The 57,159-nt window shown below is 66.5% G+C and carries 51 protein-coding genes and 1 riboswitch (2 of these 52 cut by a window edge); of the genes, 30 read left to right on the plus strand and 21 right to left on the minus strand.

The window, feature by feature from the left end; translation table 11 throughout:
- On the minus strand, positions 1–856 hold the 5' portion of the coding sequence (locus A7V84_RS05685; RefSeq protein WP_063491678.1) for a Bug family tripartite tricarboxylate transporter substrate binding protein. It extends 116 nt beyond the left edge of the window; only the first 856 of its 972 coding nucleotides appear in the window; the start codon lies at positions 854–856; its stop codon lies beyond the left edge, outside the window.
- A gap of 59 nt (positions 857–915) precedes the next feature.
- Positions 916–2,091, minus strand: coding sequence for a M20 aminoacylase family protein (locus A7V84_RS05690; protein ID WP_025514944.1), 1,176 nt, complete (start codon positions 2,089–2,091; stop codon positions 916–918).
- A gap of 214 nt (positions 2,092–2,305) precedes the next feature.
- Here A7V84_RS05690 and A7V84_RS05695 point away from each other — a divergent pair, with 214 nt between their 5' ends.
- The 4 genes from A7V84_RS05695 to A7V84_RS05710 all read left to right on the plus strand — a co-directional run bounded on the left by A7V84_RS05695 (position 2,306) and on the right by A7V84_RS05710 (position 8,551).
- Positions 2,306–3,484 (plus strand): isovaleryl-CoA dehydrogenase, encoded by a 1,179-nt coding sequence (locus A7V84_RS05695; RefSeq protein WP_025514943.1) that lies wholly within the window; start codon positions 2,306–2,308, stop codon positions 3,482–3,484.
- Positions 3,485–3,589: 105 nt separating this feature from the next.
- Complete coding sequence (locus A7V84_RS05700) at positions 3,590–4,771, plus strand: acetyl-CoA C-acetyltransferase (RefSeq protein WP_025514942.1); 1,182 nt, start codon at positions 3,590–3,592, stop codon at positions 4,769–4,771.
- Between the two features lie 115 nt (positions 4,772–4,886).
- A complete protein-coding gene (locus A7V84_RS05705; RefSeq protein WP_025514941.1) occupies positions 4,887–6,494 on the plus strand; it encodes a carboxyl transferase domain-containing protein in 1,608 nt (535 codons plus the stop codon).
- A gap of 26 nt (positions 6,495–6,520) precedes the next feature.
- The gene (locus A7V84_RS05710) at positions 6,521–8,551 is read left to right on the plus strand and encodes an acetyl/propionyl/methylcrotonyl-CoA carboxylase subunit alpha (protein ID WP_033534312.1); all 2,031 of its coding nucleotides are present in this window, start codon (positions 6,521–6,523) and stop codon (positions 8,549–8,551) included.
- 36 nt (positions 8,552–8,587) lie between these two features.
- On the opposite strand, the gene A7V84_RS05715 is transcribed toward A7V84_RS05710, so the two are convergent.
- The 3 genes from A7V84_RS05715 to A7V84_RS05725 form a co-directional block, all read right to left on the minus strand.
- Positions 8,588–8,833: a DUF1653 domain-containing protein gene (locus A7V84_RS05715; protein WP_025514939.1), complete on the minus strand. Its 246-nt coding sequence runs from the start codon at positions 8,831–8,833 to the stop codon at positions 8,588–8,590.
- 81 nt (positions 8,834–8,914) lie between these two features.
- Positions 8,915–10,105, minus strand: coding sequence for an acetylornithine transaminase (locus A7V84_RS05720; protein WP_025514938.1), 1,191 nt, complete (start codon positions 10,103–10,105; stop codon positions 8,915–8,917).
- Between the two features lie 153 nt (positions 10,106–10,258).
- The gene (locus A7V84_RS05725; protein ID WP_081976928.1) at positions 10,259–11,476 is read right to left on the minus strand and encodes a DSD1 family PLP-dependent enzyme; all 1,218 of its coding nucleotides are present in this window, start codon (positions 11,474–11,476) and stop codon (positions 10,259–10,261) included.
- Between the two features lie 115 nt (positions 11,477–11,591).
- On the opposite strand from A7V84_RS05725, the gene A7V84_RS05730 reads away from it, so the two are divergent.
- The 4 genes from A7V84_RS05730 (at position 11,592) to gluQRS (ending at position 16,237) form a co-directional block, all read left to right on the plus strand.
- Positions 11,592–12,554: a TAXI family TRAP transporter solute-binding subunit gene (locus A7V84_RS05730; RefSeq protein WP_025514936.1), complete on the plus strand. Its 963-nt coding sequence runs from the start codon at positions 11,592–11,594 to the stop codon at positions 12,552–12,554.
- A 102-nt stretch (positions 12,555–12,656) separates the two neighbouring features.
- Positions 12,657–14,681 (plus strand): TRAP transporter permease, encoded by a 2,025-nt coding sequence (locus A7V84_RS05735; RefSeq protein ID WP_025514935.1) that lies wholly within the window; start codon positions 12,657–12,659, stop codon positions 14,679–14,681.
- Positions 14,682–14,851: 170 nt separating this feature from the next.
- A complete protein-coding gene (locus A7V84_RS05740; protein ID WP_025514934.1) occupies positions 14,852–15,310 on the plus strand; it encodes a Smg family protein in 459 nt (152 codons plus the stop codon).
- A gap of 54 nt (positions 15,311–15,364) precedes the next feature.
- Positions 15,365–16,237, plus strand: coding sequence for a tRNA glutamyl-Q(34) synthetase GluQRS (gluQRS, locus tag A7V84_RS05745; protein WP_063491679.1), 873 nt, complete (start codon positions 15,365–15,367; stop codon positions 16,235–16,237).
- Here the strand turns inward: gluQRS and A7V84_RS05750 are convergent.
- Positions 16,232–18,811 carry a GDYXXLXY domain-containing protein gene (locus A7V84_RS05750; RefSeq protein WP_025514932.1) on the minus strand — a complete coding sequence of 860 codons (2,580 nt, stop codon included), beginning with the start codon at positions 18,809–18,811 and terminating at the stop codon, positions 16,232–16,234. The two genes, gluQRS and A7V84_RS05750, sit on opposite strands and share 6 nt — an antisense overlap.
- A gap of 64 nt (positions 18,812–18,875) precedes the next feature.
- On the opposite strand from A7V84_RS05750, the gene A7V84_RS05755 reads away from it, so the two are divergent.
- The gene (locus A7V84_RS05755; protein WP_025514931.1) at positions 18,876–21,524 is read left to right on the plus strand and encodes a DNA topoisomerase III; all 2,649 of its coding nucleotides are present in this window, start codon (positions 18,876–18,878) and stop codon (positions 21,522–21,524) included.
- 13 nt (positions 21,525–21,537) lie between these two features.
- Here the strand turns inward: A7V84_RS05755 and A7V84_RS05760 are convergent, their stop codons facing one another.
- Entirely contained in the window at positions 21,538–22,383 is an 846-nt protein-coding gene (locus tag A7V84_RS05760) for an IclR family transcriptional regulator (protein WP_025514930.1), read from the minus strand.
- 317 nt (positions 22,384–22,700) lie between these two features.
- Here A7V84_RS05760 and A7V84_RS05765 point away from each other — a divergent pair, with 317 nt between their 5' ends.
- The 11 genes from A7V84_RS05765 to A7V84_RS05815 all read left to right on the plus strand — a co-directional run bounded on the left by A7V84_RS05765 (position 22,701) and on the right by A7V84_RS05815 (position 33,432).
- Positions 22,701–23,459 carry a substrate-binding periplasmic protein gene (locus A7V84_RS05765; RefSeq protein ID WP_025514929.1) on the plus strand — a complete coding sequence of 253 codons (759 nt, stop codon included), beginning with the start codon at positions 22,701–22,703 and terminating at the stop codon, positions 23,457–23,459.
- Between the two features lie 48 nt (positions 23,460–23,507).
- Entirely contained in the window at positions 23,508–24,164 is a 657-nt protein-coding gene (locus tag A7V84_RS05770) for an amino acid ABC transporter permease (protein WP_025514928.1), read from the plus strand.
- The gene (locus A7V84_RS05775) at positions 24,164–24,895 is read left to right on the plus strand and encodes an amino acid ABC transporter ATP-binding protein (protein WP_025514927.1); all 732 of its coding nucleotides are present in this window, start codon (positions 24,164–24,166) and stop codon (positions 24,893–24,895) included. The genes A7V84_RS05770 and A7V84_RS05775 overlap by 1 nt, the downstream gene beginning before the upstream one ends.
- Positions 24,896–24,903: 8 nt before the next feature.
- Positions 24,904–26,202 (plus strand): NAD(P)/FAD-dependent oxidoreductase, encoded by a 1,299-nt coding sequence (locus A7V84_RS05780; protein ID WP_063491680.1) that lies wholly within the window; start codon positions 24,904–24,906, stop codon positions 26,200–26,202.
- Between the two features lie 35 nt (positions 26,203–26,237).
- Positions 26,238–27,506: an NAD(P)/FAD-dependent oxidoreductase gene (locus A7V84_RS05785; RefSeq protein WP_025514925.1), complete on the plus strand. Its 1,269-nt coding sequence runs from the start codon at positions 26,238–26,240 to the stop codon at positions 27,504–27,506.
- A gap of 128 nt (positions 27,507–27,634) precedes the next feature.
- On the plus strand, positions 27,635–28,687 hold the full coding sequence (locus A7V84_RS05790) for an ABC transporter substrate-binding protein (protein WP_063492556.1): 1,053 nt from the start codon (positions 27,635–27,637) through the stop codon (positions 28,685–28,687).
- Positions 28,687–29,457: an ABC transporter ATP-binding protein gene (locus A7V84_RS05795; protein ID WP_025514923.1), complete on the plus strand. Its 771-nt coding sequence runs from the start codon at positions 28,687–28,689 to the stop codon at positions 29,455–29,457. The genes A7V84_RS05790 and A7V84_RS05795 overlap by 1 nt, the downstream gene beginning before the upstream one ends.
- Positions 29,458–29,468: 11 nt before the next feature.
- Positions 29,469–30,326 carry an ABC transporter permease gene (locus A7V84_RS05800; RefSeq protein WP_033534307.1) on the plus strand — a complete coding sequence of 286 codons (858 nt, stop codon included), beginning with the start codon at positions 29,469–29,471 and terminating at the stop codon, positions 30,324–30,326.
- Between the two features lie 9 nt (positions 30,327–30,335).
- Complete coding sequence (locus A7V84_RS05805) at positions 30,336–31,136, plus strand: SDR family oxidoreductase (protein WP_033534306.1); 801 nt, start codon at positions 30,336–30,338, stop codon at positions 31,134–31,136.
- An 82-nt stretch (positions 31,137–31,218) separates the two neighbouring features.
- Entirely contained in the window at positions 31,219–32,652 is a 1,434-nt protein-coding gene (locus A7V84_RS05810; protein ID WP_025514920.1) for an aldehyde dehydrogenase family protein, read from the plus strand.
- A gap of 21 nt (positions 32,653–32,673) precedes the next feature.
- Positions 32,674–33,432 carry an SDR family oxidoreductase gene (locus tag A7V84_RS05815; RefSeq protein WP_025514919.1) on the plus strand — a complete coding sequence of 253 codons (759 nt, stop codon included), beginning with the start codon at positions 32,674–32,676 and terminating at the stop codon, positions 33,430–33,432.
- Between the two features lie 10 nt (positions 33,433–33,442).
- Here A7V84_RS05815 and ilvB read toward each other — a convergent pair whose 3' ends face one another.
- Entirely contained in the window at positions 33,443–35,281 is a 1,839-nt protein-coding gene (ilvB, locus tag A7V84_RS05820; protein ID WP_101605200.1) for a biosynthetic-type acetolactate synthase large subunit, read from the minus strand.
- 93 nt (positions 35,282–35,374) lie between these two features.
- Here ilvB and A7V84_RS05825 point away from each other — a divergent pair, with 93 nt between their 5' ends.
- Positions 35,375–35,851 (plus strand): Lrp/AsnC family transcriptional regulator, encoded by a 477-nt coding sequence (locus tag A7V84_RS05825; protein WP_025514917.1) that lies wholly within the window; start codon positions 35,375–35,377, stop codon positions 35,849–35,851.
- Between the two features lie 18 nt (positions 35,852–35,869).
- Here the strand turns inward: A7V84_RS05825 and A7V84_RS05830 are convergent, their stop codons facing one another.
- Entirely contained in the window at positions 35,870–36,796 is a 927-nt protein-coding gene (locus tag A7V84_RS05830) for a bestrophin family protein (RefSeq protein WP_025514916.1), read from the minus strand.
- 151 nt (positions 36,797–36,947) lie between these two features.
- On the opposite strand from A7V84_RS05830, the gene A7V84_RS05835 reads away from it, so the two are divergent.
- A complete protein-coding gene (locus A7V84_RS05835; RefSeq protein ID WP_025514915.1) occupies positions 36,948–37,475 on the plus strand; it encodes an SET domain-containing protein in 528 nt (175 codons plus the stop codon).
- A gap of 4 nt (positions 37,476–37,479) precedes the next feature.
- On the opposite strand, the gene A7V84_RS05840 is transcribed toward A7V84_RS05835, so the two are convergent.
- Positions 37,480–38,421: an SDR family oxidoreductase gene (locus tag A7V84_RS05840; RefSeq protein WP_063491682.1), complete on the minus strand. Its 942-nt coding sequence runs from the start codon at positions 38,419–38,421 to the stop codon at positions 37,480–37,482.
- A gap of 190 nt (positions 38,422–38,611) precedes the next feature.
- Positions 38,612–38,757: riboswitch (FMN riboswitch) on the plus strand.
- Between the two features lie 103 nt (positions 38,758–38,860).
- On the opposite strand from A7V84_RS05840, the gene ribB reads away from it, so the two are divergent.
- A complete protein-coding gene (ribB, locus tag A7V84_RS05845) occupies positions 38,861–39,538 on the plus strand; it encodes a 3,4-dihydroxy-2-butanone-4-phosphate synthase (RefSeq protein WP_025514913.1) in 678 nt (225 codons plus the stop codon).
- 15 nt (positions 39,539–39,553) lie between these two features.
- On the opposite strand, the gene A7V84_RS05850 is transcribed toward ribB, so the two are convergent.
- The 5 genes from A7V84_RS05850 to A7V84_RS05870 form a co-directional block, all read right to left on the minus strand.
- Positions 39,554–40,048, minus strand: coding sequence for a nucleoside 2-deoxyribosyltransferase (locus A7V84_RS05850; protein WP_025514912.1), 495 nt, complete (start codon positions 40,046–40,048; stop codon positions 39,554–39,556).
- Positions 40,049–40,062: 14 nt separating this feature from the next.
- Positions 40,063–40,512, minus strand: coding sequence for a nuclear transport factor 2 family protein (locus A7V84_RS05855; RefSeq protein WP_025514911.1), 450 nt, complete (start codon positions 40,510–40,512; stop codon positions 40,063–40,065).
- 140 nt (positions 40,513–40,652) lie between these two features.
- On the minus strand, positions 40,653–41,579 hold the full coding sequence (gene panE, locus A7V84_RS05860; RefSeq protein ID WP_025514910.1) for a 2-dehydropantoate 2-reductase: 927 nt from the start codon (positions 41,577–41,579) through the stop codon (positions 40,653–40,655).
- Between the two features lie 146 nt (positions 41,580–41,725).
- Positions 41,726–42,571, minus strand: a complete 846-nt coding sequence (locus tag A7V84_RS05865; RefSeq protein WP_063491683.1) for an AraC family transcriptional regulator — start codon at positions 42,569–42,571, stop codon at positions 41,726–41,728.
- A gap of 61 nt (positions 42,572–42,632) precedes the next feature.
- Positions 42,633–43,796 (minus strand): alpha-hydroxy acid oxidase, encoded by a 1,164-nt coding sequence (locus tag A7V84_RS05870; RefSeq protein WP_025514908.1) that lies wholly within the window; start codon positions 43,794–43,796, stop codon positions 42,633–42,635.
- A gap of 164 nt (positions 43,797–43,960) precedes the next feature.
- On the opposite strand from A7V84_RS05870, the gene A7V84_RS05875 reads away from it, so the two are divergent.
- Positions 43,961–44,245 carry an acylphosphatase gene (locus A7V84_RS05875; protein ID WP_025514907.1) on the plus strand — a complete coding sequence of 95 codons (285 nt, stop codon included), beginning with the start codon at positions 43,961–43,963 and terminating at the stop codon, positions 44,243–44,245.
- Positions 44,246–44,259: 14 nt separating this feature from the next.
- On the opposite strand, the gene A7V84_RS05880 is transcribed toward A7V84_RS05875, so the two are convergent.
- Both A7V84_RS05880 and A7V84_RS05885 read right to left on the minus strand, forming a co-directional pair.
- Positions 44,260–45,237 carry a Bug family tripartite tricarboxylate transporter substrate binding protein gene (locus A7V84_RS05880; protein ID WP_033534303.1) on the minus strand — a complete coding sequence of 326 codons (978 nt, stop codon included), beginning with the start codon at positions 45,235–45,237 and terminating at the stop codon, positions 44,260–44,262.
- 55 nt (positions 45,238–45,292) lie between these two features.
- Entirely contained in the window at positions 45,293–46,717 is a 1,425-nt protein-coding gene (locus tag A7V84_RS05885; protein ID WP_033534302.1) for an amidase, read from the minus strand.
- 155 nt (positions 46,718–46,872) lie between these two features.
- On the opposite strand from A7V84_RS05885, the gene A7V84_RS05890 reads away from it, so the two are divergent.
- Both A7V84_RS05890 and A7V84_RS05895 read left to right on the plus strand, forming a co-directional pair.
- The gene (locus A7V84_RS05890; protein WP_025514904.1) at positions 46,873–47,649 is read left to right on the plus strand and encodes an IclR family transcriptional regulator; all 777 of its coding nucleotides are present in this window, start codon (positions 46,873–46,875) and stop codon (positions 47,647–47,649) included.
- Positions 47,650–47,835: 186 nt separating this feature from the next.
- Positions 47,836–49,050, plus strand: coding sequence for an MFS transporter (locus A7V84_RS05895; RefSeq protein ID WP_412778648.1), 1,215 nt, complete (start codon positions 47,836–47,838; stop codon positions 49,048–49,050).
- An 88-nt stretch (positions 49,051–49,138) separates the two neighbouring features.
- On the opposite strand, the gene A7V84_RS05900 is transcribed toward A7V84_RS05895, so the two are convergent.
- The 4 genes from A7V84_RS05900 to dnaA all read right to left on the minus strand — a co-directional run bounded on the left by A7V84_RS05900 (position 49,139) and on the right by dnaA (position 55,424).
- Positions 49,139–50,053 (minus strand): EamA family transporter, encoded by a 915-nt coding sequence (locus tag A7V84_RS05900; protein ID WP_231886699.1) that lies wholly within the window; start codon positions 50,051–50,053, stop codon positions 49,139–49,141.
- A gap of 264 nt (positions 50,054–50,317) precedes the next feature.
- Positions 50,318–52,768: a DNA topoisomerase (ATP-hydrolyzing) subunit B gene (gene gyrB / locus A7V84_RS05905; protein WP_025514901.1), complete on the minus strand. Its 2,451-nt coding sequence runs from the start codon at positions 52,766–52,768 to the stop codon at positions 50,318–50,320.
- An 83-nt stretch (positions 52,769–52,851) separates the two neighbouring features.
- Positions 52,852–53,961 carry a DNA polymerase III subunit beta gene (dnaN, locus tag A7V84_RS05910; protein WP_025514900.1) on the minus strand — a complete coding sequence of 370 codons (1,110 nt, stop codon included), beginning with the start codon at positions 53,959–53,961 and terminating at the stop codon, positions 52,852–52,854.
- A gap of 2 nt (positions 53,962–53,963) precedes the next feature.
- Complete coding sequence (dnaA, locus tag A7V84_RS05915) at positions 53,964–55,424, minus strand: chromosomal replication initiator protein DnaA (RefSeq protein WP_025514899.1); 1,461 nt, start codon at positions 55,422–55,424, stop codon at positions 53,964–53,966.
- 514 nt (positions 55,425–55,938) lie between these two features.
- Here dnaA and rpmH point away from each other — a divergent pair.
- The 4 genes from rpmH to yidC all read left to right on the plus strand — a co-directional run.
- Entirely contained in the window at positions 55,939–56,073 is a 135-nt protein-coding gene (gene rpmH, locus A7V84_RS05920) for a 50S ribosomal protein L34 (protein WP_005017166.1), read from the plus strand.
- A gap of 124 nt (positions 56,074–56,197) precedes the next feature.
- Positions 56,198–56,563, plus strand: a complete 366-nt coding sequence (locus A7V84_RS05925) for a ribonuclease P protein component (RefSeq protein WP_025514898.1) — start codon at positions 56,198–56,200, stop codon at positions 56,561–56,563.
- Positions 56,560–56,835: a membrane protein insertion efficiency factor YidD gene (gene yidD, locus A7V84_RS05930; protein ID WP_025514897.1), complete on the plus strand. Its 276-nt coding sequence runs from the start codon at positions 56,560–56,562 to the stop codon at positions 56,833–56,835. The genes A7V84_RS05925 and yidD overlap by 4 nt, the downstream gene beginning before the upstream one ends.
- Before the next feature lie 48 nt (positions 56,836–56,883).
- A protein-coding gene (gene yidC / locus A7V84_RS05935; RefSeq protein ID WP_025514896.1) for a membrane protein insertase YidC crosses the window boundary here: on the plus strand, positions 56,884–57,159 show its start. 1,413 nt of this gene lie beyond the right edge of the window; 276 of the gene's 1,689 nt are visible here — the first part of the coding sequence; it begins with the start codon at positions 56,884–56,886; the stop codon falls past the right edge of the window.

Below are 57,159 nucleotides of genomic sequence, written 5' to 3' on the forward strand. Positions count from 1 at the left end.
TCAACAACTCCTGAAAGTCCGGATGCGCGGCGGCGCGCTGCAGCGCAGCCTCGATGCTGCGCTGCGTGCCCACCGGCAAGCCGGCCGGCGCGAACACCCCGAAATTGGAGAAGTACTGCGCCTGCGGCAGGCCCAGCTCGGTCAGGGTCGGCACCGACGGCCAGACCTCCAGGCGCTGCGGCGCCATCACTGCCAGGGGCGTGAGCGCGCCGCTGGCTACGTGCGGCAGGGCCACGTCGCTATTGATGGCCAGCAGCTCGATCGTCCCGCCCAGGCCGTCGGTCAGGGCCTGGCTGTTGCCCCGGTAGGGCACGTGCGTCATGAAGGTCTTGGTCGCAGCGGTCAGGGAGGCCATGCCCACATGGGCCACCGACCCCGAACCGGGCGTGCCGAAACGCACCGCTTCCGGATGGTTGCGGGCATAGTCGATCAGGCCGGCGAAATCCTTGGCTTGCAGCGCCTTGGTGCCCAGCACCGCCACAGGGGCGACCGCGACACTGGCCAGCGGCTCCAGATCCTTGAGCGGGTCATAGTTGGTTTTGCGCAGATGCGGCAGGATGGTGAGCGGGCTGGTCGAGGCCAGCAACAGGGTATGCCCGTCAGCCGGCGAGCGCGCCACGAAATCCGTGCCCAATCCGGCGCCGGCGCCGGGACGGTTTTCGACGATCACGGTCGCGCCGGTTTCCTTGCGCAACACATCGCTCAGGCGCCGGCCGACGGCGTCGGCCGTGCCGCCTGCGGTATAGGGAACGACCAGGGTAACGGGCTTGGCGCCGGGCCAGTCCTGCGCCTGGGCCGCACCGGCGACCATCACCGCGCCCAGGGCTGCCAGGGTGAACCACGATTTGAACTGCATGCTTGCTCCTCTTGCCCGGCCGCCTGAAAGCGGCGGCCGGCACTTGCTCTCAGAAAGACTCAGGCCAGGTAACGCTGTACCAGGCGGACCCAATAGGAAGCGCCCGGGGCGATCAGGGCGTCATTGAAGTCGTAGCTGCCGTTGTGCAGATTGCACGGGCCCAGGCCATGCCCGCCCATGCGGTGCTCGCCATCGCCGTTGCCGATGAAGACATAGCAGCCCGGCTTTTCCTGCAGCATGAAGGCGAAGTCTTCCGAGGCCATCACCGGCTCGATCACACCGGCATGCCCGGGGCCGGCCACTTCACGCATGACATCCAGACAGAAGGCCGTCTCGGCCTCGGTATTGACGAGGGCCGGATAGCGCCGCTCGAAGTGCACCTCGGCCCGACAGCCATGGGCTGCGGCAATGTTGCTGGCGATCTCGTGCATGCGGCGCTCGATCAGGTCCACCACTTCGGCGCGGTAGGCCCGCACCGAGCCACCCAGCCAGGCGCTGTCGGGAATCACGTTGATGACCGGACCGCCCCCCTGGATCTGTGTGATGGAAAGCACTGCCGCATCCAGCGGGCGCTTGCTGCGCGTGAGGATGGTCTGCAGGCTCTGGCCGATGGCCAGCAGCGCGGGCACCGGATCGGCGCAATCCTGCGGCGCGGCCGCATGGCCGCCCTTGCCGGTGACGGTGATGCGAAAGCCATTGGCCGCGGCCATCATCGGGCCGGCGCACACGCCAAAGGCGCCGGCCTCGATGCCGGGCCAGTTGTGCATGCCGAACACCGCTTCACAGGGAAAACGGTCGAAAAGGCCATCCTGGATCATCGCGCGCGCACCTGCGCCGCCTTCTTCGGCCGGCTGGAAGGTGAAGTACACCGTGCCGTCGAAACCGCCATGCTGCTTCAGGTGGCGTGCTGCCGCCAGCAGCATGGCCGTATGGCCGTCATGGCCGCAGCCATGCATCTTGCCGTCATGCCGCGAGCGGTGGGCAAACTGGTTCTCTTCCTGCATGGGCAGGCCGTCCATGTCGGCGCGCAGCATGATGGCGCGGTCCGACTCACCCAGCTTGAGCACCCCGACCACGCCCGTCTTGGCGATGCCGGTATGCGCTTCGATGCCCCAGTTGCGCAGCGTATCGGCCACCAGGGCCGCCGTGCGGTGCTCCTCGTAGCAAAGTTCCGGATGCGCGTGAATATCGCGACGCAATGCGACGATTGCATCGAGATCGCTTAGCTCGACCATGATTGGCTTTCCCTCAACGAATAGGACTACAGATAGCGATTGATCTTACACGCGCCAAAATCAGCCAGGGCGGGCATCGACTAGGGAAAACCCGACTGATCTTTACGTTTACGTAAACGTAATATCACCGCTGCACCTTTGCCTGCCGCAGGCAGGCGTGGGCGACCGCCCCAGGCGGCCCAACCAGCGAGCACTTACTCACACGGAGATGGCGATGAATCTTCCCGGCCTGAATTTCGATCTGGGCGAAGACCTGGATATGCTGCGCGACGCCGTGCGCAGTTTCGCCCTGAGCGAAATTGCCCCACGCGCCGCCGAAGTCGATCGCGACGATCAATTCCCCATGGACCTGTGGCGCAAGTTTGGCGAGCTGGGCGTGCTGGGCATGACCGTCAGCGAGGAATATGGCGGCACCAACATGGGCTATCTGGCTCACATGCTGGTGATGGAAGAAATCTCGCGGGCCAGCGCCTCTATCGGCCTGTCCTATGGCGCTCACTCCAACCTGTGCGTCAACCAGATCTTCCGCAATGGCACCGAGGCGCAGAAAGCCAAGTACCTGCCCAAACTGATCTCCGGCGAACACGTCGGCGCGCTGGCCATGAGCGAGCCGGGCGCCGGCTCCGATGTGGTGAGCATGCGCCTGCGGGCCGAGAAGAAGGGCGACCGCTACGTGCTCAACGGCAGCAAGATGTGGATCACCAACGGCCCGGATGCCGATACCCTGGTGGTCTACGCCAAGACCGACCCCGAGGCGCACCAGCGCGGCATCACCGCCTTTCTGGTCGAGAAGGGTTTCCATGGTTTCTCGGTGGCGCAGAAGCTGGACAAGCTCGGCATGCGCGGCAGCCATACCGGCGAACTGGTCTTCGAAGACTGCGAAGTGCCCGAGGAGAACGTGCTGGGCCAGGTCAACGGCGGCGTGCGCGTGCTGATGAGCGGCCTGGACTACGAACGCGCCGTCCTGTCGGGCGGCCCGCTGGGCATCATGCAGGCCGTCATGGACGTGGCCGTGCCCTATGTGCACGATCGCAAGCAGTTTGGCCAGGCGATCGGCGAATTCCAGCTCATCCAGGGCAAGATGGCCGATCTGTACACCACGCTGCAGGCCAGCCGCGCCTTCTGCTACACGGTCGGCAAGAACCTGGACCGCCTGGGCCGCGAACACGTGCGCCAGGTGCGCAAGGACTGCGCCGCGCTGATTCTGTACACCGCCGAACGCGCCACCTGGATGGCCGGCGAAGGCATCCAGCTGCTGGGCGGCAATGGCTACATCAACGAATATCCGGTGGGCCGCCTCTGGCGCGACGCCAAACTGTATGAAATCGGCGCTGGCACCAGCGAGATCCGCCGCATGCTGATCGGTCGCGAGTTGTTCAACGAAACCGCCTGAGGCCCGCCGCCGGCATACGGGGACAGGCCGCTTTTCTTTTACGATACCGTCAGGACCCGGCCGTTCCGGGTCAACTCGCCCTGTCCCGACATCAAGGAGCTACTCATGTCCGATCCTATCGTCATCGTTTCCGTTGCCCGCACGCCCATGGGTGGCATGCTGGGCAGCCTGTCCGGCCTGGCCGCCCACGAGCTGGGCGCCATCGCCATCAAGGCTGCCGTCGAGCGCGCCGGCATCAAGCCCGAGCAGGTCAATGAAGTCATCATGGGCAACGTGCTGCAGGCTGGCCAGGGCCAGGCCCCGGCGCGCCAGGCAGCGCTGGGCGCCGGCCTGCCGCTGGGCGTGAGCTGCACGACCATCCACAAGGTCTGCGGCTCGGGCCTGAAGGCCGCCATGTTCGGCCACGACATGCTCGCCGCCGGCACCACCGACGTGGTTGTCGCCGGGGGCCAGGAAAGCATGAGCAACGCCCCCTACCTGCTGCTCAAGGGTCGCCAGGGCTATCGCTACGGCCACAACACCGTTTATGACCACATGGCCCTGGACGGCCTGGAAGACGCGTATGCCCGCGGCACGGCCATGGGCGTGTTCGCCGAAGACTGCGCCGAGAAATACGCCTTCAGCCGCGAAGACCAGGACGCCTATGCGCTGGAGTCGCTGCGCCGCGCCCGCGCCGCCATCGAAGACGGCAGCTTCAAGTGGGAAATCACCCCCGTGACGGTCGCCGGGCGCAAGGGCGACACCGTGATCGACACTGACGAAGCCCCCCTCAAGGCCATGCCGGAGAAGATCCCCACGCTCAAGCCCGCCTTCAAGAAGGATGGCACCGTCACCGCCGCCAACGCCTCGTCGATCTCCGACGGCGCGGCCGCCATGGTGATGATGCGCGCCTCCACCGCCGAGAAGCTCGGCCTCAAGCCGCTGGCCCGCATCGTGGCCCATGCCCAGCATTCGCAAGAGCCGGCATGGTTCACCACCGCACCGGTCGGCGCGCTCAAGAACCTGTTCGCCAAGACGGGCTGGAAGGCCAGCGACGTGGACCTGTACGAAATCAACGAAGCCTTTGCCGTGGTCACCATGGCCGCCATGAAGGACTTCGATCTGCCGCGCGACAAGGTCAACGTGCATGGCGGCGCCACCGCCCTGGGCCACCCCATCGGCGCCTCGGGCGCCCGGCTGGTCACCACCCTGATCGGCGCGCTGCGCCAGCAGGGCGGCAAGAAGGGCGTCGCCACGCTGTGCATCGGCGGCGGCGAAGCCGTGGCCATGGCCATCGAAATGCTGTAAGCGGCAGCGCCCCGGGCCTGGCGGCCCGGGGCTGCCATCCGGGCCGCCAGGCCCGCCCCATTCCCGGCGCCCGCGCCTGCGGCGCGCCAGTCATTGCAAACCTGCCAGGACGGCCATGCCCATCATCGAATCCCGCATCGATACGCGCGGCGCCGATTTCGCCGAGAACGCCCGCGCCATGCAGACGGTGCTCGACGACCTCGACCGCCAACTGACCGAAACCGCCCAGGGCGGCAACGAGGCCGCCCGCGCCAAGCATGTGGCGCGCGGCAAATTGCTGCCGCGCGAGCGCGTCGAACAGCTCATCGATCCGGGCAGCCCCTTCCTGGAACTGTCGCCGATGGCGGCCCATGGCATGTACGATGGCGAAGCGCCGGCGGCCGGCATCATCACCGGCATCGGCCGCGTGGCCGGCACCGAATGCGTCATCGTCTGCAATGACGCCACCGTCAAGGGCGGCACCTACTATCCGCTGACGGTCAAGAAACACCTGCGCGCCCAGGAAATCGCCGAGCAGAACCATCTGCCCTGCATTTATCTGGTCGACTCCGGCGGCGCCAACCTGCCGCGCCAGGACGAGGTCTTCCCCGATCGCGATCACTTCGGCCGCATCTTCTACAACCAGGCGGTGATGTCCTCGCGCGGCATCGCGCAGATCGCCGTGGTGATGGGTTCCTGCACGGCCGGCGGCGCCTATGTGCCAGCCATGAGCGACGAGTCCATCATCGTCAAGAACCAGGGCACCATCTTCCTGGGCGGCCCGCCACTGGTGAAGGCCGCCACCGGCGAAGAGGTCAGCGCCGAAGACCTCGGCGGCGGCGATGTGCACACACGGCTGTCGGGCGTGGCCGACCATCTGGCTGCCGACGACCGGCATGCGCTGCAGCTGGCGCGCAATGCCGTGGCGCGCCTGAACCGCAAGAAACCCCAGCCGCTGGCGCTGGCCGAGCCGCGCGAGCCGCGCTACGACCCGGCCGAGCTCAACGGCATCATCCCGGCCGACACGCGCAAGCCCTTCGACGTGCGCGAGGTCATCGCGCGCATCGTCGACGGCTCGGAGTTCGACGAATTCAAGGCCCGCTACGGCACCACGCTGGTCACCGGCTTTGCTCACATCCACGGCATGCCGGTGGGCATCGTGGCCAATAACGGCATCCTGTTTTCCGAGTCCGCCCAGAAGGGCGCGCACTTCATCGAGCTGTGCGCCCAGCGCAAGATCCCGCTGGTGTTCCTGCAGAACATCACCGGCTTCATGGTGGGCCGCAAGTACGAGAACGAAGGCATCGCGCGCCACGGCGCCAAGATGGTGACGGCCGTGGCCACAGCCAATGTGCCCAAGTTCACCGTGCTGATCGGCGGCTCGTTCGGCGCCGGCAACTACGGCATGTGCGGGCGCGCCTACTCGCCGCGCCTGATGTTCATGTGGCCCAACGCCCGCATCTCCGTGATGGGCGGCGAGCAGGCCGCCAGCGTGCTGGCCACGGTCAAGCGCGACGGCCTGCAGGCCCGCGGCCAACCCTGGAGCGCCGACGAGGAAGAAGCCTTCAAGGCCCCCATCCGCGACCAGTACGAGCGCGAAGGTCATCCCTATTACGCCACCGCGCGTCTGTGGGACGACGGCATCATCGCGCCGGCCGATACACGCCGCGTCCTCGGGCTGGCCCTGTCGGCCGCCCTGAACGCCCCCATCGAGGACACGCGTTTCGGCGTGTTCCGCATGTAAGCCCAGCCGCGCCCAAGGAGCCGTCCGTGTTCACCACGCTTCTGATTGCCAACCGCGGCGAGATCGCCTGCCGCGTCGCCGCCACCGCCCGCCGTCTCGGCATGCGCACGGTCGCGGTGTATTCCGACGCCGACGCCGACGCCCGCCATGTCGCTGCCTGCGACACGGCGGTGCATATCGGCGGGCCCGAGCCGCGCGCCAGCTACCTGCGCGCCGATGCCATCCTGCAGGCCGCCCGCGCCACCGGCGCGCAAGCCATCCATCCCGGCTACGGCTTCCTGTCGGAAAACGAAGGGTTTGCCCAGGCGGCTGCCCAGGCCGGCATCGTCTTTGTCGGCCCGCCGGCCTCTGCGATCGCCGCCATGGGCAGCAAATCGGCCGCCAAGGCCCTCATGGAGCAGGCCGGCGTGCCGCTGGTGCCGGGCTATCACGGCGAGCGCCAGGAGCCGGCCTTCCTGCATGCCGAGGCCGACAAGATCGGCTATCCGGTGCTGATCAAGGCCAGCGCCGGCGGCGGCGGCAAGGGCATGCGCGTGGTGGCCTCCAGCGCCGAGTTCCTGGATGCGCTGGCCTCCTGCCAGCGCGAGGCCAGCGCCAGCTTCGGCGATGACCGCGTACTGATCGAGCGCTATCTGCAGAAACCGCGCCACATCGAGATCCAGGTCTTCGCCGACAGCCACGGTCAGTGCGTCTACCTGTTCGAACGCGACTGCTCGGTGCAGCGCCGCCACCAGAAGGTCATCGAGGAAGCCCCCGCGCCCGGCATGACGCCCGAGCGCCGCCAGGCCATGGGCGAGGCGGCGGTGGCCGCCGCCCGCGCCGTCGGCTATGTCGGCGCCGGCACGGTCGAGTTCATTGCCGAACCCGACGGCCGCTTCTACTTCATGGAAATGAACACCCGGCTGCAGGTCGAGCATCCGGTCACCGAAATGATCACCGGCCTGGATCTGGTCGAGTGGCAGTTGCGCGTGGCCGCCGGCGAGCGCCTGCCGCTGACACAGGAGGCACTGCGCCTCGATGGCCATGCCATCGAAGCACGCATCTATGCCGAGAACCCCGACAAGGGCTTTCTGCCTTCCATCGGCACGCTGGCCTACCTGGCGCTGCCGCCGCACACGGCCTTCGCCAACGGCGACATCCGGGTCGACGGCGGCGTGCGCATGGGCGACACCATCACGCCGTTCTATGACCCGATGATCGCCAAGCTCATCGTGCGCGGCGCCGATCGCGAACAGGCGCGCGCGCGCATGGTGCAGGCGCTGGCCCAGACCCAGGCCGTGGGCGTGCAGACCAACGTCGCCTTCCTCACCCGGCTGATGAATGACACGGCCTTCGCCAGCGCCGACCTGGACACCGGCCTGATCGAACGCCAGCGTGCCACGCTGCTGCCGCCGCCGCCTGCCGCCAGCCTGCAGACGCTGGCCTTGGCCAGCGTGGCGGTGCTCGCGCAACAAGGGCTCACGCGCGACACCCAGCGCGGCGCCGGCCATCAGGCCGATCCCTGGTCAGCCTGCGATGGCTGGCGACTGGGCGGACGTTATCACCGCATGCTGCCCTGGCAAGACCAGGAAACACGTCGCGAAGTCACGCTAGCACGCGATGCGCAAGGCTGGGCCTTGCAGCTCGATGACACCCGCGTCACGCTGGCCTGGCAGGCCGGTCCCGGCGCGGCCGGCGCCCAGGCCTGGGAGCTGCGCCTGGTGATCGACGGACGCGATGTGCGCGGCACCGTGGTGCTGCAGGGTGATCGCGCCCATGTGCTGCAGGACGGCGCAGCCACCGTGCTGGAGCGCCTGGACACCCATGCCGGGGAAAGCCACGAAGGCCATGGCGGCGGGCTGACCGCCCCCATGCCAGGCAAGATCATCTCGATCGCTGTGGCCGTGGGCCAGGCCGTCGAGAAAGGCCAGGCCCTGCTGGTCATGGAAGCCATGAAGATGGAACACACCATCACCGCCCCGTCGGCTGGCGTGGTCGCCGAACTGCGCTACGCCGTGGGCGATCAGGTCGCCGAGGGCGTGGCGCTGATCGCGCTCGGTGAGAACGAGTCGGCCTGATCCGGTCCACGGCCCGGCACATGCCGGGCCGCCCGGTCAGGCCGCCGGGCTGGCCGGCCCCACATAGGCGAAGCGGGGCTGCGGTCCGTGCGGCGTCTGTACCGTCTCATTCCAGATCCGCAGCAAGCGGGTATTCATGGGCAGGCCGTCGCGCGGATACAGCCGCACATAGACCACCACCACCTCATCGGTTTCATCGGCGCGGGCCAGGCCCAGCGCGAGATAGTGCTGGCCTTTGTAATGGCGGTAGACCCCGGGACGAAAGGCTTCGGGCGTGGACATGCAATCTCCGTTAAACAGTGGCAGAAAAGACAACAGCCGCCAGCAGGCGGCTGTTGTGCATCAGGGCAGCGGCGAAAGGGTTCAGTCGCGCACTTGCTGGATCAGCGCATCGAGCTGCTCCAGCATGGTCTGCGTATCGGCTTCGCTCACGTTCAGCGCCGGCATGAAACGCAGCAGGTTGGGACGCGGCGCGTTCAGCAGCAGGCCGTTGGGCTCCTGGACACGGGCGGCCTCGACCAGCGCGGGACCATAGTCGCCATCCAGGCACAGCGCACGCAGCAGCCCCATGCCGCGCTCGCCCGGCAGACCGTATTTGTCGGCCAGCATCTGCAGGCCTTCGGACAGTTGCTGGGCGCGCTGGTTCACCGAGGCCATGAAGCCATCGCCGGCCAGCACATCGAACACCGCCACGCCGACCGCCGTGCACAGCGGGTTGCCGTTGTAGGTGCCGCCTTGCTCGCCATGCGAGAAGACGCTGGCGGACTCGCGCGCCATCAGGGCCGCCAGCGGCACGCCACCGCCGATCCCCTTGCCCAGCGTCATGATGTCGGGTTCGACACCGAACTGCTGGTAGGCGAACATGGTGCCGGTGCGGCCCATGCCGGTCTGCACCTCATCGACGATTAGCAGCAGGCCATGTTCGTCGGCCAGCGCGCGCAGACCCTGCATGAATTCCTGCGTGGCCGGCAGCACGCCGCCCTCGCCCTGGACCGGCTCCAGCATGATGGCCACGGTCTGGGCGTCGATCAGGGCACGCACCGATTCCAGGTCGTTCAGGGTCGCCTTGGGGAAACCATCGACCTGGGGCGCGAACATGGTGTCCCAGCCCGCCTTGCCCGATGCCGACATGGTCGCCAGCGTGCGGCCATGGAAGCTGTGGTTCATGGTGATGATCTTGTAGGCGCCGTTGCGATGCACGCGGCCCCACTTGCGCGCCAGCTTGATGGCGCCTTCGTTGGCCTCGGCGCCGCTGTTGGCAAAGAACACGCGATCGAAGATCGACGCCTGCGTCAGGCGCTTGGCCAGCTGCAGCGAGGGCACGTTGTAGAAGGCCGGCGACGGATTCATCAGCTGCGAGGACTGCTCGATGATGGCGCGCTGCATTTCCGGAGCGCTGTGGCCCAGCGCATTGACCGCCCAGCCCTGGATGAAATCCAGGTATCGCTTACCCGCGTGATCCTCCAGCCAGGATCCCTGGCCGCGCACGAACACGAGGTCCGGACGGGAGGTGATCTCCATGAGGGTGTTGACACTGAACTGGCTGAATTCCATGGCGGTTCCGCAAAAATAAACAGGTGGGAAAAAAAGAAGGGATTAGGAAACAATGAATTTAGCACCTCCCCACCCGGAATCCGCAGCTTGCGCGGCCGAACGTGGCGCAGACGCCGCAGCGGCAGCCGCTGCGGCCTCCAGGGGGCAGGGCAATCAGCGGCTCAGGCCGCGCGCGGCGATGGGCCAGAGCTCGGCGACCACGCCATCGCGGTAGGTCACCAGCGTGTCATGCAGGTTGAAGGTGGGATCCACGTGCGAGACCACCAGCGCCAGGACCTCGCCCAGAGCAGGCGCCTCGGCCTGCGCTTCGACCGAGACAATGCCGTGCTCGTCGTTGGCGGCCAGGTAGGTCAGGCCGGGGCGGCCATGCAGCCGCGGCGGGCCGCATTCGACCGTGGTGGACTTCAGGCCCGCATCCAGCACCGCACGCCCGGGGGCCGGGCAGCTCATGACGGTCGAGAGCAGGAACAGGCTGTTGCCGAACACCTGCTGGCCCGACCACTCATTGGCGCCGTAATCCCCATCCATGAAGGCATACGAGCCGGGCTGCAACTCGGTGTAGACGCCGCTGGGGGCGTCGAATTCGGCGCTGCCGGTGCCACTGCCGGTGATGCGCTCGCAGGTGATGCCATGGGCGCGCAGCAGGGAAGCATAGCCGGCCGCGCGTGCCGCCGCCTGGGCGCTGCGCGCCGCGCGTTCGGCATGATCGCGGATATGCTGCACGGTGCCGTGATAGGCCTGCAGCCCACCGAAGCGCAGGCCCTGCGCGGCCTCGGCCGCGCGCGCCAGGGCCAGCACGTCATGGTCGTCGGTCACGCCGCAACGACCCTGGCCGACGTCCACCTCGACCAGCACCGTGATGCGCGCGCCGGCCTGCGCCATGGCAGCGGCCAGCGCCTGCAGGTTGTCCATGTTGTCGACGCACACGCTGACATCGGCCTGGGCGGCGATCTGCGCCAGCAAGGCCAGCTTGGCCGGCCCGACCACCTCGTTGCTGATGTGGATGTCGCGGATGCCCGCCTCCAGGAAGGGCAGCGCCTCGCTGACCTTCTGGCAGCAGATGCCACGAGCCCCCAGCGCGATCTGGCGACGCGCCACTTCGGGACATTTGTGGGCCTTGGCATGCGGGCGCAGGGCCACGCCATGACGATCGGCCCAGTGCTGCATGGCGGCCAGATTGGCCTCGAAGACATCCAGATCCAGCACCAGGCTGGGCGTGTCGACCTGCGCCAGCGGCTGCCCGGGCTGAGCAGGCTCGGGCAGGGTCAGGCTGTTCGAAAGGTGGGATTGACGTGTGGTCACCAGCGTAGGCTCCGAGGATCGGCCCGATCCATAACCAAAACAAGGGCAGTCATAACCTTGGGGCAGCATGCCCCCCAGGTAAACCATACCCCCGGGGAGATTGGCGAAGCAATCCCCGCATGACACACTTTATATTCTAAGAGGTCGTCCTACCGAACGCCCTTTCTGACACGGAGAAGCAGTCATGTCCCTCAAAACCTGGATCAAGACCCTCACCCTGGCGGTTGCCGTGGCCGGCGCCGCCACCTCGGCCAACGCCCAGCAATTCTTCCGCATCGGCACCGGCGGCACCGCTGGCACCTACTACCCCATCGGCGGCATGATCGCCAACAACGTCTCGCAGCCGGGCAAGCTGATCGCCACGGCCGCCGCCTCCAATGGTTCGGTGGCGAACATCAATGGCATCAAGGGCGGCTCGTTCGAAGCCGGTTTCACGCAATCCGACGTGGCCTACTGGGCCCACAACGGCACGGGCACCTTCGAAGGCAAGCCCAAGATCGAAGACCTGCGCCTGATCGCCACGCTCTATCCGGAAAGCATCCACCTGGTGGCGCGCAAGGGCGCCGGCATCAAATCGGTGGCCGATCTGCGCGGCAAGCGCGTGTCCATGGACGAACCCGGCTCGGGCACCCTGGTCGACGTGCGCATGATCCTGGGCGCCTATGGCATGACCGACAAGGACATCAAGGCCGAATACCTCAAGCCCAACCAGGCCGGCGAAAAGATCAAGGACGGCGGCCTGGACGCTTTCTTCTTCGTGGGCGGCGCGCCGGCTGGCGCCATTGCCGAGCTGGCCTCCAGCGGCGCAGGCATCGAGATCGTGCCGCTGGTCGGCCCCGAGATCGACAAGCTGCGCGGCGAACAGCAGTTCTTCACCACCGACCTGATCCCGGCCAACACCTACCAGGGCGTGGGCGAAGTGCCGACCATCTCGGTCAACGCCCAACTGGTGACCTCGGCCAAACTGCCCGATGAAGTCATCTACGAAGTCGTCAAGGGCATGTACAGCGAACCCACCCAGAAGGCATTGGCCGCCGGCCACACCAAGGGCAAGCTGATCACCAAGGAAAACGCCGTTAAGGGCGCCGGCATCCCATTCCACCCGGGCGCCGAGAAGTACTACAAAGAAAACGGTCTGCTGAAGTAAACGCCTGCAAAACAGGGCGCCAAGGAAAGGCCACGGCATGCCCACAGCGTGCCGTGGCCCTGTATTTATCCGGCGGGCGACCCCCGCCTTCGAGTACCGGCGATGCAAATAGACCACGATAAAACCCAGCAATTGGCTGAGCGTTACGATGCCGAGATCCGCTTCCGACCGCTGGACAGAACCGCCACTGCGGTGGTGTCTTTCCTGCTGGTGACGCTGTCGATCTTCCATTACTACACCGCCGGCTTCGGCCTGCTGCGAGAGTCGACCCATCGGGGCGTGCACCTGGCTTTCGTGCTGAGCCTGATTTTCCTGGTGTTCGGTTTCAGCAAGGCGCACTACCGCCGCGAACCGAAGTCCACCTGGCTCTCTCCGGGCGGCGTGCCGCTGTACGACTGGCTCATTGCCATCGTGCTGGCCGTCAGCGTGCTGTACATCCCCTATATTTTCGACGACCTGGCCTACCGGGTCGGCGACCCCATGCCGATGGACGTGGCCATGGGCACCATCCTCATCGTCGGCCTGCTGGAAGGCACGCGCCGGGCGATGGGCTGGCCGCTGCCGGTGATCGCGCTGGTATTCCTCGCCTATGCGGCCTTCGGGCAGTACTTCCCGGGCCTGCTCAAGCACGCCGGCAGTTCGTGGTCGCAGATCGTCAACCACATGTACCTGACCAGCCAGGGCGTCTACGGCGTGGCGGTGGGCGTGGTGGCGACCTATGTGTTCCACTTCGTGCTGTTCGGCGTGCTGGCCACCCGCATCGGCCTGGGCCAGTTGTTCCTGGACGTGGCCTCGAGCATCGCCGGACGCTATGCCGGCGGTCCGGCCAAGGTGTCGGTGTTCGGGTCGGCCATGTTCGGCATGCTGTCCGGCTCGTCGGTCGCCAACGCCGTCACGGTGGGCTCGCTCACGATTCCGGCCATGATCCGTGTCGGCTACCCGAGGCACTTCGCGGCCGGCGTGGAGGCCGCCTCCAGCACCGGTGGTCAGATCACCCCTCCCATCATGGGCGCGGCGGCCTTCCTGATGATCGAGTTCCTCGGCATCCCCTACCAGCAGATCGCCATTGCCGGCATCGCTCCGGCCCTGCTGTATTTCTTCGGCATGTTCATGCAGGTGCACTTCGAGGCCAAGCGCGAAGGCCTGCGCGGGCTGACCGAGGAGGAAATGCCCAAGCTCAAGGCCTCGTTCAAGAAACGCTGGCCCACGCTGATCCCGCTGGTGATGCTGATCGCCGTGCTGGCCAGCGGCCGCACGCCCTACCTGGCGGCCTTCGCCGGCATCACGGGCTGCATCGTGGTGGGCCTGCTCAACCCCTTCCAGCGCCTGCATTGGCGCGATCTGTACGATGCCTTCGAAACTGGCGCCAAGTACGCCCTGGCAGTGGGCGCGGCAGCCGGCACCGTGGGCCTGGTGATCGGCGTGGTGACGCTGACCGGCGTCGGCTTCAAGATCTCGTACATCGTGATCTCGGCCGCCCAGTCGGTCGCCGGCAGCGTGAGCAGCCTGCTGCCCGACATGCTGGCCAACCCGCAGGCGCTGACCCTGGTCGCAGCGCTCATCATGACCGGCCTGGTGTGCGTGCTGATGGGCTGCGGCGTCCCCACCACCGCCAACTACCTGATCATGGTGGCCGTGGCCGCACCGACCCTGGTGCAGCTGGGCGTGGAGCCGATCGCGGCGCACTTCTTCGTGTTCTATTTCGGCATCCTGGCCGACATCACGCCACCGGTGGCGCTGGCCGCCTATGCGGCTGCCGGCATGGCCGGCAGCGATCCGCTCAAGACCAGCCTGACGGCCTTCCGGCTGGGCATCACCAAGCTGATCGTGCCGTTCGTGTTCGTCTTCTCGCCGGCGCTGCTGATTTCGGTGCAGGGCTTCACCTGGCAGGACTTCTGGGTGACGATGATCGGCTGCATGGTGGGCCTGGTGCTGCTGTCGGCCGCATTCTCGCGCTATTTCCTGACCAACATGCAGGGCTGGGAACGCTGGCTGTTCCTGATCGGCGCGCTGCTGGCCATCGTGCCCGGGGCCACCAGCGGCCTGATCGGCCTGGCCATCTGCATTCCGGCCTTCATCCATCAGTGGCAGAAACGGGGCGGCCCCGTCGCGCCACGCGCGGCCTGATCACCCGCGTTGCCGTATCCGCCCCCGCGCCCTGCGCGGGGGCTTTTTCTTGCCTAAGGCCCCACGATGTCCAAGGTTGCTCAAAGGCACTGTTCCGCGTACAGTAAAATCAGGTTTGCTGGGCTGCCGATTTACGGGCAGACTGGGCTCACTGGCAACTATTGCGCCATATGTTCGATATCCTGGTTTATCTGTTCGAAAACTACTACACGCCGCAAGCCTGTCCCGCTGCCGATGTCCTGGCCAAGCGGCTTGCCGCTGCGGGATTCGAAAACGAAGACATCGACGATGCACTGGGTTGGTTGTACGGCCTGGCCGAAACCACCGAGCGCTGCGTCGAGCTTGCCCAATCCCCCGCCTCCGGGTTCCGCGCCTATACCGACGCCGAATACCAGCAACTGGGCACCGAATCCATCGGCTTCATCACCTTTCTCGAATCCGCCGGCGTGCTGCCTGCGCCGTTGCGCGAGATCGTGATCGATCGCGCCCTGGCCTCGCCCGAAGCGCCGGTATCGCTGTCCAAGATCAAGATCGTCGCCCTCATGGTGCTCTGGAGCCAGGAGGCCGAGATCGACAATCTGGTTCTCGAAGAACTGCTCGACGACGAAGAATCCCGCCGTCTGCACTGATCCCAAGCGGCCAACGGCCCCCGCGAGGCGGCCGTTGGCCGCGCTCCGCCTCCCGTGAATTACATCGGTCGATTCGCTCCCAGCCCCAGCGGGCCGCTGCATGCCGGCTCGCTGGTGGCGGCATTGGCCAGCTGGCTGGATGCGCGCGCGCACGGCGGGCGCTGGCTGCTGCGCATCGAAGACGTGGACAAGCCGCGCGCCGTACCGGGCGCCGATCGCGTGATCATGCAGCAGCTCCAGTCACTGGGCTTGCACTGGGAAGGCGAGGTGCTGTGGCAGTCACAGCGCGATGCTGCCTATCTGCAGGCACTCCACACCCTGCAGGCCGCCGGCCTGGTCTACGGCTGCGGCTGCACCCGGCGTGAAATCACCGACTCGGCTCTGCGCGGGCCGGCCGGCCCGGACGGCGAGCGCCCCTATCCGGGCACTTGCCGCCATGGCCTGGCGCCGGGGCGCACGGCGCGCGCCTGGCGCTTGCGCGTGCCAGCCGGCATCGAAACCTTCGAAGATCGCTGGCTGGGCCCGCAAAGCCAGGATGTCGCCCAGGCGGTGGGGGATTTCGTGCTGCGCCGGGCCGATGGCCTGTGGGCCTATCAGCTGGCCGTGGTGGTCGATGACGCCGCCCAGGGCGTCACCGACATCGTACGCGGCGCCGATCTGCTGGGCTCGACCGCCCGGCAACATGTGCTGGCGCGCTGCCTGGGGCTGCCCCTGCCGCGCGTGATGCACGTGCCGCTGGTCACAGACCCCCGTACGGGCCTGAAACTGTCCAAGCAGAACCATGCCCCACCCCTGGACACCCAGCGGCCGCTGGCGGCCTTGCAGGCCGCCTGGCGGGCATTGGGGTTTGCCGACCTGCCGCAGACGCAGGTCGACGCCTTCCTGACGGCCGCCACCGGGATATGGGCACGGGCCCATCCGCTATAGCGGCTGGCGCTGCGCATCCAGCATGCGGGCCAGCAGGCCGGTGCCCTGACCATCCAGCCGGATTTCGCCGTAACGGGCGCGGGCGAAATGCTCCCCCTGGCCCTCCGGGAAGAAATAGGCATTGGTAATCAGGCGCACGCCGTCCTGGCGCACCCGGTAGCGCAGGGCCTGCTCGCCGGGAGCCAGCGGCGTCGGCTCGGCCTGCAGGCGCAGGGGGCGCGCCACGCCCTCGGCATCCTTGGCGAGCACCAGATAACCATCGAGCGCGGCGTCGCCGCGTTGCGAGTCGCGCTGCTCGGCCACGAAATTGGCCGCACCGAACCGCAGGGCCATGTAGTCGCCCTGCATCAGCGAGCGCGGATCGACCGGCGCCAGCTCCAGGATCATCACCTCGCCTTGCGCCAGCACCTGCTCGCGCTGATAGATCGTGACGTTGCACACGCCCAGCACCAGCACCAGCCCGCCCAGCACCACCGCCATGCGCTGACGCACCACGGGCGCGGCCGGCGCGCGCGGCCCGGCCGGCTGGCCGGCCGTGTGCGTCAGGTGGGGCAGCAGCCACACCAGGATGCGCAGGGCGAACACCAGCGCCGCCGCCGTCAGCAACCAGAAGGCCTTCTGCAACAGCGGCACTTCCAGCTGGTAGTAATACTGCACCAGGTAGATCAGCCCGGCCGCAATGCCGAAGATGACCAGACGTGGCTTGTCCAGACCGAAGCCCAGCAGCAACCAGGCCAGGGCGAAGGCGATGCCGGGGCTGGGCAGCCAGAAGATCGCCAGGCCCAGCAATGCCAGCGGCGTGACCCAGACCACGGCCGGCGTCAGCACGGCACGCCGGGGCCACAGCAGGCAGAACGCCACCACGGCCGGCAGGGCGGCGCCGGCCACGTGCAATACGGCGGTCAGGGAATGCAACCGCCAGAGCTGCGGCAACTGGGCCGCCTCCACGCCCCCGGCCAGCCACACCATGCCCTGGACCGAAAACAGAAACGCCCAGGCCAACGGCTGCGCCACAGGCGCGCGCTGCGCCGGCAGGCGCCGTTCGGCAAAGAAAGCCAGCGCCGTCGCCCAGGCCCCCAGCACCGCCACCGGCAGCCACAGAAAGGTCGAGTCCAGGAGATCATGCATCAGCCACGAATCGAACATCTCGCGCTGGGCCGGCATCAGGAAGTACGAAGCCAGCCCGGTCAGCCCGAAGGCGATCAGCCCGGCGCTCAGAAAGCGCAGCAACCAGTCGGGCGCGCCGACATAGACAACGGTCGCCATCAGCACCACGCAGGCACTCGCCGTCAGTACCGAGGTGTCGTTCAGAAAGCTGAACAGCATCAGCAGCTGGCCGGCAAACCCCATGGCTACGCCGCACTGGCGCCAGAAAGCCACGTCGCTGGCCCGCAACAGGATCACACCGCCGGCGGCCACGAAAATCCCGGTCACCAGGGCCGAGGACTCGCTGCGCACGATGCCCGAGGCCACCAGAAAGACCAGCAAGAGAATCGTCGCCAGCCAGGCGCTCAAGCCCAGCAAGCCCTGCACATACCAGGGGGCGGCTGCCAGCGACTGCCCCGCCGGCAGCGGCTGCGCGTCGCCGGCCTGCCTCGGCGAGACGCTGGCCGACGCCTCCGGATGCGCCTCAGAGTGAGTGCTTGCTTCGCTGCCGGCATGTGCCATACGGTGCAACCAGCGTGCAGCCCAGACGGCTTCAGCCATCAGCAACGCCGCCAGGGGCAGGGCAGCCCAGGCCCCCGGCTCCAATTCGAGCAGCCACTGGCCCACCAGCCGCATCGAGACGCAGATCACCCCGGCGGCAAGCATGGCCAGGATGACGAGATCACGCCGGGCGCGCTGATAGAACAGCCCCATGCCCACAGTGACGGCGACCCAGGCCAGCAGCAGGGTCTGGTCCAGGCCGCCCGAGAACAGATCGCCGAAAGCCAGGGGCGTGATCAGGCACCCCAGCGCCATCAGCGCCAGCAGGCGGGGACCGGCCCGGGTCGCACCGTGGCCAATCCGCAACACCGCTTCCCAGACACCCAGCAGCACCAGATTGGCGAAAGCCATCACCAACGCCGGATACGCCATGCTGTAGCCTGTCATCCACCATGATAGTAAGTGCTCACCCACCCACAGACCCAAGGCCAGGTTGAAGACCAGGCACCACAATATCCACAAGGGCTGGCTGGCGGCCATCAAGGCCCAGGGCAGCATCAGCACCGCCCACCAGGCGAACAGCTGCCAGGTATCGGCCCCTGTCTGATAGGTCTGGCCCAGCAGAGCCAGCAGCGCTCCCAGGAGCCCGCCGGCCAGCGTCAGGACGGCGCCGCTGGCCTGCAAACGCTGTGCCGGCGCGGCGCGCAGGCGCAATGCCAGCCAGATGCCGACCAGTACCGTGACGGCCAGCACCCCTTGGGCCAGGGCGAAACGAGAGGAAACCGCCAGGCCGGGCCAGTTGGCCGCCACCCAGCAGACCACCCCGCTGCCCAGCAGCAAAACGGCCAGCCAAAGGGTGGCGCGACCCAGAAAAAGCCGCCATGAGTGGAGTTCCGAACCCACCTGTCGAGTACTGCCGACTTGCATGTCGCGAATCTCCCCTCTTATCATCCGCGCTAGTTAAGGGCGGGTCGACCGCCACTGGATACTCATGAACAAAACGCTGATCATTGCCGAGAAGCCCTCGGTAGCCCTGGATATATCACGCGCCTTGGGAGGCTTTGCGCGCGAGGGCGACTATTTTGAAAGCGAACGTTACGTGCTGGCCTCCAGTATCGGACATTTGCTCAGCCTGGTAGCGCCGAACGATCCGGTCAAGGGCAAATGGAGCTTCACCCATCTGCCCGTGATCCCACCCGCCTTCGAACTCGGTCCGACCGACAAGAAATCAGCCGAGCGCCTGAAGCTGCTGGTGCGGCTGGCCAAACGCAAGGACGTCGATTCCATCATCAACGCCTGTGACGCGGGGCGCGAAGGCGAACTGATCTTCCGTTACATCATTCAGTACGCCGGGGTCAAAAAGCCCATCCAGCGTCTGTGGCTGCAGTCCATGACCCAGGCCGCCATCCGCGAAGCCTTCGGCAACCTGCGCGACGACAGCCTGCTCAAGCCCCTGGAGGCCGCGGCCCGCTCGCGCGCCGAAGCCGACTGGCTGGTGGGCATCAACGGCACGCGCGCCATGACGGCCTTCAACAGCAAGGACGGCGGCTTCTTCAAGACCCCGGTGGGGCGGGTGCAGACGCCGACGCTGGCCATCGTGGCCGAGCGCGAGAACCGCATCCGCGCCTTCGTGCCGCGCGACTACTGGGAAGTGCACGCCACCTTCGTCGCCGCTGCCGGCCTGTACGAAGGACGCTGGATCGACCCGGAGTTCAAGAAAGACGAACGCGATCCCGAGAAGCGCGAGTCCCGCCTCTGGTCGCAGGCAGCCGCCCAGAGCGTGGTGGCTGCCTGCCGTGGCCAGAGCGGCAGCGTGACCGAGGAATCCAAGCCCTCGACCCAGCTCTCGCCGGCGCTCTACGACCTGACCTCGCTGCAACGCGAGGCCAACGGTCGCTTCGGCTTCTCAGCCAAGACGACCCTGGCGCTGGCGCAGACCCTGTACGAACGCCACAAGGCCCTGACCTACCCGCGTACCGACTCGCGCTATCTGCCCGAGGATTACATCAACACGGTGCGCCAGACGATGCGCGCGCTGGCCGAAGGCGGCTCCAATGCCGTGGGCGGCCTGGCGCAGCACGCCGGCACCGTGGTCGGCAACGACTGGGTCAAGCCCAACCGCCGCATCTTCGACAACAAGAAGGTGTCCGATCACTTTGCCATCATCCCGACGCTGCAGATCCCGCACGACCTGAGCGAAGCCGAAGGCAAGATCTACGACCTGGTGCTCAAGCGTTTCCTGGCGGTCTTCTTCCCGGCCGCCGAATACCGTGTCACCACGCGCCTGACCGAAGTGCAGGGCCACCGTTTCAAGACCGAGGGCAAGGTGCTGGTCGCAGCGGGCTGGCTGGCCGTCTACGGCAAAGCCGCGCAGGGCGAGGACGCCAACCTGGTGGCCGTGGCCGATGGCGAAACGGTGCGCACCGAAGACGTACGCGCCGAAGGCCTGACCACCAAGCCGCCCGCGCGCTACAACGAAGCGACCCTGCTGTCGGCCATGGAAGGCGCGGGCAAGCTGGTCGACGACGAAGAACTGCGTGAAGCCATGTCCGAACGCGGTCTGGGCACGCCGGCGACCCGGGCTGCCATCATCGAAGGCCTGCTCAACGAGGCCTACCTGCGTCGCGAAGGCCGCGATCTGGTGCCCACCGCCAAGGCGCGCCAGTTGATGACGCTGCTCGCGGGGCTGAATGTCAGCGAACTGACCTCGCCCGAACTGACCGGCGGCTGGGAGCACAAGCTCAAACAGATCGAGCAGGGCGCGCTGGACCGCGACGCCTTCATGCGCGAGATCGCGCAGATGACCCAGGTGATCGTCAAACGGGCCAAGGAATACGAACGCGATACGGTGCCGGGCGACTACGCCACCCTGACCACGCCCTGCCCGAAGTGCGGCGCCGTGGTGAAGGAAAACTACCGCCGTTTTGCCTGCACGCAGTGCGACTTCTCCATCGGCAAGCACCCTGGCGGGCGCACCTTCGAACTGCCGGAAGTCGAGGATCTGCTCAGCAAGCGCGAAATCGGGCCGCTGCAGGGCTTCATCAGCAAGATGGGCCGCCCCTTTGCCGCCATCCTGCGCATCAGCGACGAGTTCAAACTCGAGTTCGACTTCGGCCAGAATGACGAAGAAGACAACGAGCCGGTGGACTTCAGCGGCCACACGCCGGTGGGCCCCTGCCCGAAGTGCAGTGCCCGGGTCTTCGAGCACGGCATGAGCTATGTCTGCGAAAAATCGGTGGGCCCGGCCAAGCAGTGCGACTTCCGTTCGGGCAAGGTGATCCTGCAACAGGAGATCTCGCGCGAGCAGATGAGCAAACTGCTCGAAGGCGGCCGCACGGATCTGCTCGACGGTTTTGTCTCCAGCCGCACCAACCGCAAGTTCAAGGCTTTCCTGGTACGGCAGCCGGACGGCAAGATCGGCTTCGAATTCGAGCCGCGGGGCGACAAACCGGCGCGCCCGGGGGCCAAGACGGCCGCCAAAACGGCGACCAAGACCGCCGCCAAGAAAGCGCCGGCCAAGACCGCGGCCAAGAAGGCCCCGGCCAAAACGGCCGCCAAAACGGCGACCAAGACTGCCGCCAAGAAGGCGCCAGCCAAAACGGCCGCCAAGAAGGCCGCAGCCAAGAAGACGGCCGCTTAAGCGGCCGGCAGCCTCAACCCTGGCTGCCTGGCGGCGTGGCGTGCAGATCGCGCGCCGCGCCGCCGCCAAACGGCACCAGCGCGCGTGGCGTGGGCGGCGTGGTGGATATCAGCCGCGCCGTCTCCTGCATCAACGGTATGAAACGCGAGAGCGCGCGCCTGACCGTCCATTTGCTCGCCGACACGGATAACTGCAGCCCCGCCACCACCCGTTTGCTGAGATCGTAGACGGGCACCGCCAGCGCCAGGTCCCCCCGGTAGTACTCCTCGTTGCAGTAGGCAAAGCCGCGTTCGCGCGATTCGCGCACCTGCTGCATCAAGGCGTCCACGTCGGTCAGGGTATTGGGCGTGTAACGCACCCGTTCGCTGGCCAGCAGGGTTTCGTGCGCCTGCTCATCGCTCATGCCGGCCAGATAGACCCGCCCGGCCGACGAACAGTACATCGGAATGCGCCGCCCCACGGGCATATGCACCAGCAGACGCTGCGGGCTGGGAAAACGGCCGATGAAGATCATGTCCAGGCCGAGCGGCTCGGCCAGGTTGACGGTTTCCCCCGACTTGCGATTGAGATCGAGCAGAAAGGGATTGGCGCGATCCAGCAAGGGGTGCGACTCAAGGTAGCGACAGGCATTGTCCAGCGTGCGTGCCGAGAGCGAATACCGCTTGCTGGAAGGATCTTTGTCGAGCAACCCCAGCGCTTCCAGGGTATAGGCGAAGCGCTGTGCGGCGCTGCGTGAGATACCCGCGGCTGCCGCGATATCAGGCAGGCTCATGGAGGCCCGCTCAGCGTTAAAGGCGTCCAGCACGGCGATACCCGTGGCCAGCGATTGCACATACAGCGTGGAAGATTCCGGATTCATGGATCAGGCGAGTCCGATTAATTTCTGTTCGATATGTACAGATTGCACACCAATTGTGTTCTGTACTCGGAAATTACGTGGTGGATGCCAAACATTCTACTCGCACCTTTCTTTTTAAAACCCGGGAAAACCCTTAAATAAAAAGCGGTTAGCGCGTATTTACGGCAATTGACAGGGTTTCTCTACAGCGATTATAAAATCTACATGCGATTTTATCTTATCGCTATTCGATATTATAGAGCGCGCCAAAAATGGACGAAATCGAACGTCCAGGATCTCGGACCGGCGCGCCAGACCTGCCTCCAGGGGAAACTCCGATGCTGCACAAAACCTTGCAATCACTGCTGGCCGCGGCCCTTTTCGCCGCCACCCTGTCCGGCGCGCAGGCCGAGACCGTCAAGGTCGGCGCTACGCCGACGGCCGTGCCATTCAACTTTCTCGACCCCAAGAGCAATACCTTGCAAGGGGTGATGATCGATATCGCCGATGCCGTCGGCAAAAAGGCCGGCTTCACGGCCGAAGTCATGCCCATCCCCTTCGCCTCGCTGGTGCCGGCCCTGCAGACCAGGAAGATCGACATGATCGCCTCGGCCTTCGCCAACACCCCGCAGCGCGCCGAAGTGGTCGACTTCACGCAGACGGTGCTCGAATACGGCGAGGCCTTGATCGTTCCCGATAAGGACAAGACCGACTACCGGCACATCGCCGACCTCAAGGGCAAGACCGTGGGCGTGCAGATCGGCACGCTCTACGTCGAGCCGTTGAAAGCCGCGCCCGGGCTCAAGGAAGTGAAGATGTACGAAACCATGTCCGATCTGGTGCGCGATGTCGCGCTGGGTCGCCTGGATGCCGCCTTCGGCGACGGACCGGTGATCGCCTATCAGGTGCGCAAGCAGGGCGTGCCCAACGTGCGCTACGTCGACAGCTACCAGCCCCAGATGCCGACCAACATTTCGCTGGCCGTGCGCAAGGGCGACACCGAACGCGCGCGCAAGCTCGATGCGGCCATCGACGCACTCAAACAGGACGGCACCATCGCCGCGATCATGGAAAAGTGGGGCGTCGCCACGCAATGACCCCGCACGCGCCCGCCGGCCGGGCGCGCCGCATCATAGGTACTCGAGATGTTCCAGTCTTTTTTCAGTGACGCCAGGGAATTCTTCCCGGTGCTGATGCAAGGGGTGCTCACCACGGTGGCGATCACCGCCGCCGCCCTGGTGATCGCCACCGTGCTCGGCCTGTTCTGGGCGCTGCTGCGCGTCAGCGGTATCGGGCCGCTGGCGCATGCCAGCCGCATCCTCACCAACCTCATCCGCGGTGTGCCCATCATCGTGGTGCTGTTCTACATGTACTTCGTGCTGCCTGATGCCGGCATCAGCCTGACGGCCTTCCAGGCCGGCGCGCTGGGGCTGGGCGTGGCGTACTCCTCCTACATGGCGGAGGTGTTCCGATCCGGTATCGACGCGGTCGATGTCGGGCAGTTCGAAGCGGCCCAGTCGTTGGGCATGTCGCGCGCGCGGCTGATGCGCCGCGTCGTACTTCCGCAGGCCTTCAAGATCTCTCTGCCGCCTTACGGCAACAACGTCGTGATGATGCTCAAGGATTCTTCGCAGACCGCCGTCATCACGGTGGTGGAACTGTCCATGCAAAGCAAGCTTATCGCCTCCTCGACCTTCAAGAGCGCCACCATCTTCACCCTGGTCGCCTTGATGTACCTGGCCATGAGCCTGCCGATGATGTACCTGATCGGCAAGCTGGAACGCCGCATGGGACGACGCTAATGATCAAGATCGAAAACCTCAGCAAATCCTTCGGCAACCATCGCGTGCTGACCCATATCGACGCCGAAGTGAAGCAGGGCGAGGTGGTCTGCCTGATCGGCCCCTCGGGCTCCGGCAAGTCGACACTGCTTCGCTGCATCAACGGCCTGGAACGCTATGACGAAGGCCGCATCAGCGTCGATGGAGTCACGGTGGACGCACGCAGCAAGGAGATCCAGCAGATCCGTCAGCGGGTGGCCATGGTGTTCCAGCGGTTCAATCTTTTCCCGCATCGCACGGCGCTGGAAAACGTCATCGAGGGCCCCGTCTACGTCAAGGGCGAAAGCGTGGCCTCGGCCACCGAACGCGCCCGGGACATCCTGGCATCGGTGGGGTTGGCCGAGAAGATGGGCCACTACCCGCAGCAGCTCTCGGGCGGGCAACAGCAGCGCGTGGCGATTGCGCGTGCGCTGGCCATGGAGCCCGAAGCCATCCTGTTCGATGAGCCGACCTCGGCGCTGGATCCGGAATTGGTGGGCGAAGTGCTGTCGGTCATGCGCGCGCTGGCCGAGAAGGGCATGACGATGGTGATTGTCACCCACGAAATGGACTTCGCACGCAACGTCTCCGATCGCGTGCTGTTCCTGGAGGGCGGCCGCATTGCCGAGCAAGGTCCCTCGCGCGAGGTGCTCACCCAGCCCCGCAACGAACGCATGCGCGATTTCCTCAAACGCGTCACCCACGCCCAGTAACCGGCATCATGCAAAACGATCTGTTCTCGCCCACGGCGTCGATGTGGGCCGCCACCACGCCGCAACGCGCCGCCACACCGCCACTGGCCGAACCGCTCTCTGTGGATGCGGCCGTGATCGGCGGCGGCATCACCGGCCTGTCTGCCGCGCTGCACCTGGCCGAGGCCGGCCAGAAGGTCGCCCTGTTCGAAGCCTATGAGGTCGGCCACCGCGCCTCCGGACGCAACGGCGGCCAGGTGGTGCCCGGGGTCAAGCCCACGCCCGGCGCACTGATCCGCCGCTTCGGCCAGGAAGCCGCACAGCGCATGATGCGTTTTTCCTATGCCAATGCCGACTACCTGTTCGAGCTGGTCGAACGCCATCGGATCGATTGCTCGCCCAGCCGCAATGGCTGGATCCAGGGCGCCTTCTCCAGCGCCTCCAGCGCCTATCTCAAACGCCGCGCGGCGGAGTTGAATGCCCATGGCGGCAATGTCGAATTCCTGGACGCCGACGCGATGCGGGCTGCCACGGGCTCCTCATTCTGGCCGGCGGGGCTGCGCGAAAAACGCGCCGGCGCAGTGCACCCGCTGGCATTCTCGCGCGGCCTGGCGCGCGCTGCGGCACAGGCCGGCGCCACGCTTTATGACCACTCTGCCGTCACCGCCATCACGCCGACGTCCGCCGGCGGCGCGATCCTGCAGGTCAACGGACAGGCTGTCAAGGCGCGCCATGTGGTGCTGGCCACCGATGCCTACACCGACCGGCTCTGGCCAGCCGTGGCCCAGTCATACGTGAATGTCGCCAGCGCGCAGATCGCCACCGACCCCTTGCCGGAGGCCTTGCAACGCCTGCTGATGCCATTGCGCGCAGGCATTTCCGAAACTCGCAAGATCACCTACTACTGTCGCATCGACCCGGCCGGGCGCTTTGTCATCGGCGGACGCGGCCACAGCGCCGAGCACCTGGACCCGTCCACGCGCGAGCAATTGCGCCGCGCCGCGGTGACCCGTTTTCCCGAACTGGCCGACGCGGTCTGGAGCCACGGCTGGGCCTGCCGCGTCGGCATGACGCTGGACGATCTGCCGCGCGTGCATCTGCTGGCGCCCGGCATCTGGACCGCCTACGGCTATTGCGGACGCGGCGTGGCCATGGGCACGGCCCTGGGCAAGGTGCTGGCCCAGGGCATACAGGGCAAGCCCGCCGCGCAGCTGGACTATCCGGTCACCCCCCTGGCGCGCCTGCCTTTCTACCCGGCCCGCCAGCTTGGCGCCGCGCTGGCCATCAACTGGTACCGCCTGCGCGACGCGCTGGGCTATCCCGCCTGAATACGGCTGCCGCTTGCGGCAGCCTTGCTATCGTCATGACGACTCAAGAGCAGTTTCCCGACGCGGTGGATGTCGCCATCGTGGGCGGCGGCATCATCGGCGCGTGCACGGCGCTGGCGCTGGCGCGCGCCGGCCTGCGCACGGCCCTGTTTGAAAAGGGCACGCTGGCCTGCGAGCAATCCTCGCGCAACTGGGGCTGGGTGCGCACACTGGGCCGCGACCTGCCGGAGGTGCCGCTGGCGCTGCGCGCCCAGCCGCTCTGGCAGGACATCCAGGCGGCCACCGACGTGGGCTATCGTCGCCACGGCCTGGTCTACCTGGAAGAAAACGAGGCCGACGCGACGCGCCACGAAACCTGGCTGGAACAGGCGCGCACGTATGGGGTGCAGGCAGAGCGACTGGGCCGCGAGGCCACGCTGCGTCTGCTGCCGGCTTCGGGCCGCCCCTGGAGCGGCGCGCTCTACAGCGCCAGCGATGCGGTAGCCGAACCTGCGCTGGCCACCCAGGGCGTGGCGCGCCTGGCGCGCGCAAGCGGCGCACAGATCTTCGAGCACTGCGCCGTGCGCGGCATCGAGACCGAGGCCGGACGCGCTGCGGCCGTGATCACCGAGAAGGGCAGGGTGCGCGCCCAGGCCGTGCTGATCGCCGCCGGCGCCTGGTCGCGCCTGGTCTGCGGCAACCTGGGCGTGGAGTTTCCTCAGCTCAAGGTGCGCGGCTCGGTGTTGCGCACCGCCCCCTTCGACGCCGGCGTGGCGCTGGCCATCAATGGCAAGGATTTCACCTGTCGCAAACGCGCCGATGGCGGCTACACCGTGTCGCAGTTCTCGGCCTCGCTGGCCGAGCTGGTGCCGGACAGCTTCCGCCTGATGGGCAAGTTTCTGCGCACCTGGATCGCCAACAACGCGCTGGTGCGGGTACGCCTGAGCAAACGGTTCTTCGAGGAACTGCGCATGCCGCGCCGTTTTCCGGCCGACCGCCGCACCCCTTACGAAGACTGCCGCGTGCTCGACCCCGCCCCCTATGCGCGCGGCATCGACCAGGCCTGGGCGCGCCTGCAGCACGCCTTTCCCGTGTTCCGGCAGGCCCGCATCGCCCAGGCCTGGGGCGGCTACATCGACGTCACGCCCGACGCCATGCCGGTGATGGCACCGTTGGCCGTGCCCGGCCTCTACCTGGCTTCGGGCTTCTCGGGCCATGGCTTTGGCATCGGCCCGGCGGTCGGCGAAGCCATGGCCGACCTCATCCAGGGGCATCGCCCCCGGGTCGATCTCGCCCCCTTCCGCCTGGAACGCTACGGCGCCTGAGAACGCGACGCGGCGGCTGCGCCCGGCCGCTACTCGAACGGGGCCGTGCGCCGGTCTGTCCAGGCACGAGGGAGTACGGTATCGTTGACGCGCAATTGCTCCTGCCATCCGATACCAACGAGGACGCCATGACGTTTCCCGCCCGCGGCCTGAGCCGCCGCCAATTGCTGGCCGGCACGGCCGCCACTGCTTTGCTGGGCCTGCCGGCGCTGACCCGGGCGCAAACGCGCCTGGGTAAAGTCGCCTACGGCCAAGGCAGCATCGATCCCTTCTTCGCCGCCGGGTACGTCGCCCTGAAGAAAGGCTATTTCGGTGAGAACGGCCTGGAGGTGGACTACCTGAATTCGCAAAGCGGACCGCGCACCAACCAGCTTCTGGCGGCAGGGCAGATCCTGTTCGGCGCCACGGCGGCCACCGCCGCGCCGGCCCTGACGCTGGCCGGCAAGCCTGCCACGCTGATCTTCGGCTTCGATCGCAAGCTCACCTACGCCAACGTGATCGTGCGCAAGGAAGACTACGACAGCGGCAAGATCCGCGAGCTCAAAGATCTGGCCGGAAAACGCGTCGGCGCGACTCAGCCGCAATCGAGCACCTGGCTGATGGCCGTGTATCTGATGCAGCAGGCAGGCATCGGCAAGCAGGTCGACATCCGCCCGCTGGGCGATCTCGCCACCATGCTGGGCGCACTCAAGACCGGCTCGGTGTCGGCCAGCATGGCCACCCAGTCCATGATGGAACAGGCCCAGGCCGAAGGTTGGGGCGTGCCCATTTTCGACGCCACGGCCGAGCAGACCTGGCGCACCCTGATGGGCGGCGACGTCCCCGGCATCGCCGCGCTGACCCTGCGCGACACAGTCGAGCGCCGTCCCGAAGTGGTACAGGCCTTTGTCAGCGCGCTGGTCAAGGCGCAGGACTTCCTCAACACCCACAGCGCCGCCGAGGTCACCGACACCATCTACGCCGACTACCTGAACGCCTTCCCGCGCGAAGCCATCGAGAAAACCATCGCGCTCTATCAGGACAGCGTCTTTCTCAAGGACAACCTCATCACCGAGGATGCCTACCAGCACATGACGGCAATCATGGGCGACGACCGCCAGTTCTCCAACGAACAGCTCAAGCAAGTGCCGTACTCGGCCTGTGTGGACATGCGTTTCGTGCGCCACGCGCGAGGTCTCTGATGATCCGCCTGGAGCACGTCGGCAAGGTCTACCAGAGCCGGCAGGGGCTGACCCACGCCGTCGGCGACGTCAGCCTGACGGTCAACGAGGGCGAGTTCCTGTCCATCGTCGGGCCATCGGGTTGCGGCAAGAGCACCTTGCTGAACATGATCGCCGGCTTTCTGGAGCCCTCGCAGGGCCGCATCGAGGTGGCCGGCCAGGCCGTGCATGGCCAGGTGCCGCCCAAGCTGGGCTACATCTTCCAGAAGGACACGCTGCTGCCCTGGTACAGCGTGCGCAAGAACGTGGCCCTGGGGCTGCGCTTTCTGGGCCTGCCGGCCACGCAGATCGAGCCGCGCGTGGCGCAGCTGTTACGCCTGGGCCACCTCGAAGGCTTCGCCGACGCCTATCCGCACCAGCTCTCCGGCGGCATGCGCCGCCGCGTGGCGCTGCTCATGAGCCTGGCCGTCGAGCCGCGCATCCTTTTGCTGGACGAGCCTTTCGGCGCACTGGACACGCACACCAAGACCCACCTGCACCGCGAACTGAGCGATATCTGGCGCAAACTGGGCCAGACCATCGTGATGGTCACCCATGATCTGGACGAAGCCATCACGCTCTCTGACCGGGTGGTGGTGCTGTCAGGCCCGCCCAGCCGGGTGCTGCTCGATGAGCGCATCGCAATCGCGCACCCGCGCGATGTCTTCAGCCTGCGCGAAACGCCGCAGTTCAACACCCACGTGCAAAGCCTGTGGTCCGTGCTGGGCCAGCAGTTCCGCGCCGCCGCCTGAGGCCAGAGATCATGACGGAATCCCCGGCCGCCGACGTGCAGGCTCTGCAGCACGAACGCCAGCAACGCAGCCAGGCGCGCCGCCGACGCCTGCACATCACGCTGTGGCAGGCCATCATTCTGTGCGCCGTGCTGGGCGCCTGGGAGGGCCTGACACGCATTCCCTGGTTCGTGCAGAACACCCTGTTCGACCCCTTCTTCATCAGCCAGCCCTCACGCATCGCGCTGCGCCTGTGGCAATGGATACAGCCGGGCCCGCAATCTGTCTGGCCGCATCTGTGGCTGACCGTACAGGCCACCCTGCTGGGCCTGGCCGTGGGCGTGGTCAGCGGCTTCGCCGTGGGGCTGCTGCTGGCGCGCAACCGCTTCCTGGCCGATGTTTTCAACCCCTTCATCGTGGCCTTCAACTCGATGCCGCGCATCGCCTTCGTGCCCCTGATCACCATGTTCTTCGGCCTTGGCATGGCCTCCAAGGTGGCGACCTCGTGGTTCGTGGTGTTCTTCCTGGTGTTCTTCAACACCTACAAGGGCGGACGCAGCGTAGAGCGCGAACTGATCGATTTCTGCCGCACGCTGGGCGGCTCGACGCGCCAGATCCTCTGGCGCGTGCAGATCCCCACCGCGGCGGCGTGGACCTTTGCGGCCCTGCCCAACGCCATCAGTTTCGCGCTCATCGGCGTGGTGCTGGCCGAATTCGTCGGCTCGACCACCGGCATGGGCTATCTGATGATCACGGCGCTGGCCACGCTCAATGCCACCGACATGTTCGCTGCGGTCACGCTGCTGTCGCTGGTCGGCATTGCCCTGGTCTATTGCGTAACCGGGTTAGAGCGTAGACTGCTGCACTGGTCTCCCGAGTTCCGCGACTGACATTCCCCCATGACCGACACGCCCAGCCTGCCGCCCGCCCACGCCTTTCTTTCGACATTTTCCCTGGCCGGGCGCGTGGCGCTGATCACCGGGTCGGCGCGCGGCCTGGGCTGGGAAATCGCCCACGCCATGGCGGCCAGCGGCGCGCACGTCATCCTCAACGGCCGCCAGCCCGGCCCCACGCAGGCCGCCGCGCAGCGCCTGCGCGATGCCGGCCTGCAAGCCTCGGCGCTGGTGTTCGACGTGGCCGACAGCCAGGCCACCGAAGCCGCCTTCGCCATGCTGGATGCGCAACACGGCCGCCTGGACATCCTGGTCAACAATGTCGGCGCCCGCGTGCGCAAGCCACTGAGCGCCTTCACGGCCGAGGAGATCCGCGCCCTCATCGACACCGACCTGGTGGCGGCCATCCTGCTGTCCAAGCTGGCCGCCGAACGCATGGCGGCCCAGGGCTACGGCCGCCTGATCGCCATCACCTCGGTGGCCGGCGAGATCGCCCGCCCCGGCGATGCGGTATATCCGGCCGCCAAACAGGGCCTCACCGGCCTGATGCGCGCCCTGGCGGTCGAGTACGCCCCGCAGGGCATCACCAGCAACGCCATCGCCCCCGGCACCTTCGCCACCGAAACCAATGCCGCCATGATGGCCGACCCGCAGGTGCACGCGCGCCTGGCCGCGCGCAACCCCACGGGCCGCTGGGGCCAACCCGGCGAGATCGCGGGGGCGGCGGTCTTTCTGGCCTCGCCGGCAGCCTCCTACATCAACGGCCAGGTGCTGGCGGTCGACGGAGGGCTGTCCATCCTGTTCTGAAGCGCCGCCGTCCGCCGGCTGGCGACCGTCTCGTTTTCTTGCTGTGGCTTTTTCTCATTGTTTTCTGCAAAGGTGTTCAAGCATGAAACAGCATTTCATCGACAACCGGTTCGTCCCGGGCTCCTCCGGTGACAGCATCGATGTCATCGACCCCTCCACCGGCGTGGTGTTCGAGCAGCTGGCGCGCGGCAATGCCGCAGACATCGACCTCGCCGTCCAGGCCGCGCGGCGCGCCTACGAAGGCCCATGGGGCGCCCTGTCGGCGGCCGAGCGCGGCCGGCTGCTGCTGGCGCTCTCGCGCCTGATCCTCGATCACCACGACGAGCTCACGCAACTCGAATCACGCGACTGCGGCAAGCCGCTGAAACAAGCCCGCGCCGATGTCACCGCCGTGGCGCGCTACTTCGAGTTCTATGGCGGCGCGGCCGACAAGCTGCTGGGCGAGACCATCCCCTATCAACACGGCTACACCGTGCTGACCCTGCGCGAGCCGCATGGCGTGACCGGCCACATCGTTCCCTGGAACTATCCGCTGCAGATCTTCGGGCGCAGCATCGGCGGCGCGCTGGCCGCCGGCAACGCCTGCGTGGTCAAGCCGGCCGAGGACGCCTGCCTGTCACTGCTGCGCGTGGCCGAACTGGCCGCCGAAGCGGGCCTGCCGCCAGGGGCCCTGAACATCGTCACCGGCTACGGCCACGAAGCGGGCGATGCGCTGGCGCGTCATCCAGGCATCGATCACATTTCGTTTACCGGATCGCCGCGCGTGGGCGTGCTGGTGTCGCAGACCGCCGCCGAGAACCATGTCCCGGTGACCCTGGAGCTGGGAGGCAAGTCGCCGCAGATCGTCTTTGCCGATGCCGACCTCGACGCCCTGGTGCCGGTCGCGGTCAACGCCATCGTGCAGAACGCCGGCCAGACCTGCTCGGCCGGCAGCCGCATCCTGATCGAACGCAGCCTCTACGATCGCGCCATGCAGCGTCTGGCCGAGGCCTTTGCGCGCCTGCGCACCGGCCCCGCGCCGCAAGACCTGGACTGCGGCCCGCTGATACGCAAGACCCAACTCGAGCGCGTGCAGGGCTTTCTGCGCGAAGCCCAGGCCGATGGCATCGCCACCGCCGCCTGCGGCAGCATCGCCCCCGGCGCGCCGGCCGACGGTTTCTATCAGGCCCCCACACTGCTGGACAACGTGCCGGTGCATCACCGCCTGGCGCAGGAAGAGATCTTCGGGCCGGTGCTGGCGGCCATCCCCTTCGATGACGAAGCCGATGCGCTGCGCATCGCCAACAGCACCCAGTACGGGCTGGCCGCCAGCATCTGGACGCGCGACGGCGCGCGTCAGCTGCGTCTGGCGCGCAAGGTCCGCAGCGGTCAGGTCTTCATCAACAACTACGGCGCCGGCGGCGGCGTGGAACTGCCCTTCGGCGGCGTCAAGGCCAGCGGCCACGGCCGCGAGAAAGGTTTCGAAGCGCTCTACGGCTTCACCGTCCTGAAGACCATCGCCATCAAGCACGACTGAATCCAACCCGCAGGAGACAACATGCGTTTGAAAGGAAAAACCGCCATCATCACCGGGGCAGGCTCGGGCTTCGGCGAAGGCATCGCCATCACTTTCGCGCGTGAAGGCGCCAATGTGGTCGTGGCCGACATCAACGAGGTCGGCGGGCAGCGCGTGGCCGACGCCATCCGCGATGCTGGCGGCCAGGCCGTCTTCGCGCGCGCCGATGTGTCGCGCAGCGACGACGTGGCCGGCCTGTTGCAGACCGCGCTCTCGGCCTTCGGCGGGCTGACCACGGTGGTCAACAACGCCGGCACCACGCACCGCAACCGGCCCATGCTGGAAGTCGACGAAGACGAATTCGACCGCATCTATGCCGTCAACGTGAAGAGCATTTACCTCACGGCGAAACACATGGTGCCGCACTTTCGCGCGCATGGCGGCGGCGCTTTCATCAACATCGCTTCCACCGCCGCCATCCGGCCACGCCCGGGGCTGACCTGGTACAACGGCACCAAGGGCGCGGTGGTCACCACCAGCAAGTCCATGGCGGCCGAACTCGGGCCTGACAACATCCGCGTGAACTGCGTCAATCCGGTGATCGGCGCCACCGGCCTGCTGGCCGACTTCATGGGCATGCCCGACACGCCCGAGAACCGCAAACGTTTTCTGGGCACCATCCCGCTGGGCCGCTTCTCGACCCCGCAGGACATCGCCAACGCCTGCCTCTATCTGGCCAGCGACGAGGCCGGTTTCATCACCGGCACCTGCCTGGAAGTCGACGGCGGGCGCTGCGTCTAGGCGCGGCGCGTCATTCCTCGAACCACTTGCCGGCAGCCAGCATCATGCGATGGTGGCCTTCGCCGGCAGGCATCATGGGGAAGCAGTTCTCCTGGGCCGCCACCGTGACATCCAGGAAGAACGGTCCATCGTGCGCCAGACACTGGGCCAGCGCCGCATCCAGCTGATCCGGGTGTTCGACGCGCGCCGATCCCCAGCCGAAGGCATGCGCCAGCGTCACGAAGTCCGGCAGCGAGGCGTTGTAGCTGTGGCTGTAGCGCCCGCCGTGGATCAGCTCCTGCCACTGGCGCACCATGCCCATGTAGCCGTTGTTGCACAGCACGACCTTGACCGGCGCGCGATGCTGCATGGCGGTGGACAGCTCCTGGATGTTCATCAGCACCGAAGCATCGCCACTGACGCAGACCACGGTCTTGTCGGGATGGGCGATCTGCGCCCCCACCGCGGCCGGCAGGCCATAACCCATGGTGCCCGCTCCGCCTGAGGTGAGCCAGCGGCCCGGCTGGTCGAAGCGCAGATACTGGGCGGCCCACATCTGGTGCTGGCCGACGTCGGTGGACACGATGGCGTCGCGCCCGGCCAGGGCCGCGTTCAGCCGCGACATCAGTTGCTGCGGCAGGATGGCGTCGGGCTGCGGCTCATAGGCCAGGCAGTCGCGGGCACGCCAGCTTTCGATGCGACGCCACCAGGCATCCAGCCGCGCCGGCGGCAGCGACGCCTCGGCAAGTTCGGCCTGCAGCGCCGTCAGCAGCGGCAGGCAATCACCCACCAGGGCGGCATCGACCCGCACCACCTTGTTGATGGAGGCCGGATCGATATCGATATGGATCTTGCGGGCATTGGGGCAGAAATCGGCCAGACGCCCCGTGATGCGATCATCGAAACGCGCCCCGATGCAGACCACCAGATCGGCGTGGTGCATGGCCAGATTGGCCTCCAGGGTGCCGTGCATGCCCAGCATGCCGATAAAGGCCGGATCCGAGGCGGGAAAGGCGCCCAGCCCCATCAGGGTCAAGGTGCAGGGCGCGCCGGTCTGGCGCACCAGCTCGGTGAAGACCTGACAGGCCTGCGGCCCCGAGTTCACCAGACCGCCGCCGCCATAGAAAACAGGCCGGCGGGCCTGGGCGATCATGGCTGCGGCACGGCGCAGAGCGCCGGCCGGCAGCCGCAGGGCCGTCTTGCCGGCCTGGCGCCGCGCGCGCGCGGCCGCCACCTGCGCGACGCTGGGCTCCAGCGCTTCGGGGCGCGGCGTGGCCAGCTGCACATCCTTGGGCAGATCGACCAGCACCGGCCCGGGGCGGCCCTGGCGCGTGAGGGCGAAGGCCCGCCCCACCACGTCGGCAACATCCTCGCAGCGGCGGATCTGGGCATTCCACTTGGTGACCGGGCGCGAAATGCCGATGGCATCGCACTCCTGGAAAGCATCGGTGCCGATGGCACTGGTGGCAACCTGCCCGCTCACGCACAATACCGGGATGGAGTCGCACATGGCGTCCAGCAGCCCGGAAGTGGTGTTGGCCATGCCCGGCCCCGAGGTCACGAACACCACACCGGTGCGGCCGGTGCTGCGGGCATAGCCTTCAGCGGCATGCACCGCGGCCTGTTCGTGGCGCACCAGCACATGGCGCAGGCGCGGTTCGGCGTGCAGGGCATCATAGAGCGGCAGCACCGCGCCGCCGGGATAGCCAAAGACCGTATCCACGCCCAGATCGATCAGGGTCTGCAACAGAATCTGGGCGCCATTGGCACGCGCCGGGGCGCAGGAGACAGCGGGAGGTTCGACGGCGGAATCGTCGGCGTCGAGGGCGGCGAGCGCCTGAGCATGGAGACGGTCATTCATACTGGTCATGTTAGGCGACTTTGACCAGAATTTTTATCTTCTTTTCCGCGAAGTTCCGCTATTGGCAGTAAATTATTCTTTTGTGTGGGCATTACAAAGAAAATGAACCTGGACAAATTCGATCTCGCCATTCTCAAGGCACTGCAGGACAATGCACGCGCCAGCCTGGCCGACATCGGCCAGGCCGTCGGCCTGTCGGCCACGCCCTGCTGGAACCGCATCAAGCGGATGGAAAACGCCGGCGTCATCCGCGGCTATACCGTGGACCTCGATCCCGCCAAGCTGGGCTTCATGGACACGGTGATCGTGCACGTCACCCTGGAGAGCCACAGCGAAGAAACGCTGTACGAGTTCGGGCGGGCCTTGGCCGAGATCCCCGAAGTGCTGGAGGCTTTCCTGGTCTCCGGCGACTACGACTACTACATCCGCATCGCGGTGCGCGACACGCGCGACTACGAGCGCCTGCTGCGCGAGCGGCTCTACCGCATCCCCGGCATCCGCCACAGCAAATCGGGCTTCGTGCTGCGCGCCCTGAAAGAAGCCCGCCTGCCCCTGCGTGCGCCCGAGCCGCGCGACTGAACCGCAGGTGCACAGCGCCTAGTCCAGCCGGTAGGCGCGCGCGCTCAGAGGCTCGGGCAACTCGCGCTGGCCCAGCCCTTCGAGCAGATCGATGGCCACATCGCGCGACAGCGCATAGAGCGGCAGATCGTTATCGGCCAGGCCGAAAGGTTCCTCCAGTTCATCGCCCAGGGCGTCCAGGCCGAAGAAGGTGTAGGCGATGATGGCCACCGCCAGCGGCGTGAGCAGGCCCAGCGTTCCCACCAGCCCGAAGGGCAGCAGCAGACAAAAGATCCATGCCGTGCGATGCAGCAGCAGGGAATAGGCAAAGGGTGTGGGCGTGTGCTTGATGCGTTCGCAGGCCGCCTGCACGTCGGCGCAGGCGCCCAGCCGCTGCATCAGACCCTGATAGACCACCTCGGTAAAGCGCCCGGCCTGCTGGCCGGCGCGGAAGTCCCGGTTCAGCAGCATCAGCAGCGCCTCGGGCAGGTTCATCCGCCCTCGCAGGACTTTCATGTCGTCTTCACCCAGCCAGGGGGCGATGGCCGCCTCGCCGTCCTGATCACGCAGACGCGCGGTCAGGGCATGGGGCAGGGCGATCAGGCGCTGCACCTGACGCCGCACCGCCGGATCCTGTACCGGCCTTTCCGCATTCCACAGCACCTGCGTCTCGCGCGAGAGCGCGCGCAATTGCATGGTGAGCTCGCCCCATTGCTTGCGCGCCTCCCACCACCGGTCATAGCAGACGTTGTTGCGAAAGCCGAGAAACACCGACAGCGCCAGCCCGAACAGCGAGAACGGCACCGCCCCCAGATGACCCGGCGAGAAATGCCCGCCGGCATACAGGCCTGCCACCACAAAGGCGATGGCAACGATGAATCCAAGCTTGCCCGCAATATGCGGAATGATGGAGCCGCGCAGAATGAACAACAGGGCCAGGGCAGACGGACGGGGACGGACAATCATGGACAGGCGTATCGGGAACGGGACATCGCGCCCAACTATACGCCGGATGCCATGCGCACGCCCGGGCCGTGCGGCCGGCAGGCGCGCCGATATAATGGCTCGCGCCCGTGCGCCCTTGCCCGCACGCCCTTTGCCGCCTGCCACCCCGCCCATGACCACTGAAACCCCCGAGACCCCCAAGCCCTGGCATGCCGTACGCCGCTCCAAACTGCATGGCACCGGCGTCTTCGCCACGCGCAAGATTCCGGCGGGGACCCGCATCATCGAATATGGCGGCAAGCGCATCAGCGCGGCCGAAGCCGATCGGCGTCACCCCACCAATCCCGATGATCCCTTCCACACGTTCTTCTTCGCGCTGAGCTCGGGCAAGGTCATCGACGGCGGCGATGAAGGCAATGACGCGCGCTGGATCAACCACTCCTGCACGCCCAATTGCGAAGCGCAGGAAGGCCGTCACGGCAAGCGTGTCTATATCGTGGCGCTGCGCGACATCGCGCGCGGCGAAGAGCTGGTCTACGACTACGGCCTGGTGCTCGACGGCAAGATCACCAAGGCGCTCAAGGACGGCTACCGCTGCCTGTGCGCCACGCAACAATGCCGGGGCACGATGCTCGCGCTGCCCAAGAAAAAAGCCCGGCGCGCCGCCGAGCCCGACCCCGCCGGGGACAACGCCGGCTGACGCTTCAGGATACGTCGCCCCAGCACGCCAGCGACGGCCCGCGCACGCGCGAGCCGCGTGTGGCCGCGCCCCGGCGTCGGGGCGCCTTGCCCACGCCCGCCATCTCGGCAATGAAATCGCCCAGGCTGCGCGGCTCCCGTCCCAGCACCGCGCGCAAGGCCAGCGCATTGCCCGGCAGGCCCTGACGGCCCAGATAGTCGAATGCCCGCTGCGCCTGCGCCAGCTGGCGCGCGTCATAAGGCAGGCCGGCCTGCGCCGCCCAGGCGGCCGCGTCCTGCTGCCCGGCATACACCGGACGCCCCAGGAACTGGCTCATCAGCGCCGCGACCTCATGACGGTTGTACGCGCCCGGCGCGCAGAGTTCGAGCGAAGCGTGCGCCAGGCGATCGCTGCCCAACGCAATAGCGGCCACCTCGGCCACATCGCGGTAATCCACCCGTGCGATACGCGCCAACGGGTCGAAAGGCGCAGCCAGTACACCACTGCGCCTGACGGCCGGCCACAGATCGAGCAGATTCTGCATGAAGGAGGCCGGCCGCAAGAGGGTGTACTGCAAGCCCGACTCATAAAGCGCGCTTTCGACGGCGCGCTTGGCCGCAGGGTCGTCCAGCGCCCGGATCGACGAGGAAAATACGAAGCGTCGCACCCCGGCCCGTTGCGCGGCCCGCAACAGACCCAGGCCAAGCTCGGCCTGGCCCTCTGCCAGGGCCGGGCTCATGTAGTAGACCCCGGACCCACCGGCCGCGCCGGCGGCCAGGCTCGCCGCATCGCGCAGATCACCATGCACCACCTCGTGGGCGCCGGCCTTCAAGGCAGCTTTCGCTTTGGCAGTGCTGCGCACCAACACCCGCACGCGCAATCCCTCACCGGCCAGCACCGGCACGGCCAGCGAACCGAAGCGGCCCGTCGCTCCGACCACCAGCACGGTCTCTTTTTCCTTTGACATTCCTATCCTGTAAACCGCATCGCAACGTGACCGACGATAGGCACGACAAGAGCGCGGAGCAATGGGCAAAAATGGAATTCACTCTCCCTCGGCTGGGGACAATCCACACCCTTTGCGCGCAGGGGGTATTGGCGCGCCGCCCTCAGACGAGGCGTACAATGCCTGCAGTCGTGTACCAACACGGCAAGCAGTACGTCTTCAGGGCGGGGTGCGATTCCCCACCGGCGGTATGCCGCGCAATGCGGCGAGCCCGCGAGCGCCCGGCGAAAGCCGGGGTCAGCAGATCTGGTGCGACGCCAGAGCCGACGGTCACAGTCCGGATGAAAGAAGATGTGCCGGCACAGTCCGCTTGGGCCTTTTTACCGCCCAGGCGGTCTTGCGTTTGGCTGTCCTAGCCCTGAAACGTTTTTCGCCCATGACTTTCTGCGAGAGCGTTTCAATGTCCTCTACCACGCAAGTGATTTCCCCCCTGTTTGCGCAACCCTTTGCCCAACGGCTGGATCGCGCGCTCCATCAACTCAGGCTGGGCCGCCCCATCATTCTGATGGACGACTTCGACCGCGAAAACGAAGCCGATCTGATCGTCGCCGCCGACCGTCTGACGGTACCGGTAATGGCTCAACTCATCCGCGACGGCAGCGGCATCGTCTGCCTGTGTCTGCCCGGCGAAAGCCTCGATGCGCTCGCCCTCGCGCCCATGGTGCCGCACAACCAGAGCCGCTATGCCACAGCCTTCACGGTGTCGATCGAGGCGGCCAGCGGGGTAAGCACCGGCGTGTCGGCCCTGGATCGCGTGACCACCATCCGCGCAGCCATCGCGCCCGATGCGAAAGCCGGCGACGTGGTCAGCCCCGGCCACGTTTTCCCCCTGCGTGCGCAGCCTGGCGGCGTGTTGACCCGCCGCGGCCACACCGAAGGCTCGGTGGATCTGGCCCGCCTGGCGGGCCTGCGTCCGGCCGGCGTGCTGTGCGAACTGATGAATGGCGACGGCACCATGATGCGCGGCGCCGCACTGGAGCGCTACGCCGCCGCCCAGGGCCTGGTGGCCCTGACCATTGCCGAGCTGGCAGACCACCTGCGCCTGCAGCAGGCGCAGGCCGAAAGCCTGGCCGCCTGAGGCGGCCTGCGCGGTCTAGCCTGCCTGCGACAACTGGCGCAGGCAGGCACGCGCATCCCCCTGCACCCAACGCGCACCGCAAGCCAGCATCAGATTCAGCGGCAGATCGAAGTTCTCGATGGTGTAACCCTCGGGATCGACCAGGCGTCCATCGGGCGCACGCTGCGCCGGCACCTGCTCGACCAGGGAGCGGGCGTCATTGATGTACGCCCACACAGGCTTGCCCAACGCCACGGCATACCCCACTTCAAAGGCCGTGCCAGAATCGGGCTCGGCGCCGCGAAAGGCATTCAGGTTGGCCATCACCAGATCGGCGCGGCGGATCAGCGCCACATTCTGGCGGTAGATCCAGTCGGCCCCGGCGCGCGGCGACAGGCCCGGCGGCACCGATTGGTCCAGCGGGTAAAGCCCCTCGTAGCCAAACTCGCGGCACAAGGCCTTCAGGTATTGGCCATGGGCCTGCGCATCGGCGCGGAACACATCAAAGCCGGCAAGATAGATTCGTTGCATGCATAAGCCTGGTTTCAGAACATGCCAGTGGCATTGGCGGGATTCTCGGGAATGTCCTGACTGACGTTCCAGTACTCGGCGATTTTTCCATCCGCCACCCGGAAGATGTCGATCACGGACTGGCCCCGGTCTTCGGGGCTTTCTTTCCAGTGGCTGTGCACCACCACCAGGTCCCCTTCGGCCACCACGCGCCGGATATCGGCGCTGGCCTGCGGATGCTGGGAAAAATACTGTTCGAGGAGGTCCGCCAGGGGAGCGGGGCCTGCCTCCAGATAGGGATTGTGCTGCACGAAAGGCGTGCCCACGTAGCGCTGCATCGCCTCCTGCACCCGGTGCTCCTGGAACAGGAGACGGAAGAAATCCAGTACCAGCGCCTTGTTCTGCGCGCTGCTCTGCGCCTGCGCAGCGCAAGCCACCAGCATGCAGGCGCATGCCAACCAGATCCGACCCCATGCCTTGAACATATGCTGTCCCGTCCGCGTCGCTTTCCAGGCAGGCCAGTGTACGGGAAAGGGCCGAAATTCCGGCGGGGATTCGGCACAAAACAACGGTCGGTCGGACAGGCCGGCGCACACGCGCCGCCTGCCGACCGGGGCTGACCGGTTCAGGCGTCTTCGCGTGTGGCCTGGTAGACCTGCAGATTCGTGTAGGCCAGACGCATCAGCGGGGTGGCAACGCCCAGGGCGGCGCCGCGTCGCGCCATGTCGCCCACGATATGATCGGCCTCCACCCGCAACCCCTGGCGCAGATCGCGGAACATCGATGCTGTCATGGGCTGGGCCGGGTCGGTCAGCACCTTGACCGCCAGCGCGTCGGCCTCGGGGCGCACGGCATAGCCACTGGCGGCGGCCACGCGCTGGGCCTCGCGCAGCAGATCATGCATGAAATCCACGCCATCGGCGGTGGCGCAGATCTTGCCGACCGGGCCCCGCATCAGGCAAGTCGCGGCGGCCAGCGAACTCAGGAACACGAACTTTTCCCAGATGTCCTGGTAGATCTGTTCGCTCAGGCGGCTGGAGAACGCGGCGTCGGACAGCACGGCTTCCAGGGCCACGCAACGCTCGCTGCGCGGCAGGCCGGTGCGCTCGCCGAAGATCAGGCTGGCCGCAGGCCCCAGATGGAGAACCTCTCCCTGCGTGCCCAGGCTGGCATTGATCTGGCACAACCCGCCCAGCACGCGCTGTGCACCGAAGACGCGATCCAGCACATCGTATTGCAGCACGCCGTTCATGATGGGCAACACTGCGGTCTGGCTGCCCACGGCCGGCATGATCGCCTCGATGGCGCTATCCAGGTCGTAGGCCTTGCAGCTCAGCAGCACCAGATCATAGGAACCCTCGAGCTGATCGGCCGTCACGATGGTCGGGTGCAGCGTCGCGTCGCCACGCGGGCTGCGGATGCGCAGTCCCTGTTCGCGCAAGGCCTGCGCCCGCGCCGGGCGCAACAGGAAACTGACATCGGCGCCCGCCTGAAACGCCCGCCCCCCGAAGTATCCGCCCGTCCCGCCCGCGCCCAAAACCAGAATCCGCATGCTGTCCTCCTCGATGCGTTGAAATCGTTCGCCTGTCACGCCCCTCCACGGGCGCAGGCATGCGTCCGACAGTTTAGGGCGAGTCACCGCGAAAGACAGCCTTCCTTGCGCGCCTGGACCTGCGCCGCCGGGCCCGGGCCGACGTTTCAGTCGCTCAGCGGCAGATAGATGCGGGTATGCAACTCGGCGGCCGGCGTGGTCTTGGGATCGTTGACGTATTCCTCGAAGGCCGGAAAATCGCCCGGCTCCTTGCCGCTGTCGGGCAGCCAGACCGAAAACAGCCAGTCATAGGCGGCGTCGATCTCCGTGTAGGGGCCCACATAGTCGAGCACCGCGCAGGGCATGGCCGGAACCTGGAGGGCGTGCAGGGGGGCGGCCGGCACCACCTGGGCTGCGATGGCCACCCCCGCATGTGCGCGCAGGTGATCGCGTGCCACCTGGCGCGGATCGTCGTAATAAACCCCGATCCAGGGGCCGGCGTCGGTCGGGCTGCGCACCAGGCCCTGGCTCATGGCCAACATGCCCAGACGCTCGAAGGTGGAGCCGATGTGTTGATAGTCTCCCCGGTGTTCCAGGGTGGCCAGGCGCAGGCCCTCGAAGGCTTGCAGATGAACGGTATACATGAATGGCTCCTTGTTGGCGCGTTGCAGGAGCCGCTGCTGCCGGTACCGCCCTGGCGGCAACCCATAGCTCAGGCCAAAGGCCCGGCTGAAGGCCGCTGCCGACTGGTAGCCCGCCTGGCGCGCCACACGGGCCAGATCATCCTGGCCCGTGCTCAAGGCACGCGCGGCGCGCTGCAGCCGCATGCGCTGGGCCGTCTCGCCCAATGTCTCTCCCACCAAGGCGCGATACACGCGGTGAAAGTGATAGGGTGACAGACAGGCCAGCCCGGCCAGCTGGTGAAGATCCGGTGTCCGATCCGGATGATCGGCCAGCCAGCGCAGCACCCGGTCGAGCCGCAAGGCATACCGGGCTTGGGTGGAAGGCTTCATGCGCGACTCCTGAACGCCAGCTTAGAGCAGCCGGGTTTGCAGATTTTGCGCTTTTCAGGCCTCAGGTTGGGTAGGTTCCCGGCACCAGGATGGTGTGATCGATCTGAGCCAGATTCTTGCGGCCGCACAACGCCATCGTGACGTCGGCCTCCTTGTAGAGAATCTCCAGCGCGCGCGTCACGCCCGCCTTGCCATAGGCGCCCAGGCCGTACAGGAAAGCACGGCCGATCATGGTGCCGCGCGCGCCCAGGGCCACCGACTTGAGCACGTCCTGGCCCGAGCGGATGCCGCTGTCGAGCCAGACCTCGGTCTGCGCGCCCACGGCATCGACGATGGAAGGCAGTACTTCGATGGTCGACAACGCGCCATCGAGCTGGCGTCCGCCGTGGTTACTGACGATCAGGGCGTCGGCGCCGGTGGCCGCGGCCATGCGCGCGTCTTCGGCGTCCAGCACCCCCTTGAGGATCAGCTTGCCGCCCCAGCGTTCCTTGATCCAGGCCACATCGTCCCAGTTCAGGCGCGGGTCGAACTGCTCGGCAGTCCAGGACGACAGTGACGACAGATCGGTCACGCCCTTGGCATGGCCGACGATATTGCCGAAGGTGCGTCGCTTGGTTCCCAGCATGCCCATGCACCAGCGCGGCTTGAAGGCCAGGTTGAACAAGTTGCGCAGCGTCGGGCGCGGGGGCGCCGACAGGCCGTTCTTGATGTCTTTGTGACGCTGCCCGAGGATCTGCAGATCCAGCGTAAGCACGAGCGCCGAACACTTCGCCGCCTTGGCGCGGTCGATCAGGTTGGCGACGAACTCGCGATCGCGCATCACGTACAGCTGGAACCAGAACGGTTTGGAGCTGGCTTGCGCCACGTCCTCGATGGAGCAGATGCTCATGGTCGACAGCGTGAAAGGCACGCCGAACTCGGCGGCGGCCTGGGCGGCGAGCATCTCGCCGTCGGCATGCTGCATGCCGGTCAGCCCGGTCGGCGCGATCGCCACCGGCATCTTGACCTCCTGGCCCACCATGGTGGTCGCCAGCGAGCGGCCTTCCATGTCGACCGCCACTCGCTGACGCAGCTTGATCTTCTGGAACTCGCTTTCGTTGGCCCGGTAGGTGCCTTCGGTCCAGGCGCCCGAGTCCGCGTAGTCATAGAACATGCGCGGCACGCGCCGCTGCGCGATCACACGCAAATCTTCAATGCACGTGATCGTGGAGAGATTCTGGCTCATCGTCCAAGAGAAAATTGCGGCTTGCGCGCACCGCCTGACGTTGCCGGGACACTCCCGGGCGAGCAAAGTATACGCCCGCCGCCTGGCGCGATCCGCCTTTCCCGGCCCATAATCCACGCTGCGGGCCGCGTTCGGGCCGGCAGGACAACACGCAGAGAGCCCCCATGTCAGAAGCCCATATCGAAACCGTATTCATCACCGTGCACGGCAAAGTGCAAGGCGTGGGCTACCGCCACGCCACCGTGCGCCGTGCGCACATGGTTGGGGTGACCGGCTGGGTCCAGAACATGGAAGACGGCACGGTGCAGGCCATGGTGCAAGGCACGGCCGACCAGGTCGACCTGATGCTGGAATGGATGCGGCGCGGCCCGCCGGCTGCCCAGGTCAGCGAGCTGGAATCTCGCCGCGAGCATACCGACAAGCGTTATAAGCACTTCGCCCAGAACTGAGCCGCGCCCACGGATCACTCCACCTTGATGCCGGCGGCGCGGATCACGCCCGCGTTGCGCTCGGTTTCGCTCTGCACCCGCTCGCGAAAGGCCTGGGCGTCGCCGAACTCCGGCTCAAAACCGAGTTCGCGCATCTGCTTCTGCAGGTCGGGCTCAGCCAGCATGCCCTGAACCTCTTTGGCCAGCCGCTGTACGACGGGCGCCGGCGTGCCCTTGGGAACGGCTATGCCGAACCAGGTCGTGAAATCGAACTCCGGTACGCCCGACTCCATCACCGTGGGCGTATCCGGCAGCAGCGCCGAGCGCTGTGCGCCGGTCAGCGCGAGCGCCTTGACCTTGCCGGCACGCGCCTGCGGCACAGCAGCCACCAGCGTATCGATGGACAGCGGGATCTGATTGCCGATCAGATCCGTCATGGCCGGAGCGCTGCCGCGATAGGGCACATGCAGCAGCTTGGCTCCCGTACGCTGGGCCAGGAACTCACCGGCCAGATGCGGCGTGGAAGCCGTGCCGAAAGAGCCGAAGCTCAAGGGCTCGGCGGCCGACTTGGCGGCGATGTCCTTGACCGTATCCAGCCCGCTTTGCGTATTGGTCAGGATGACAAACGGCGACGAGCCGGCGATTGCTACGTACTCGTAGCCCTTGACCGGGTCATAGCCCAGGTTGGGATAGAGCAGCGCATTGGTGGTGAAAGTGGGCGCGCCCGTGATCATCATCGTGTAGCCGTCGGCAGGCGCGCGCGCCACCGCCGCCGCGCCGATACCGGTGTTGGCGCCTGGGCGGTTCTCGATCACCATGGGCTGCCCGAGGCGCTCTCCCAGCCTGGAGGCGAACAGACGCGCCAGCACGTCGGTAGAGCCGCCCGGCGGGAAAGGCACGACCAGGGTGATGGGCTTGCTCGGCCAGTCTGCCTGCGCCGCGCCGGCGCCGGACACCATCGCCAGCCCGCCCAGGGCCACGACCAGCATGTGTTTGATACGGCTCTTGAACATCAGAATTTCCTTGTGCGCTTGATGGCGTTGTCGTTCTTGAAATGACGGACCGATGTCAGGCGTCCGCCGCAAAGGAAGGCGTCTGGCGCCAGAATTGGGTGGCCTGCTCGAAGGCATGCGCCAGGCGCAGCAGACCCAGCTCGTCGCGGTAGCGGCCCACGATCTGGATCCCCACCGGCAGCCCCTCGGCGGTAAAGCCGCAAGGCACGGAAATCGCCGGATGACCGGTCAGGGAGAGGTAATAGCCCGAGCGCATCCAGTCGATGTAGTTCTGCATGGGCACCCCCTCGATTTCCTCGACGTAGGGCTGCACGGCCGGAAACGGCGCCACCTGACTGACCGGACCGATCAGAAAGTCGTACTGCTGCATGAAGGCATGCATGCGGGCAAACAGCGCCGTGCGATCGCGCTCGGCTTGCGCCAGCGCCGCGCCGCTTTGCTGCAGGCCCAGCTCAATGTTCCAGATCACCGTGTCCTTCAGGCGGGCCCGGTCCTTCTCCAGCGTCTTGCCCTGGGCAATCGCAAAGGCCAGCCCGCGCAGGGCATGAAAGGCGCTGTCGGCGCCACTGAAATCGGGACAATCGGCGCGGACCTCGCAGCCCAGCGCCTCGAACACCGGCAGTTGCGCCTCGATGGCCTGCACCACACGCGCCTCGGTCGGCAAGCCGCCCCAGGTCGGCGCATAGGCCAGCCGCGTACCGCGCAGATCGCAGTCAAGCGATTGCGTGAACACCGCCGGGTCCTGATCCAGGCTCAGGGGGTCGCGCGCATCGGGGCCGGCCATCGCGGCCAGGTAGAGCGCCACGTCGGCCACGGTGCGGCCCATGGGGCCGCTGACCGTGAGCGTGTTGTAGGGGGCGGCGCTGGGCCACTGCGGCACCCGGCCGGGCGACGGCCGCAATCCCACCACGTTGCAGAAGCTGGCCGGATTGCGCAACGAACCACCCATGTCGGAACCATCGGCCAAGGCCAGCATGCGCCCGGCCAGGGCGGCGGCCGCGCCGCCGCTGCTGCCGCCAGCGGTCAGGGCCGGGTCATAGGGATTGAGCGTGGCGCCGAAAACCGGGTTGAAGGTCTGCGAACCGGCGCCGAACTCCGGCATATTGGTCTTGCCCAGCGTGATCGCGCCGGCCTCATGCTGGCGGCTGACCAGCAGGCTGCTTTGCGTCGGCACGAAATCGCGATGTATCGGCGAGCCCCAGGTCGTTCGCATGCCAGCCGTAAGGAAGCAGTCCTTGTGCGCCACCGGCAGGCCGTGCAGCAGTCCCAGCGGCCGGCCCTCAGCCTGCGCCTGGTCGGCGGCGGCGGCCTGCCTCAGGGCGGCCTCGGCATCCAGGGTGACGATGGCATTGACCGCCGCGTTGCGCGCCTCGATGGCCCGCAGGTGCGCCTCGGTCAGCTCCCGCGCACTCAATTGCCCGGATGCGATTTCGGCGCGCATCTGCACGGCGGTCAGGTCACACAAGGATTGCCAGCTCATGGGGGAGGTCCTTCAAGAAAGCGCCGCGAACAAGGACAGGGGCACTATTGCTTTCGCTTGGTTTATCGGAATACAATACTTTGTACTGTAGATCGATATTTATACGCGGCCTATCCCGCCCTCAGCAATGCGGGAAAACACGGCCGCCCGCAGCCATGCCAACCTCCGACGACGACATTCGAGATCCGCTCTATATCGCCTCGCTCGGCAAGGCGATGCGTGTGCTGGAGGCCTTCCGGCAGGCCCGCTCTCCCCTGGGCCTGACGGAGCTCGCCCGCCTGACCGGCCTCGGAAAAAGCGCGGTACAACGCTTCACCTACAGCTGGGAACGGCTGGGCTATCTGGTCAAGGACCCGCAGACCCGCCGCTACGCCTTGGGCGCGCGCGTGGTCGAACTGGGCTATTTTTTCCTGCGCGACAACCCATTGGTGTCGCGCGCCGCCCCCCATCTGGTGGCCTTGCGTGAATCCAGCGGGCTGGCGGTGAACATGAGCGTGCTCGACGGCGACGACATGATCTATCTGTTGCGCCTGCCCAGCCTGCAGCTCACGCTGGCCGAAATGCTGCCCGGGCGCCGCATGCCTCCCTGGTGCAACAGCGCCGGGCGCATGCTGCTGTCGACCTACGACGACGAGACCGTACGCCGCTACATCAACCGCGCCCCGATCGAGGCATACACCCGCCATACCGTCACCGACCCCGAGACGCTGGTGGGCATCATCGCCCAGGCGCGCCAGCAGAATTACGCGCTTACGCGCGATCAAGTGCTGGTCAACCAGATCGGCGCGGCCGTGTTGCTGCGCGCCGAACCCGGCCTGCCGCGCGCCGCCCTGAACGTCACCGGCCCGGCCAGCGAGTACTCCGACGCCCGCCTCGAACAGGAAATCGTTCCGCAGTTGCTCAAGGCCGCCTACGCCATCGGTTGCGTCTGAGCTGCTCACAGTCGACGCCGGGCCGACATTGGGGCATGCTTTCGGTCTGCTGCGCAGATAAGCGCAGCAGACCACCACAACACCATCGCACCGGACCCGCCACGCGCGGATACCGGCGCCGGCAGTTTCAGGGAGCGGGAGCATGCAGCACACAGGACGCGCCACGCGCGGCGCCGGGAGAACCCGGTGAGCACCACAGAGGCGACACAACAACGGCGTCACATCGGCATTCTTATGGGGGCCCAGGCCCTGGGCGGCGCATCGCCGCCCATCATCATCTCGCTGGGCGGTATCGTGGGCCAGACCCTGGCCAGCGACCCCGGCCTGGCGACCCTGCCGGTCAGCCTGTTCAATCTCGGAGTGGCGCTGTCCACCCTGCCGGCGGCCTGGATGATGCGCAGGCACAGCCGCCGCGGCGCCTACCTGACTGGCGCCACGCTGGGCTGCCTGGCAGGCTTGATCGCAGCCATTGCCATCATGCAGAGCAGCTTCCTGCTGTTCTGCGTGGGAACGGCGCTGGCCGGCTTCTATGGCGCCTGCGTGCAGAGCTATCGCTTCGCAGCCGCCGACGCCGTGCCGGCAGGCCAGCGTCCGCTGGCCATTTCACGCGTGATGGTGGGCGGCCTGGCGGCAGCCATCATCGGCCCGCAGCTGGTCATCTGGACCCGCGACAGCCTGCCCGGCCTGCCTTTTGCAGGCAGCTTCTACGCCCAGGCAGCGCTGGCGCTGCTGGCCATTCCCCTGCTCATGCTTCTGCCGCGCGGCCACGCCCCGGCGGCAGCGCCGGCAGCGCACGCACCACCGGGCGGCCCGGCCCGCTCGGCGCGTGACATCGCCCGCAGTTCGGCCTTTCTGGTGCCTGCCGTGGTCGGCATGGTGTCGTATGCCGCGATGAGCTTTCTCATGACCGCCACGCCGATGGCCATGGTGGGCTGCGGCCATACCGTGGGCGAGGCTGCGCTCGGCATCCAGTGGCACGTGCTGGCCATGTTCGGCCCGAGCTTTTTCACCGGCCGCCTGATCACACGCTTCGGCAAACCGGCCATCATCATCACCGGCCTGGTGCTCATCGCGCTGTCCAGCGTGGTCGCGCTCAGCGGGCTGGATCTGCATGACTTCTGGGGGGCGCTGATCCTGCTGGGCCTGGGCTGGAACCTCAGCTTCCTGGGCGCCACCGCCATGATCGCCGATAGTTTCCAGGGCCCCGAGCGCAGCAAGGCGCAGTCGATGAACGACTTCCTCATCTTCGGCAGCGTGGCCCTGTCCTCCTTCGGCTCCGGCCAGATGCTGGCCACGCTGGGCTGGGACGCCATCAACCGCACGGCCATCGTCATCATGGTGATCACCATCACGCTGGTGCTGGCCTACCGCATGGCCACGCGTCAGCGCCTGGCGGCCTGACCCCGACCCGGGGGCGCATCGCGCCCCCATGAGAAAAGGCTGCCGGCATAGCGGGGCAGCCTTTTTTCTGCGCCTGCCGGCGCCGCCCTCAACGCCGGGCCGCCTGGGGCCGATAGCGCCGCATCTGCCTGCGCACCGCCAGCTGATTGGTCGCCAGGCCCAGCAGGATCCCCGCCACCCCCAGCCACTGCACCGGCTGCAGGCGCTCATCGAAAGCCACAGCGGCCGCCCATAGCCCGACCACCGGCACCAGCAAGGAAAACGGCGACACCCGCCCGGCGCTATGGCGCTGCAACAGGCGGGTCCACAGGGTATAGGCCAGCAGTGTGGCCAGCAGGCCGAGAAACAACACGGCCAGGCCCTCCTGCCAGTCAATGCCCAACAAGCCCGCCACGGTGGCATCGGCGCCATCCACGGCCACCGCCAGACCATAGAAGGGCGGCAGGCTGACCGCGCTGCTCCAGACAATGAAGGCCAGCGGGTCGTACCTGGCGCCGGTATTGCCGGCCAGCCGCACCACCAGATTGGACACCGCCCACATGAAGGCCGCGCCCAGGGTCAACAGAAATCCCACCAGCGTCATCTGCCCGGGCCCCTCGCCATGCGCCGAAGCAATGGCGACCAGGCCGGCGGCCGCGATGCCCAGGCCCAGCCACTGCGCCGGCGCACCGCGCTCGCCCAGCAACGGGACGGCCAGCAGCAGCGTGAACAGCGCCTGTGTCTGCATCACCACCGAAGCCACCCCCGCCGTCATGCCATAAGCCAGGGCCGTGAACAACAGGCCGAACTGGCCGATCCCCTGCACCAGCCCATAGGCGACGACATACTTCCACGACACCGCCGGCCGGCGCACGAACAGCAAAAAGGGCAGGGAAGCCACGGTGAAGCGCAGCGCCCCCAGCAACATGGGGCTCAAGCCGCGCAGGCCCCATTTCATGACCACGAAGTTCAGCCCCCAGATGATCACTACGCCCGCGATGCACAAACCATCCGACCACGACATGCGCGTGGGCGCGCTCAAGGCATGGGCACTCATGCAGCCACCCGGCCCGGCGCGCCAGGCCAACGACAGCAAATCAAAGACGACACGGCTTTCCTCGACATCCAGTCCGGGCACTCAGGGAGCAAGCACGCAGAAGCCGCCCAAACCCGCTGCGTGCCCCATCATCATAATCCTCGTGCCAGCCCGGGCCCTGCGGGCCGCCCGATCCCAAAAAGAATGGCTGCCCGAAGGCAGCCACTCATGAGGACAGCGCAGGCCGGCCGGTCAGACGTCGATGTTGCCCGCCGACAGAGCGTGCGTCTCGATGAAGGCACGGCGCGGCTCGACGTCGTCGCCCATCAGCGTGGTGAAGACCTCGTCAGCCGCGATGGCATCCTCGATCTGCACGCGCAACAGGCGGCGCACGGAGGGATCCATGGTGGTTTCCCAGAGCTGTTCCGGGTTCATCTCGCCCAGACCCTTGTAGCGCTGCTTGCTCAGGCCGCGTTCGGCCTCGGAGCGCAGCCACTGCATGGCTTCGCGGAAGTCCGCCACCGGCTGCGAACGGCGCTTGTCGCCCTCGCCGCGGGCCACCACGGCGCCTTCCTTGACCAGGCCCAGGAAAGTGCTCGCGGACTTGGACAGCACACTGTAATCGGCGCCGCGCACGAAGTCGGCGTCAATGATGCTGATGCGCACGTTGCCGTGATGCATGCGGCGGATGACCAGGCGGCGCTTGTCGGCCTGCTCGTCGTACTCTGCGACCACTTCCACGCCGTTGCCATCATGGCTGCGCAACGCATCCTGCAGACGCTGCGCCGACGCCTGCGCCTCGACCTCGCTTTCCAGGTTGATCTGCACGCCTTCGGCCAGCGCCGAGAGCGCCGGCACGTCGAACACGCGCGACAGGCGCGAGATGACGGTGTCGGCCAGCACATACTGGCGCGCCAGCTCACTCAGGCTCTCGCCACGGATGGGCTCGGCGCCTTCGGCCGGGATCAGTTCGGCATCCTTGAGCGCCAGTTGCAGCATGAACTTGGCCTCTTCGACCTCATCCTTCAGATAGCGCTCTTCGCGGCCGACCTTGACCTTGTAGAGCGGCGGCTGGGCGATGTAGACGTGGCCGCCCGAGACCAGCTCGGGCATCTGGCGATAGAGCAGCGTCAGCAGCAGGGTGCGGATGTGCGCGCCATCGACGTCCGCGTCAGTCATGATGATGAGACGGTGATAGCGCAGCTTCTCGATGTTGAAATCCGGCCCGATGCTGGTGCCCAGGGCGGTGATCAGCGTGGCGATCTGCTCGCTGGCGATCAGGCGGTCGAAACGCGCCTTCTCGACGTTGAGCACCTTGCCGCGCAGCGGCAGGATGGCCTGGAACTTGCGGTCGCGGCCCTGCTTGGCCGAGCCGCCTGCCGAGTCCCCTTCCACGATGTACAGCTCGCACAGCGCAGGGTCTTTTTCCTGGCAGTCGGCCAGCTTGCCGGGCAGGCCGGCGCCTTCCAGCACGCTCTTGCGGCGCGTCATCTCGCGCGCACGGCGCGCGGCCTCGCGCGCCCGGGCGGCTTCGACGATCTTGCCGCACAGCGCCTTGGCATCGTTGGGATTTTCCAGCAGCCAGGTCTCCAGCGACCGTGCCACGGCATCCTCGACGGCCGGCCGCACTTCGCTGGAGACCAGCTTGTCCTTGGTCTGGCTGCTGAACTTGGGCTCGGGCACCTTGACCGACAGCACGCAGGCCAGGCCCTCGCGCATGTCGTCGCCGGCGGTCTCGACCTTGGCCTTCTTGGCCAGCTCGTTGTCGGCGATGTACTTGTTGATGACGCGCGTCATCGCCGCACGCAGGCCGGTCAGGTGGCTGCCGCCATCGCGCTGGGGAATGTTGTTGGTGAAGCACAGCACGCTTTCGCTGTAGCTGTCGTTCCATTGCATGGCCACTTCGACGCCCACCGGCACGCCGCCGGCCGAGGAATCGGTGCTCACCGCAAACACATTGGGGTGCAGCACGGTCTTGGCGCGGTTGATGTACTCGACAAAGCCCTTCACGCCACCCGAGAAGGCGAAGTTCTCTTCCTTGCCCTGGCGCTGGTCGATCAGGCGGATCTTCACGCCATTGTTCAGGAACGACAGCTCGCGCAGGCGCTTGGAAAGGATCTCGTAGTGATATTCGATGTTGGAGAAGATCACCGGGTCGGCCAGGAAGCGCACTTCCGTGCCGCGCTTGTCGGTCTGGCCGGTCACGGCCAGGGGCGCCACGCGCTGACCCTGACGGAATTCGATCTCGTGCACCTGGCCGTTGCGACGGATGGTCAGCCGCAGCCACTCGGACAGCGCGTTCACGCAGGACACGCCCACGCCGTGCAGGCCGCCCGACACCTTGTAAGAGTTCTGGTCGAACTTGCCCCCGGCGTGCAGTTCGGTCATGACGATTTCGGCGGCGCTGCGGCCGAACTCGTCGTCCTTGTGCACGTCGGTCGGAATGCCACGGCCGTTGTCCGTCACCGAAATCGAGTTGTCGGTGTGGATGGTGACCACGATATCGTCACAGTGGCCGGCCAGGGCTTCGTCAATGGCGTTGTCGACCACTTCGAACACCATGTGATGCAGGCCGGTGCCATCGGATGTGTCGCCGATGTACATGCCGGGGCGCTTGCGCACCGCCTCCAGCCCCTTGAGCATCTTGATCGAATCCGCGCCGTAGCCGCTGGTCTCGGGAGTGGTGTTCTGTTGATCTGCCATAGCTCTGTTCAAAAATAAAAGGCGGCCATTGAGGCCGGTCCGCCAGCGCATTGCGCCAGCGGCCTATGCCGGTTTGCTGCGGATCAGATCCGCATCGGCATGACGACGTACTTGAACTGATCGTCGTCGGGCAGGGTGATGAGCGCCGACGCGTTGGCGTCGGGCATGACCGACCACTGCACGTTCTCCACCTTGACGTTGGCCAGCACGTCGAGCAGGTAGCCGACGTTAAAGCCCACGTCCAGCGGCTCGTGGCCGTAGTCGATATCGATCTCTTCCTGCGCCTCTTCCTGCTCGGCGTTGGAGGAGGAGATCTTCATCAGGTTCTGCACCAGTTGCAGACGCACACCCTTGAATTTATCGGTCGTCAGAATCGCGGCACGCTGCAGGCTGCCCTGCAGGGCTTCGCGGCTGACGTTGAAGTGACGCGTGTAGTTCGTGGGGATGACCCGCGAGAAGTCGGGGAACTTGCCTTCGACCAGCTTAGAGACCAGCTCGACATCACCGAAGCGGAAACGGATCTGGCCCGGCGCGACATCCAGCGACACCGGTTCGTCGGAGTCTTCGAGCAGACGCTGCATTTCCAGCACGGTCTTGCGCGGCACGATGACCTCATGGCGCTCGGCGATCCCATCGGCCTCGGTGGCGCAGTGCGCCAGGCGATGGCCGTCGGTGGCCACGGCGCGCACGCGGCCCGGCTCGAACACCAGCAGCATGCCGTTCAGATAGTAACGGATGTCCTGCTGGGCCATGGCGAAGTGCACCATGTTGAACAGATGCCGCAGGGTACGCTGCGGCATCGTCAGCGAGACGTCCCACTGCTCGGGCTGCGCCACGGTCGGAAACTCGCTGGCGGCCAGCGTCTGCAGGGCGAAGCGGCTCTTGGCCGACTGCACCGACAGCTTGCTCGAGGCCAGGGCCAGCTTGACCTCGCCGGTGTCCGGCAAGGCCTTGAGGATGTCCAGCAGCTTGCGCGCGGCCACGGTGGTGGACTCGTTGCTCTCGCCCACACCGAAGTCGGCATGCGTGGTGATCTGAACTTCCAGATCGGTGGCAATGAAAGCGACCTTGTTGCCTTCCTTGCGCATCAGGATGTTCGCCAGGATGGGCAGGGTATGGCGTCTTTCGACGATGCCCGCCACAGTCGACAGCGGCTTCAGCAATGCATCGCGTGTGGTTTGTACGAGTTGCATGGTCATCCTTTGAGAGTTTGTTCCAACACGTGCAGGGTATGGTTGAGCTCGGCCTGCTTGGCACGCGCATCGGAAATCTTGCGAACCGCGTGCAACACCGTCGTGTGGTCACGGCCGCCGAACAGATCACCGATCTCGGGCAGGCTTTTCTGGGTCAACTCCTTGGCCAGGTACATCGCCACCTGGCGCGGCAAGGCAATATTCGCGGGCCGGCGTTTCGAATACATGTCGGCCACCTTGATCTTGTAGAAATCCGCGACCGTCTTCTGGATATTCTCGACCGTGATCTGGCCGTTGGACACCGACAGCAGATCCTTGAGCGCGTCCTTGCAGACATCCACATTGAGGATGTCGCGACCATGAAAGCGCGCATAGGCCAGCACCTTGCGCAACGCGCCCTCGAGCTCGCGCACGTTGCTGCGCAGATGCTTGGCGATGAAGAAGGCCACTTCCTCGGGCATGGGCACCCCCTCGGATTCGGCCTTGCGCAACAGAATGGCGACCCGCATTTCCAGTTCCGGCGGCTCGATGGCTACCGTCAGGCCGGAGTCAAAGCGCGAGATCAGACGGCTGTCGATGCCCGACAGCTCCTTGGGATAGGTGTCGCTGGTGATGATGATCTGCTTGCGCTGCGCCACCATCGCCTCGAACGCATAGAAGAACTCTTCCTGCGTGCGGTTCTTGCCGGAGAAGAACTGAATATCGTCGATCAGCAGCAGATCGAGCGAATGGTAGTAACGCTTGAAATCATCGAAGGCCTTGCGCTGGTAGGCCTTGACCACGTCCGAGACATACTGGTCGGCATGCACATAGCGCACCCGCACCCCGGTGCCGGCGGCCACCATGGCGTTGCCGATCGCATGGATCAGGTGGGTTTTGCCCAGACCGACCCCGCCATACAGGAACAGCGGGTTATAGGAAGTGCCCGGATTCTCGGCCACCTGCAAGGCAGCCGCACGCGCCAGCTGGTTCGCCTTACCCGTGACGAAATTGTCGAAGGTCAGGTCGGTATTCAGTCGCGAGCGCTCATAGACGATGTTGGCGGCCTCGACGGCAGCCGCGCTTTGCGCGAGCGAAGGCGCCGGCTCGGCGGCCATCGGCGCGGGCGCCGGGGCCGCAGCCGGCGCGCTCGGCATGGCCGGCGGTGGCGCACTGGGCATCGGCACGGGCGCGGCGGCGCTCGGGCGGGGAGTCATGGGCATGCGTGGCGCGGCGCCGTGGCTGGGCAACTCGAACTGCACCTGCACCGGACGCTGATACCACTCGGTAGCCAGCGCCTCGATCTGATGCGAAAAGTTCTTGCGGACCCAATCCAGCTTGAAGCGGTTGGGGGCAGCCACGCGCAGCACCGCCTGCGCTTCGTCAAAGGCAAGCGGGACCAGCGGTCTTATCCACGCGCTGATTTGTTGGGGGGGAAGCTCCTGCTCAAGACGACTGACGCAGGTCTGCCAGAATTCTTTCATGTCGCTCTTGTTCAAACCTCGATTCTACCGCTTTTGGGCATAAGTTATCCACAGCCTGGCCGGGCACCGTCATTCGGGCCTCTACCTAACTGATTGACAAGACTGGAGAAACTTGCTGAAATGGTGGGCTTTTCCGAATTCTGTCTGTCAGAAGGTTCCGTTGGAACTGCACGGGAAGCAGCGAAAACCTCATCTATCTCAGAGATTTAGCAAGATCGGGGGGATTTGGCTGCCAGCGCGTATAGCGATATCCGCGCCGCATTGGCCACCTAGGCTTTGTCACCCATTTTGCTGCATGTCTTTGCTTGTCCACCGCGCCATCGGCACGGTGCGTAAAGCGTTACCGACATCGGCATGCTGGCGATGGCAGCGTCCGGGTCCAGCTGACGTGCTCCCGGCCTCGGGCCCCGTCCCAAGATCAGCTGCGCGCTGATGCCGGGATACCCGCCCGGGTCATTGCGACCAGGAACCTCCAGGCAGCCCCTTCTGACTTTGTTCTTTTTGTGGATCGTCCATGAAACGCACCTACCAACCTTCCGTCACCCGCCGCAAGCGCACCCACGGCTTTCGCTTGCGCATGAAGACCCGCGCCGGCCGCGCCATCCTGAACGCCCGCCGCGCCAAGGGCCGCAAGCGTCTGGCCGTTTAATACCGGCCTCGCTGCGGATTTCGTCCCTTTGCCCGGCACGCCTGCCGCCTCTGGAGCGGGCATCCTGCCTCTCCCCGAGCGGGCCGGCAGCCGGCAGATGGAGGGTCCGCCGCCCCTGTCAGCCATGACACGCGCCCGCTTTCCCGCCCAGGCGCGCCTGCATCGCCCCTCCGAGTTCGCTGCCGCCCTGAAGGGCCGACGGCTTGCCCGAGGGGCGATGTTCGTTGTCAGCGCCGCGGCGCCCGCCGACGAAGCCGACCCGACTGCTCGCCTGGGCCTGGTGATCGCCAAACGCTTTGCGCCGCTGGCCACCACCCGCAACGCCATCAAGCGCGTGCTGCGCGAGGCCTTCCGCCACCAGCGGCAGGGCTTGCCTGCGCGCGACTATGTCGTACGCCTGCACAGCCGGGTCACGCCGGCCACCCTGACCGCGCTCAAGCGTGCCGTGCGCAGCGAAGCGGATGCCTTGTTCGGGCGGATCGCAAAATGATCAAGGCCCTGCTGATTGCGCCCATCCGCTTCTATCGCTTTTTCCTGAGCCCCTGGATCGGCCGCCAATGCCGCTTCACGCCGACCTGTTCGGCCTACGCCATCGAAGCGATCGAACGCCACGGCCCTGTGCGAGGCCTGTGGCTGGCGGCAAGGCGCATCGGGCGCTGCCATCCCTGGTCGCCCGGCGGCCTGGATCCCGTGCCAGCAAGCCCGGACGAAGCCAGCAAACCCGACTGCTGCGGCCATCATGCCCGTAGCGGACCCGATTGACGTTAAACTTGCGGGCTTTGCGGGTCCGCTCTCTTTTCCTCAGGCACTATGGATATCCGACGCACCATCCTCTGGATGATATTTTGCTTCTCGCTGTTGCTCCTGTGGAACAACTGGCAAGTCAGTAACGGCCAGCAGTCGCTGTTTGCCAGCACGTCCACCGGCGCGGACCAGAACGCGTCCGCCAACAGCAACGGCACGCCGCCGGCCAACGGCAATGGTGCCAACACGGCCGTACCCAGCGTGCCTGCCAGCGCCCCGGCAGCGCCCAGCTCCGTGCCGGGCAGCACGGCGCCCGCACCGGCGCAGGCCGAACAGGTGGTC

It is taken from the genome of Bordetella trematum, assembly GCF_900078335.1.
Lineage (GTDB): Bacteria > Pseudomonadota > Gammaproteobacteria > Burkholderiales > Burkholderiaceae_B > Bordetella > Bordetella trematum.

Coding starts and splice junctions, on each gene's coding strand:
- A7V84_RS05755 (WP_025514931.1), top strand. CDS start 18,876: ATGAACAAAACGCTGATCATTGCCGAGAAGCCCTCGGTAGCCCTGGAT.
- A7V84_RS05830 (WP_025514916.1), bottom strand. CDS start 36,796: ATGATTGTCCGTCCCCGTCCGTCTGCCCTGGCCCTGTTGTTCATTCTG.
- A7V84_RS05925 (WP_025514898.1), top strand. CDS start 56,198: ATGACACGCGCCCGCTTTCCCGCCCAGGCGCGCCTGCATCGCCCCTCC.
- A7V84_RS05840 (WP_063491682.1), bottom strand. CDS start 38,421: ATGTCAAAGGAAAAAGAGACCGTGCTGGTGGTCGGAGCGACGGGCCGC.
- A7V84_RS05795 (WP_025514923.1), top strand. CDS start 28,687: ATGATCCGCCTGGAGCACGTCGGCAAGGTCTACCAGAGCCGGCAGGGG.
- A7V84_RS05850 (WP_025514912.1), bottom strand. CDS start 40,048: ATGCAACGAATCTATCTTGCCGGCTTTGATGTGTTCCGCGCCGATGCG.
- A7V84_RS05800 (WP_033534307.1), top strand. CDS start 29,469: ATGACGGAATCCCCGGCCGCCGACGTGCAGGCTCTGCAGCACGAACGC.
- A7V84_RS05715 (WP_025514939.1), bottom strand. CDS start 8,833: ATGTCCACGCCCGAAGCCTTTCGTCCCGGGGTCTACCGCCATTACAAA.
- A7V84_RS05770 (WP_025514928.1), top strand. CDS start 23,508: ATGTTCCAGTCTTTTTTCAGTGACGCCAGGGAATTCTTCCCGGTGCTG.
- A7V84_RS05835 (WP_025514915.1), top strand. CDS start 36,948: ATGACCACTGAAACCCCCGAGACCCCCAAGCCCTGGCATGCCGTACGC.
- A7V84_RS05785 (WP_025514925.1), top strand. CDS start 26,238: ATGACGACTCAAGAGCAGTTTCCCGACGCGGTGGATGTCGCCATCGTG.
- A7V84_RS05750 (WP_025514932.1), bottom strand. CDS start 18,811: ATGCAAGTCGGCAGTACTCGACAGGTGGGTTCGGAACTCCACTCATGG.
- A7V84_RS05695 (WP_025514943.1), top strand. CDS start 2,306: ATGAATCTTCCCGGCCTGAATTTCGATCTGGGCGAAGACCTGGATATG.
- ilvB (WP_101605200.1), bottom strand. CDS start 35,281: ATGACCAGTATGAATGACCGTCTCCATGCTCAGGCGCTCGCCGCCCTC.
- A7V84_RS05705 (WP_025514941.1), top strand. CDS start 4,887: ATGCCCATCATCGAATCCCGCATCGATACGCGCGGCGCCGATTTCGCC.
- A7V84_RS05780 (WP_063491680.1), top strand. CDS start 24,904: ATGCAAAACGATCTGTTCTCGCCCACGGCGTCGATGTGGGCCGCCACC.
- dnaN (WP_025514900.1), bottom strand. CDS start 53,961: ATGCAACTCGTACAAACCACACGCGATGCATTGCTGAAGCCGCTGTCG.
- dnaA (WP_025514899.1), bottom strand. CDS start 55,424: ATGAAAGAATTCTGGCAGACCTGCGTCAGTCGTCTTGAGCAGGAGCTT.
- A7V84_RS05805 (WP_033534306.1), top strand. CDS start 30,336: ATGACCGACACGCCCAGCCTGCCGCCCGCCCACGCCTTTCTTTCGACA.
- A7V84_RS05735 (WP_025514935.1), top strand. CDS start 12,657: ATGCAAATAGACCACGATAAAACCCAGCAATTGGCTGAGCGTTACGAT.
- A7V84_RS05865 (WP_063491683.1), bottom strand. CDS start 42,571: ATGAAGCCTTCCACCCAAGCCCGGTATGCCTTGCGGCTCGACCGGGTG.
- A7V84_RS05880 (WP_033534303.1), bottom strand. CDS start 45,237: ATGTTCAAGAGCCGTATCAAACACATGCTGGTCGTGGCCCTGGGCGGG.
- A7V84_RS05760 (WP_025514930.1), bottom strand. CDS start 22,383: ATGAATCCGGAATCTTCCACGCTGTATGTGCAATCGCTGGCCACGGGT.
- A7V84_RS05765 (WP_025514929.1), top strand. CDS start 22,701: ATGCTGCACAAAACCTTGCAATCACTGCTGGCCGCGGCCCTTTTCGCC.
- A7V84_RS05810 (WP_025514920.1), top strand. CDS start 31,219: ATGAAACAGCATTTCATCGACAACCGGTTCGTCCCGGGCTCCTCCGGT.
- A7V84_RS05900 (WP_231886699.1), bottom strand. CDS start 50,053: ATGTCGTGGTCGGATGGTTTGTGCATCGCGGGCGTAGTGATCATCTGG.
- A7V84_RS05740 (WP_025514934.1), top strand. CDS start 14,852: ATGTTCGATATCCTGGTTTATCTGTTCGAAAACTACTACACGCCGCAA.
- A7V84_RS05885 (WP_033534302.1), bottom strand. CDS start 46,717: ATGAGCTGGCAATCCTTGTGTGACCTGACCGCCGTGCAGATGCGCGCC.
- A7V84_RS05875 (WP_025514907.1), top strand. CDS start 43,961: ATGTCAGAAGCCCATATCGAAACCGTATTCATCACCGTGCACGGCAAA.
- rpmH (WP_005017166.1), top strand. CDS start 55,939: ATGAAACGCACCTACCAACCTTCCGTCACCCGCCGCAAGCGCACCCAC.
- A7V84_RS05890 (WP_025514904.1), top strand. CDS start 46,873: ATGCCAACCTCCGACGACGACATTCGAGATCCGCTCTATATCGCCTCG.
- A7V84_RS05730 (WP_025514936.1), top strand. CDS start 11,592: ATGTCCCTCAAAACCTGGATCAAGACCCTCACCCTGGCGGTTGCCGTG.
- ribB (WP_025514913.1), top strand. CDS start 38,861: ATGTCCTCTACCACGCAAGTGATTTCCCCCCTGTTTGCGCAACCCTTT.
- A7V84_RS05720 (WP_025514938.1), bottom strand. CDS start 10,105: ATGGAATTCAGCCAGTTCAGTGTCAACACCCTCATGGAGATCACCTCC.
- A7V84_RS05855 (WP_025514911.1), bottom strand. CDS start 40,512: ATGTTCAAGGCATGGGGTCGGATCTGGTTGGCATGCGCCTGCATGCTG.
- A7V84_RS05790 (WP_063492556.1), top strand. CDS start 27,635: ATGACGTTTCCCGCCCGCGGCCTGAGCCGCCGCCAATTGCTGGCCGGC.
- A7V84_RS05775 (WP_025514927.1), top strand. CDS start 24,164: ATGATCAAGATCGAAAACCTCAGCAAATCCTTCGGCAACCATCGCGTG.
- A7V84_RS05725 (WP_081976928.1), bottom strand. CDS start 11,476: ATGCTGCCCCAAGGTTATGACTGCCCTTGTTTTGGTTATGGATCGGGC.
- A7V84_RS05690 (WP_025514944.1), bottom strand. CDS start 2,091: ATGGTCGAGCTAAGCGATCTCGATGCAATCGTCGCATTGCGTCGCGAT.
- A7V84_RS05700 (WP_025514942.1), top strand. CDS start 3,590: ATGTCCGATCCTATCGTCATCGTTTCCGTTGCCCGCACGCCCATGGGT.
- gyrB (WP_025514901.1), bottom strand. CDS start 52,768: ATGGCAGATCAACAGAACACCACTCCCGAGACCAGCGGCTACGGCGCG.
- yidD (WP_025514897.1), top strand. CDS start 56,560: ATGATCAAGGCCCTGCTGATTGCGCCCATCCGCTTCTATCGCTTTTTC.
- A7V84_RS05870 (WP_025514908.1), bottom strand. CDS start 43,796: ATGAGCCAGAATCTCTCCACGATCACGTGCATTGAAGATTTGCGTGTG.
- panE (WP_025514910.1), bottom strand. CDS start 41,579: ATGCGGATTCTGGTTTTGGGCGCGGGCGGGACGGGCGGATACTTCGGG.
- A7V84_RS05815 (WP_025514919.1), top strand. CDS start 32,674: ATGCGTTTGAAAGGAAAAACCGCCATCATCACCGGGGCAGGCTCGGGC.
- A7V84_RS05825 (WP_025514917.1), top strand. CDS start 35,375: ATGAACCTGGACAAATTCGATCTCGCCATTCTCAAGGCACTGCAGGAC.